Source organism: Kineococcus rubinsiae (genome assembly GCF_011839805.1).
GTDB classification, from domain to species: Bacteria; Actinomycetota; Actinomycetes; order Actinomycetales; family Kineococcaceae; genus Kineococcus; species Kineococcus rubinsiae.
This window is the reverse complement of sequence record NZ_VWPY01000024.1, coordinates 1-56,748: the sequence shown is the minus strand read 5'-3', so window position 1 is coordinate 56,748 and position 56,748 is coordinate 1. Positions and strand designations below refer to the sequence as shown.

Genomic DNA, 56,748 nt, shown 5'->3' with positions numbered 1-56,748 from the left:
GGGATGAGCGAGGACGCCAGCACGACGGTGTCGCCCACGCCGACTGAGATCCGGTGGTCGCGGTTGGCCATCCGGGACAGCGCCGCCATGGGCTCGCCCTGCGACCCCGTGCACATGAGCACGACGCGGTCGTCGGGGAGGTCCTCGACCTGCTTCATGTCGATGAGGACGCCCTTGGGCACGTTGAGGTAGCCGAGCTCGGCGGCGATGCCCATGTTGCGCACCATGGAGCGCCCGACGAGGGCCACCTTGCGGCCGTGGGCGTCGGCGGCGTCGAGCACCTGCTGCACGCGGTGCACGTGGCTGGAGAACGACGCGACGATGATGCGCCGCTCGGCCCGGCCGAACAGCTGCTCCAGGACGGGGCCGATCCCGCGCTCGGGGGCCGTGAACCCCGGCACCTCGGCGTTGGTGGAGTCGACGCAGAACAGGTCCACGCCCTCGTCGCCCAGGCGCGCGAACGCGTTGAGGTCGGTGATGCGCCCGTCGAGCGGGAGCTGGTCCATCTTGAAGTCGCCCGTGTGCAGGACGAGGCCCGCGTCGGTGCGGATGGCGACGGCCAGCGCGTCGGGGATCGAGTGGTTCACGGCGATGAACTCGCACGAGAACGGCCCGAGCTGCTCGGTCATCCCCTCCTTCACCCCGAGGGTGTAGGGGCGGATGCGGTGCTCCTTGAGCTTCGCCTCGATGAGCGCGAGCGTCAGCTGCGAACCGATGAGGGGGATGTCGTTGCGCAGCTTGAGCAGGTACGGCACCGCACCGATGTGGTCCTCGTGCCCGTGCGTCAGCACCAGCGCGACGACGTCCTTGAGGCGGTCCCGGATCGGCCCGAAGTCGGGGAGGATCAGGTCGACGCCGGGCTGGTGGTCCTCGGGGAACAGGACGCCGCAGTCGACGATCAGCAGCTTCCCGCGGTGCTCGAAGACCGTCATGTTGCGCCCGACCTCGCCGATCCCGCCGAGGGCGTAGACGCGCAGGGCGCCGTCGGCCAGCTTCGGCGGGGACGTGAGTTCGGGGTGGGGGTGGCTCATGCGGCTCCTCCGCGGCTCTCGCGAGCCGCCGTCGTGGTGGTGTGGATCAGGTGTCCTGGGGGTGGTGCCCGCCCGCGGCCGGGAGCAGCCGGGCGGCGTCGAGGTCGGTGCGCAGCAGCGCGACCTCCTCGTCCGTCGCGTCGAGCAGCGGGGGGCGGGTGGTGCGGGTCGTCAGCGCGCCGGTCAGCTGCAGCGCAGCCTTCACCGCGACGACGCCCTGGGTGCGGGTCATGATCGCGCGCACGGCCGGGAGCAGGCGCGTGTGCACGGCGCGCGCCGCGACGAGGTCGCCCGCGTCGACGGCCTCGACCATCTGCCGGTACTGCCGGCCCGCCACGTGCCCGACGACGCTCACGACGCCCGAGGCGCCGTGGGCGAGCAGGGCGAGGTTGAGGGCGTCCTCGCCGGAGTAGTAGGCGAGGTCCGTGCGGGCCATCACCCACGAGGTGGCGTACAGGTCGCCCTTGGCGTCCTTCACGGCCACCACGCGGTCGTGCTCGGCGATGCGCACCAGCGTCTCGGTGTCGATCGCCACCCCGGCGCGGCCGGGGATGTCGTAGAGCATCACGGGCAGGCCCGTGGCGTCCGCGGCCGTGCGGAAGTGCTGCAGGAGCGCGGCCTGCGGGGGCTTGGAGTAGTACGGCGTGACGACCAGCAGGCCGGCGGCGCCCGCCTTCTCCGCGGCGCGCGCGAGCTCGCACGTGTGCGCGGTGTCGTTGGTGCCCACGCCCGCGAGGACGGACGCCTCGTCCCCCACGGCCTCGAGGACCGCGCGCAGCAGGCGGTCCTTCTCCTCGTCCGACGTCGTCGGGGACTCGCCGGTGGTGCCGCTGACGACCAGGCCGTCGTGCCCCTCGGCCACGAGGCGCTGCGCGAGGGCCGCCGCGGCGTCCACGTCGAGGCGCCCGTCGGCCGTGAAGGGCGTGACCAGGGCCGTCAGGACCGCACCGAACGGGCGGGAGGGTCGCGGGGCGGTGGCCGTCGGCATGCTCCGAGGTTACCGCCGTCCCGGGCCGCGCCCGGCGACCGACCCGGCCGGGGCGTCGCGGGGGCTGCCGGATACCTCCGGACGTGCGAGGACCCGGTCGCTGCCCGCTCGGGGGTCCGGGCAGCAACCGGGTCCGGAGGCACCATCGGGCTCCGCCTCCGGGGCGTTACACGCGCCGGGTGTCGGGAGGCTCGGGCGGCGCGTTCAGGCGGCGAGGCTCCCGGCGTCGGCGGGCTCGGCGTAGCGCCAGCCCCAGCCGTCGTCGGCGACGAGCTCGACGGGCCCGGAGCGGGCCGGGACGGACGGCGGCCCGGCGTACTCGCGGTGCACGCCCGCGGCCCGGATGGACGCCACGGCGGTGCAGTGGCCCGCGTCGGCGTAGACGTGGTGGTGGGCGTCGCCGTCCTCGCAGCCGTCGACGCAGACGAGCCGGCAGTCGGCGCCGACCGCTGCGCTGCAGGCCAGCTCGGCGTGCAGGGACCCGTCGGCGCGGTGGGTCCAGGTGATGGTGTGGGTGCTGGTGGTCATGTCGGGTCCCGGGGTCGTCGTCCTGCGGTGCTCACCGTCGGCCGGGACCGCCGCGGGCTGCGCGGTCCGGCACCCCTGATGGTGCGCGCCCCTCGCCCCGGGACCGCGCAGGCCGCGGGGCGTGTCGCGCCCGCTGTCGTCACCCGGCGATGTCAGACGGGGCGATGTCGGACGAGGGCCTCAGACGAGGGAGACGCGGACCCCGTCGGGCCCGGTGACCAGGCGGACCGCCGTGAGGCGGTCCACGACGAGGTCGGCGTCCAGCGGCCCCTGCGGGTGGGTGGTGCGCACGGCGAGCGTCGCGCACCCCGCGGCGCGCGCCGCGCTCAGGCCGGCCGGGGCGTCCTCGACGACGAGGCAGTGGGCGGGGTCGACGCCGAGGCGCTCGGCGCCCAGCAGGAAGCACGCCGGGTCGGGCTTGCCGCGCTCGACGTCGTCGAAGGTGACCAGGGCCGACGGCTGCGGCACCCCGCCGGCGCGCAGGCGCGCCGCGGCCAGCTGGGCCCCGCAGGACGTCACGACGGCCCAGCGCTGCGGCGGCAGCGCCGCGAGGGCCTCGGCGACGCCGGGGAGCAGGACGACGTCGGCGACGTCGGCGGTCTCCAGCTCGTCGATGCGGGCGATGGCGCGCGCGACGTCGTCCGGACCGACCAGCTCGGCGACGATCTCCGCGGCGGGGCGGCCGTGGCCGTGGGCCGCGGCGATCTGCTCGGCCGTCACCTCCGCCTCGACCGCCCACGTCGTCCAGCTGCGCAGGATGGCCTGGCTGGAGTCCACGAGCGTGCCGTCCAGGTCGAACAGGACGGCCGCGAAGGCGCGCGAGGTCACGGCGTCCGCACCGGTGCGGGCGCCGGGGACGGCGGCGGTGGGCGGGCTGGGGTCGGTCGTCGGGGCCACGGCCCGACCCTACGAGGGCACCGGGACGCCCACCGCCCGCACCCCGCGGCACCCGGCCCAGCCGTCGGGGCACGGGTCGAGGAGGGCGGTGCCGGTCGCCCGGACGGTGGACACCGGGCCGCCTCGCCGCCTCCGCGGCGGCCCCGGGTGGCAGGGTGGAGGCGTGCGGACCTCCATCGCGACCGTCTGCCTGTCCGGTCCCCTGCCCGAGAAGCTGGCCGCGGCGGCGGCGGCGGGCTTCGACGCCGTCGAGGTGTTCGAACCCGACCTGCTGAGCTGCGCGCTGACCCCGGCCGAGGTGCGGCGCCGGGCGGCGGACCTCGGCCTCGCGGTGTCCCTGTTCCAGCCCTTCCGGGACCCCGACCACGTCGACCCGGCGGAGGTCGCACGTGTCCACCACCGCCTGCACCGCAAGTGCGAGGTCGCGCGCGAACTCGGCACCGACCTCCTGCTCGTCTGCTCCTCCGTGCACCCCGGGGCCGTGCGCGACGACGACCGGCTGGCCGCGCAGCTGCACGACCTGGGTGCGGTCGCCGCGGAGCACGGGGTGCGGCTGGCCTACGAGGCGCTCGCCTGGGGCAGCCACGTCGACGACTACCGGCACTCGCTGCGCATCGCGCGCGCCGCCGACCACCCGGCCGTGGGCGTCTGCCTCGACTCCTTCCACGTCCTCTCCCGCGGCGACGACACCGGCGGCCTCGCCGACGTGCGCCCCGGGGAGCTGTTCTTCCTGCAGCTGTCCGACGCGCCGCGGATGTCCATGGACGTGCTGCCCTGGAGCCGGCACCACCGCTGCTTCCCCGGCCAGGGCGCGTTCGACCTCGAGGGGTTCCTCGCCGACGTCCTCGCCGCGGGCTACACCGGGCCGCTGTCGCTGGAGGTGTTCAACGACGTCTTCCGCCAGTCCGACCCGCGCGGGACGGCGGTGGACGCCATGCGGTCGCTGCGGCAGCTGGCCGACCGGGTCGCGGCCCGGCCCGGGTGCGCACCCGCTCCCTCAGAGGCTCTCGCGGTCAGCGCGGTCGCGCTGCCGGTGCTGCCCGTCGCGCCCGCCCCGGCGTCCTGGGCCTTCGCCGAGGTGGCGACCTCTCCGCAGCACGCGGGTGACGTGACGACCCTGCTGGGGCAGCTCGGGCTGCGGCGCACCGGGTCCCACCGCAGCGGGCCCGTGGAGCTGTGGAGCGCGGGCGGGGTCCGCGTCGTCGTCAACACGCGCACGCCCGACGTGCGGGCGCGGATCTCCTCCCTCGGCGTGGAGACGGCCGACCCCGCGAGCCTGGGCGCCCGCGCCCGGCAGCTGCTGGCCCCGGTCGTCACCCGGGCCGTCGGCCCCGGTGAGGTCGACATCCCGTCGCTGGCCGCACCCGACGCGACGTGGGTGCAGTTCTGCCGCACCGACGGCGGCGCGGACGACAGCTGGCTGGCCGACTTCGTCCCCGACGCCCTCGCGGACGGGGCCGCGCCGGAGAACGGGGCGGTTCCGGAGGACGGGGATGCGACGGGTTCGGCGGGCGAGCTGACGCACGTCGACCACGTCGCCCTGCCCCAGCGGTTCGGGGAGTTCGACACCGCCGCCCTGTTCTTCCAGTCGGTGCTGGACCTGCTGCCCTCGGAGGTCACCGTCGTCCCGGGGCCGCAGGGGCTCGTCCGCAGCCGCGCCCTGCGCTCGCGCACGGCGGGGATCCGGCTGGTGCTCAACGTCGTCCCGTCCGCGACGCTCCTCGCGGGCCGCGCCACGGGCGCGGGCCACGTCGCGTTCGCGTGCTCCGACGTGTTCGCCGCCGCGGCCGCGTTCACGGCCCGCGGCGGGCGGGTCCTGGCCATCCCCGGGAACTACTACGACGACCTCGAGGCGCGGTTCCAGCTCGACCCGGACCTGCTGCGGCGCCTGCGGTCGGCGCACGTGCTGTACGACCGGGACGCGGACGGGGAGTTCCTGCACTTCTACACCGCGGCCCTGAGCCGGGAGCTGTTCGTCGAGGTCGTGCAGCGCGTGGGGGGCTACGACGGCTACGGCGCGGCGGACGCCGCCGTCCGGCTGGCCGCGCAGCAGGCCTGACCCGCGCGCGGCCTGCCGCTCAGGCGGTGGCCCAGTCCAGCAGCACGGGGACGCAGCGCTGCGCGAAGTCCTCGTAGTCGTCGGGGGTGTTGTAGGCGTGCGCGGACACCCGCAGGTACGCCGTGCCGTCGAAGGCCGTGATGGCGGTCTCGACGCCGAGCTCGGCGAGCACCCGGTCGCGCAGCACTCCCGCTTCGGCGTGCCCGCCCCGCCCGAACGGCGCGGGCAGCCGGACCAGCTGCTGCGGGCCGACGGGCATCCCGACGGCCGGCCGGTGGTCCTCGCCCGTGCGCTCGGAGAACGCCGCCGCGACCGTCGCGGCCCCGAACTCCGCCAGCTCGGCCAGGCTGCGACGCAACGACTCCCAGCCCCACGTCTGCTCGACGAACTCGAGCGCGACGGGTGCGGCGAGGTAGCTGGACTCGTCGAGGGTGCCCTGGTGGTCGAAGCGGTGCGGGAACGGCTGGTCGAAGCCCCACGAGTCGATGAGCGGGTGCAGCTGCCGGGCCAGCGGACCGCGCGCCACGAGGACGGCCGCACCGCGCGGGGCGCACGCGAACTTGTGCAGGTTCCCGACCCACACGTCGCAGGCCACGCCCGCGAGCGGGTCCGCGACGAGGGCGGGCACGTGGGCGCCGTCGACGAGGACGGCGATGCCGCGCTCCGCGGCGGCCGCGGAGATCTCCGCGACCGGCAGGAACCGCGCGGGTGGGCGAGGTGACGTGGTCGACGACGACGAGGCCCGTGCGGTCGCCGAACTCCGCGACGACCGCGGCGCACGCCTCCTCGGCGCTCGCCGCGAGCGGGACGTGGGCGCGGCGCACCGTGCCGCCGGCCCGGCGCGCGAGCCGCTCGGCCCCGGCCGTGACGGCGCCGTAGCCGTGGTCGGTCACGACGACCTCGAGGCCGGGGCGCGCGGGCAGGCTCGCGAACACGACGCTCGCGCCGCCGCTCGCGTTCGGGACGAACGCGAGGTCGTCGGCCCGGACCCCGAGGTGCGGGGCCACCCGGGCGCGCGCGGCGGCCAGCCGGGCGGGCAGCGTCGAGAATCACGTCTGCGGCGAGGCCTCCAGCTCGGCCCGCAGCCGCGCCTGCGCCTCCTGGGCCACCCGCGGGACCGCCCCGAACGAGCCGTGGTTGAGGTGCCGCAGGGCCGGGTCCAGCGTCCAGGCCGCCGCCGCCGGGCGCCCGTCGGGCAGCACCGCCCCGGCCGGGGCGGGACGCGGGGGTGCGGGCGACAGGGGCGCTGGGGTTGCGGGCGGCGGTGCGGCGGTGCGGCGGTCTCCTCGGGGTGGCGGTCCGCCGACCCTAGGGGCTGCAGTCGGGGGCCCGGCGTGCCGACACCTGACGGGAGTGACCGTTTCCGACCATGTCCCCGGGCCTCACCCCAGCCGCTTCGAGCGGCGAACCGCCGCGAGGCGACTGACGGACGGTCACCGGCGGACCGGCCACCTCGCCCCCGGGCGGGGTGGCCGTCTCCGCGTCCGGCACGGGCGACCCGTGAGGAGTTCACGGATCCTCGTGCGCCGCGGCACGGGTCCCCGCCCCGGGCCGCGGGCAGGCTCGGGGCATGGACCTCCCCGCGTGGAACCCCGGCCGGATCCTCCGTCCTGCGACCGCCGGCGCCGCGGCCGCGGTGCTCCTGCTGGCGGGCTGCTCCCCCGCGACCGCGGGTGACGGCACCCCCTCGGCGACCTCCACCACTCCGCCCGCCACCACCCCGCCCACCACCACCACCCCGGCCGCCGCACCGCTGCCCGCCGACGTCCGCGCGGCCCTGGACGCCCTCGTCGCGGCCGGCGCCGTGGGCGCGGTCGCGGACGTCCGCGACGGCGACCGGGTGTCCAGCGGCGCCGCCGGGATCGCCGACCGCACGAGCGGGGCTCCCGCCACGGTCGACGCGCCGGTCCGGATCGCGAGCACCACGAAGGCCGTGGTCGCCACCGTCGTCGTGCAGCTCGCGGAGGAGGGCCGCTTCGGCCTCGACGACCCGGTGGACGCCGTCCTGCCCGGGGTGCTGCCGCCCGAGCGGGGCGTGACCGTGCGCCAGCTGCTCGACCACACGAGCGGCCTGCCGAGCTCGAGCGCGCTCGACGGCTCCACCGCGCAGGAGCTGACGGCCGCGGTCGCCCACCGCTGGAGCGACGAGGAGCTCGTGGCCGACGCGCTGCGCCGGCCGTGGACGGCCGCGCCCGGCACGCGGTTCTCCTACTCCAACGAGAACTACGTCGTCCTCGGGATGCTCGTGCGCCACGTGACCGGGCAGGATCTCCCGGAGGTGCTGCGAGACAGGGTGTTCGGGCCCGCGGGGATGACGGCGACGGAGTTCCCGACCACGACGGCGATGCCCGGGGACGCCCTGCGCGGCTACCTGTTCACCGGCCCGGACCCGGCCGGTGGCGCCGTCGACACCACGGTGCAGGAACCGTCGGTGTGGTCCGCGGGCGCGGCCCTCGTCTCCACCGCGGGCGACGTCTCGCGGTTCTTCCGCGCCCTGTTCTCCCACCGGCTCGTCTCACCCGCCGGGGTCGCGGCGATGCAGGAGATCGGCGTCGAGGGCTACGGCCTGGGCCTGCTGGCCGGCGGCGACGCGTGCGGCGCCGTCCCGCCGGAGCTGGTGTTCGGCCAGCGCGGCAACGGGATCGGCTACCGCTCGATCTCGCTGTCCTCCCCCGACGGGCGGCGGCAGACGACCCTGGTCTGGACGGGCACGGCCACCGACCCGGCCGCCGACCCCCTGGAGCGGCCGATGAACGCGGTCCTCGTCGCGGGGCTCGCGAGCACGTGCCCGTGAACCCCCCAGTGGGAGGACCCGCGACGGGTCCTCCCGCGGGGCGGGTCAGCCGCGGACGGGGGACCTCAGGTGCCACAGGGGGCTGGCGTGCAGGGGCTGCGTCGCCCACGCCGTGGTGAACGTGCGCCCGTCGAGCGTCAGGACCAGCACCAGCCGGTGCGGCGTCTCGAGGAACTGCACGGCGACCTCCAGCGCGCCGTCCGCGCGCCACCCGCCGCTCACCGCGACCGGCACGGCGAGGCCGTCGGGGCCCTGCGGTGCGGAGACGACCCACTCCCCCGTGCCGAGACCCGCCTCGAGGCGGACGTCGCCCTCGGCCAGGACGAGGGTCCAGCCGTCCGCCCCGCCGTCGAGCAGGACCTGCTGCGGTGCGGGCCCGGGGGCGCTCGCGTCGGCCGGCGCGAAGGCGCCCGCCCACGCGGCCGCGTCGTCGGGGGCGCTCGTCAGCGCCGCACCCGGCGCGGGCAGGGCGAGTGCCGCGAGCCGGGACGCCAGCGCGGTCTCGGCCGCCTCGTCGGGCTCCAGCGCGGCGTCGGCGAAGGCGGGGACGAGGTGCTCCCAGACGGCGCGGAGCTGGGCCTGCGTGTCCGTGGCCGCCGTCGTCATGGCGACGACGGCGTCGTGCTCGGGCAGGACGAGGCAGAACTGCCCGTAGGCCCCGTCGCCGCGGTAGCCGTGCGTGGACAGCCAGAACTGGAAGCCGTACCCGAGCGCCCAGTCCGGGTTCTCCTCCGCGGCGGTGCTGATGTGGGCCCGCGTGGCCTCCTCGACGTAGGCCGCGGGCAGCAGCTGCCGGCCCTGCCACTCGCCGCGCTGCAGGTACAGCTGACCGACGGCCGCGATCGCCTCGGTCGGGGCGTGCAGGCCCGAGTAGCCGATCTCGCGCCCCGAGGCGTCGCGCTGCCAGCCGACCTCGCCGATGCCCAGCGGGTCGAACAGCCGGGGCCGCAGGTACTCCGTCAGCGGCTGCCCGGTGACGCGCTGGACGATCGCCGCGAGGGCGAAGGTGCACGGCTGGTTGTAGGTGAACACGGTGCCCGGGTCCTGCTCGGGCGGCAGGCGCAGGAACCCGCGGACCAGGTCCGCCGGGTCCTCGCGGTGCGCGGCCTCGACCATCTCCTGCCGGTGCCCGCTGGCCATCGCGGCGACGTCGCGGATCCGCATCGAGCGGCTGCGCGGGTCGGTGACCTCGGCGTCGAGCTCCGGGAAGTGCGAGAGCACGGTGTCGTCGAGCGTGAGCAGGCCCTCGGCGGCGGCGAGGCCGACCGCGGTGGACGTCACGCTCTTGCTGAACGAGTAGAGGAGGTGGGGGCGCTCGGCCGTGTAGGGGGCCCACCACCCCTCGGCGACGACGTGGCCGTGCCGCAGCACGACCAAGCCGTGGGGTTCGATCCCCGGGGTGGCCTCGAGGGCGTCGAGGAGGGCGTCGATGCCGCGGGCGTCGACGCCCTGGGCGGCCGGACCGCTGCGCTGGAGCTCCGTCACGCAGGTGAGGCTAGGGCCTGTCCCCTCCCCCGCCCCCGGGGGCGCGCCCCACCCCGCCCGCCGCCGCCCACAGCAGCGCGCCGCGGCGCTCGGTCGCGACGAGGACGTCGACGTTGTCGACGCACTGCTCGAGCGACCCGACGCCCGGGGGCAGCGCGCGCAGCTGCGGGTCGCGCAGGTCCGCGCGGAGCCGGGCCACCACGTCGTCGGCGACCCCGCGGTAGGGCCGGTCGTGGAAGGGCTCCGTGGCCCGCTCCGGCGCCGGCAGGCCCGCGGCGCGCTGCACCCCCAGCAGGTCCTCGAGCGCCGCGACGAGGGCGGCCTCGCGCTCGGGCCAGCGCTCCGCCCGCACGGCCGCGGACAGCAGCGGTCCCACGGCGCCCGCGCGGGGCAGCCGGTCGAAGAGGGTGCCCGTCCACTTCGCGTAGGGCGGCCACGTGCGCTCCAGCAGGAACCCGAGGTGCACCGCGACCCGGGCCAGGCGGGCCGTGATGAGCCGTGAGCCCAGGTCGTCGCCGCGCTCGGCGGTGCGCCCCACGAAGGGCAGCTCCTGCTGCAGCCGCACCCAGTCGCAGGCCACGACGTGGCGCCACACCTCGTCGGGGTACCAGGTCAGGCGCTCGCGCAGCCGGGTCAGCTCCCCCGCGGTGTCGGTGAGGACCGGACCGGCGGTGACCTCCAGCACGGCCTGCCCCGTGAGGCTCAGCCAGTCCAGCGCGTCCCAGGGCCCCGTGGCGTCCAGGCCGAGGCGGGCGGTGGCCACGCCGGCGACGGTGGAGACCTCGACCCGGTGCCGCGCCGTGGGGTCCGACGTCGTGGCGAAGCGCGCCGGGTGCCCGGCCACCTCGGCGGGCAGCTCCGCGGCCAGGGCCTCGTCCACGGGGCCGACGTGGCCGGGCGGCACGAGCAGCGTCAGCCGCAGGCCCCAGTCGTGGTCGCGGGAGACCTCGTCGTCCAGGCCGAGGACGTCCGAGCCCGCGCCCCACCGCCCCGCGGCGTGGGGCAGCTCCGGCCAGTGCCGGTCGAGCAGCGGGCGGACGGCGCGGGCGTAGTACACCGCCGCCAGCTCGGCCCCGCGCACGTCCGTCCCCGCTCCGCGTCAGGGCAGCAGGACGACGCGGCCCAGCGGGTGGTGCTCGTCGACGTCGGCGTAGGCCTCGCGCACCGACTCCAGGGGGTAGGTGCCCGCGATCGGCACCTGCAGGCGACCAGTCGCGACGAGCTCGGCCAGCTCGGCCAGCACGTCCTGCGCCACGGGGCCGCCGACGACGACGAGGCCGCCACCGACGTCCCGGCCGTCGCCCGCACCCGCCGCGACGGTGGTGACCGTGCGGTGCGCCGGGACCCCGAGGGCGTCCGCGACGTCGGCGCCGCTCCCGCCGAGGGTGTCCACGAAGGCGTCCACGCCCTCGGGTGCCGCGGCCGCCAGCCGCCGGGCCAGGTCGGCCGCGGGCTCCCCCTCGGGGCCCGCCGGGCCGACGGCGTCCATGCCGTGGGCCAGGAGCCAGTCGTGGTGCTCGGGCGCGGCGACGCCGATGACGCGGGCCCCGCACAGGCGCGCGAGCTGGACGACGAAGGACCCGACGTCGGTGCAGGCCCCGGCGACGACGACGGTGTCCCCGTCGCGCACCCCCGCGGCGTGCACGCAGGCGGAGGCCGCGGCGCCCGCGACGCACAGCGAGCCCGCGACCTCCCAGGACAGGTCCGCGGGCTTGCGGACCACGTGCCCGGCCGGCACGACGACGGCGTCGGCCTGCCCGGCGAGGGTGTCGCTGAACCCCAGCACCTCGTCGCCGACCTGGACGTCCTCGACTCCGCGACCCAGCGCCGTGACCACGCCGGCGAAGTCGCTCCCGCCACCGGGGAAGGCGCCCGGGTAGAGCAGCGCGGTGGCCGGCGGGAGGGGGCGGGCCGTGGCGGGCGGCGCCCCGGTGATGCCGGCGGCGCGGACCGTCACCCGCACCTCGCCGGGCCCGGGCGCGGCGAGGTCGACGTCGACGACGTGCGGAGCTGCGGCGGCGGGACCGCCGAACTCGACTGCTCTGCTCACGTGCGACCTCCTCGTCGTCCGGTCGCCCGCCGTGGGAACCGGGTGCGCAGCCTGTGCGAGAGCGGGGCGGGGCGTCAACCCGGCCGTCGGCGGACCGTCACGACCCGGCTGCGCGACGGTCACCCCCGGCGCCGCAGCCGCCGTCCGACGACGACGAGGTCCGCGAGCGCCGCGAGCGCGAGGACGGCCAGCACCCACCCCGGCGCCCGCGCGCCGCCCGGGGGTGGGTCCGCGGTGAACCAGAGCACGGCGAGGACGGTGCACACCACGAGCCCGAAGGCCGCGAGGAGCAGTCGCAGGCGCAGCGGTGACCGGGCGGTGCGCGGTTCCGTGCCGGTCCGGCCGCGGGGCTGCGCGGGGTCTGGTGCGGGAGGGAGCTGACCGGCCACGACGCCTCCCTACCCGGGGCCGGCGGCGGGAAACGCCCCCCGTGAGGCTCCCGGGGGTTTCCCGGGAGGCAGACCGGGCAGAGGCAGCGCGATGTGCCGCCCGGGCCCCGGGGGGACCGCAGCGACGAGGGAGTGGGCATGGGAGCCGACCGCACGGACACGACGGACACAGCGGGCACCGGGGGGCGCGGGCCGACCCGCCGCGGAGTGGTGGCCGGTGCGGCCACTCTGGGGACGGCGGCGCTGACCGGTGCGACCGCGGCGAGCACCGCTGCGGCGTCCGGCCGCCACGAGGGCGCAGCGCGCACCTACCCCGTGGGTTTCGTGCTGTCGCACGAGCAGTTCCGCACCCAGGACCTCGTGCGCTGGGGGTGCCAGGCGGAGGAGGCCGGCTTCGGGTACCTCTGGACGTCCGACCACGTCCAGCCGTGGCAGGACGACCAGCAGCACTCCATGCACCCGTGGATCACGCAGGGCCTGCTGAGCCAGGCGACCCGCCAGGCCACCTTCGGCACGGGGGTGACGTGCCCGACCTACCGGCACCACCCCAGCGAGGTGGCCCAGGCCTGGGCGTCGCTGGGGATCCTCGCCCCGGGACGGGTGTTCCTCGGCGTCGGCACGGGCGAGGCGCTCAACGAGAAGGCGTCGACCGGGCAGTTCGGCCCCTACGAGGAGCGGGCCGCGCGCCTCGTCGAGGCCGTGCAGCTGATCCGCGAGCTGTGGACCGGCGAGCGCACGTCCTTCCGCGGCACCTACTACACGACCGAGCAGTTCAAGCTCTACGACGTCCCCGAGGTCCCCGTGCCGATCTACCTGGCGGCGAGCGGCCCGAAGAGCGCCTACAACGCCGGCCGCCACGGCGACGGCTGGATCGGCGCGGCGAAGGACTTCTCCGACCCGGAGCTCACCGACGCCTTCGCCCGGGGCGCGGCGGACGCGGGGAAGGACCCGGACACGATGCCGAAGCTGGGTGAGCTGTTCGTGAACGTGGACGAGTTCGACCTCGAGCACGCGGCCACGCTGTGGCGCTTCACGGTCGACTCCTGGGACCCGGGACTGCTGTACGAGCCGAACCCGGTCCGCATCCAGGAGAAGGCGGCCGCGAAGTGGCCGCTGGAGCAGGTGCACCTGTCGTGGCCGAAGGGCAGCCCCGGCAACCACATCACCGCAGTGCAGCAGCTGCTGGACGCGGGGGTGACGCCGATGGTGCACTCCGGCCAGCGCGACCAGTCCCGCGTGATCGACTTCTACCGCCGGTTCGTCCTGCCGCACCTGCAGGTGTGAGCGACGAGAGGATCGAGCGGCGAGGGGAATGAGCTGCGGGGCCGCGGGTAGAGCACCCGCATGGTCACCACAGACGAGGTGCTGAACCACCTGAACGACGTCACCTACCCCGCCGGGAAGGACGACCTCCTGGCCGCGGCGCAGGGCTCGGGGGCCGGCGACGAGGTCCTCAAGGCCCTGCGGGCCGTCCCGCCGGAGGAGTACGCGAACGAGGCGGAGGTCGCGAGGTCGCTCCCGACCGCGGAGTCCGAGGACGCCCGCACCGCGGCCGAGCAGGCCCGCGGGCAGGCGCGCTCGCACGTCGCGGCGCCGGAGCGCCCGGTGCCGCCCGCCCCGACGGACTACTGACCGCCACCCGCAGCGCGGGGTCACCGGGCCTCGCGACGACCACGAGGAGGACCCATGACGAAGCCGGGGCCGAAGAAGGACGAGACGGCCGCCCAGGCCGCGGCGCAGGAGGCGCGCGAGAACGGCACGAGCCCCAGCGCCGCCGGGGTCACGACGGGCGCCTCGAAGCAGATCGACCACCACACGCACAGCGAGCGGCACGACGAACCCACGCCGCGGGGCGGCAAGTCCTGACCTGAGCGGCAGCGCCGGGTGCGGTTCGCACCCGGCGCGCGGTTCACGTCCCGCGCACGGCTCACGTCCCGGGGCGCACCGCGCGGACGTCCTCGCGCAGGCTCGCGATGGTCTCCTCGGGCAGGAGCGGGCCGACCTTCTTCAGCTCCTCCAGCCCGACCGCCCCCAGGGCGGCGGCACCGCCGGCGTAGAGCGTCGTGGCGACGAGGGCGGCCGCCGGCTTCGGCAGGAACGTGCCCAGGGTCCGCACGAGGAGCGCCGCCGACGTGCCCGCCGCGAGGGCACCGAGGACGCCCGCGCCACCGAGCATCGCTGCGCCCCGCGACGCCTCGCGGGCCTTGGCCAGGAGTTCCTGCTGCCCCTTGCGCAGCTCGTCGCGCACGAGCCGGGCGGTGTCGGAGGTCAGGTCGTCCACGAGCTGTCCTGCGGTGCGGTTCGGCTGGTCGGTCACGGTGCGTCTCCTCGGGTGGGTCGGGTCGGCGATCACCGCTCCTCCTGCCCGATCCGCGCACCCTGAAACTCCGGCGGGGGCGCGCCGGAACCCCGGCGGGCGCCGGCCGGGAACGCGAGGCACGCTGGGCCCCATGACGACTCGCCCCGTGACCGTGGACATCTCGCTCGTGCAGACGGAGGACCGCGACCGGTCCGAGAACCTCGTGGAACGGCTGCGCGGCGCCCTCCCGGAACTCCTCGACGTGCCCGCCCCCGCCGGCGGGGACCCGCTGACGCGCACCGGGGACGGTTCCGGGGTGACGGCGCGGGTCGCGGTCGAGGCCGCCGACGACGCCGCGGCGGACCGGCAGGCGCGAGCCGCCGTGACCGCGGCGCTGGGGCGCCTCGGCTTCGACGAGGGCGACTACCTGCTCGACGTCGTCGTCTGAACGCACCGGTGGGGCCGGTCGCGGTTGACCGGCCCGGGGACGGGTAGGGGAACGCCGTGGCTGACACCCAGGACGGACCCGACCTGCACCCCACGACGAGGGAGCTGGCGAGCGGACGCAACTTCGCCGCCATCTCGACCCTGCTGCCGAGCGGCCGCATCCAGACGCAGTACATCTGGGTGGGCGTCGACGGCGACCGGCTGTACGTGAACACCGAGGACCACCGGCAGAAGTTCCACAACCTCGAGCGCGACGCCCGCGTGACGATCGCGATCCGCGACGAGGAGAACGCCTACCGCTACGCCGAGGTGCGCGGGCGGGTCGGCGACGTCGAGCGCGGGCAGGCCGCCCGCGACCGCATCGACGAGCTGTCGCAGAAGTACGAGGGGAACCCGTACCCGCCGGAGCAGATCAAGACCGAGCGCGTCACGGTGTTCGTCGTGCCCGAGCGGCAGACGATCTCCGGCTGACGCCAACCCGCTCCGCACACCGCTGCACCCACCACCAGGAGGAACATCCCTTGAAGGCCGTCGTGTACCGAGGACCGAAGACCGTCGCCGTCGAGGAGGTGCCCGACGCCCGCGTCGAGCAGCCCACCGACGCCGTCGTCCGCATCACCACCACCAACATCTGCGGGTCGGACCTGCACATGTACGACGGCCGCAGCACGGTCGAGGAGGGCAAGGTCCTCGGTCACGAGAACATGGGCGTCGTCGAGGCCGTCGGTGCCGGTGTGACCCGGGTGAAGGTCGGCGACCGCGTCTCGGTGCCCTTCAACATCGCCTGCGGCACCTGCCGCAACTGCCTGCACGGCTGGACCTCGTTCTGCACGCACGTGAACCCCATCGAGGGCATGGACGGCGCGGCCTACGGCTACGCCAACATGGGCCCCTACGACGGCGGCCAGGCCGAGTTCCTGCGGATCCCGTTCGCGGACTTCAACCTGCTCGAACTGCCCGCGGGCACGGAGCACGAGAACGACTTCACCATGCTGTCGGACGTGTTCCCCACGGGCTGGCACGGCGTCGAGCTCTCCGGCATGGTCCCGGGCGACGACGTCGCGGTGTTCGGCGCCGGGCCCGTCGGCCTGATGGCCGCGCACAGCGCCCTCATCAAGGGGGCGGCGCGCGTGTTCGTCGTGGACAAGGAGGCCGACCGCCTCGGCCTCGCGGCCCGGTTCGGCGCGATCCCCGTCGACTTCTCCACCGCGGACCCCGTCGAGCAGATCATGGAGCAGACGGAGGGCCGCGGCACCGACCGCGGCGTGGAGGCCGTCGGCTACCAGGCCCACGACTCCTCCGGCGACGAGCACCCCGAGATGGTGCTGGACAACCTCGTGAAGGTCGTCCGCACCACCGGCGGGATCGGCGTCGTCGGCGTCTACAACCCCTCCGACCCCGGTGCGGCGGACGAGGGCGCGAAGGAGGGCCGGATCGGCTTCGACTACGGCACCTTCTTCACCAAGGGCCAGTCGATGGGCACCGGCCAGGCGCCCGTGATGCGCTACAACCGGCAGCTGCGCGACCTCATCGTCGCCGGCCGCGCGACGCCGGGGATCATCGTCTCCCACGAGCTGCCGCTCGAGCAGGCACCCGAGGGCTACAGGAACTTCGACGACCGCGTCGACGGGTGGACCAAGGTCCTGCTGCACCCCTCGGCCTGAGCGGAGGGCGAGGGGTCCGTCCCCCGCTGCTCCCGCACGCTCCGGCGGCACCGCCCGGCCGTCCCTGGACGGTGCCGCCGCCGCGCTGCGACGGGTCGGGGCCGGGCGCGACGGACCACCGCTGGGCAGGGCCGGGCCCGCGCTCCTAGGCTCCCCCGTGCCCGGGGCTCCTCCCGGCGCGGACCGGTCGAAGGGACGACGACGTGGTGCTGGGACTGCCCGAGGGGACGAGGGCCTGCCTGTTCGACCTGGACGGCGTGCTGACGAACACGGCCGCGCTGCACGACGCGGCGTGGAAGGCCACCTTCGACGAGCACCTGCGCGAGCGGGCGCAGCGCGACGGCTCGGAGTTCACGCCGTTCGACCCCGACGCCGACTACGCGACGTTCGTCGACGGCAAGCCGCGCGACGCCGGCGTCCGCGACTTCCTGGCCAGCCGGGGCATCACCCTCCCGGAGGGGACGCCCGACGACCCCGCGGACCAGCCGTTCGACGAGGTGACGGTCGGCGGTCTCGGCAACCGCAAGAACCAGCAGCTGCTGCAGCGCATCGCCACCGACGGGGTCGAGGTGTACGAGGGCTCGCGCCGCTACCTGCGGGCCGCTCGCGACGCCGGCCTGCGGCGCGCCGTCGTGTCCTCCAGCGCGAACACCCGGCAGGTGCTCGAGGTCACCGGGCTCGCCGAGTTCATCGAGGAGCGGGTCGACGGCGTGACGCTGCGCGAGCGGCACCTGGCGGGCAAACCCGCCCCGGACACCTTCCTCGCCGGGGCCCGCGCGCTGGGCGTCGAGCCGGGCGAGGCCGCGGTGTTCGAGGACGCGCTCTCGGGCGTGGAGGCCGGCCGGGCCGGGCGCTTCGGGACGGTCGTCGGAGTGGACCGGGTCGGGCACGCCGACGCGCTGCGCGAGCACGGCGCCGACGTCGTCGTGACCGACCTCGCGGAGCTCCTGGCCGACGGGGACGGCCGGTGATCACCCAGGACGCCTTCCCCGTCGAGGACTGGTTCGTGCGCGAGACGCGCCTGGACCGGGCGCTGCTGGGGTCGGCGGAGTCGATCTTCGCGCTGTCCAACGGGCACCTGGGCCTGCGCGGCAACCTCGACGAGGGGGAACCGCACGGGCTGCCGGGCACCTACCTCAACGGGTTCTACGAGGAGCGCCCGCTGCCCTACGCCGAGGCCGGGTACGGGTACCCGGAGCTGGGCCAGACGGTCGTGAACGTCACCAACGGCAAGCTCGTGCGCCTCCTCGTCGACGACGAGCCGTTCGACGTCCGCTACGGCCAGCTGCTCGCGCACGAGCGCGTGCTGGACCTGCGTGCGGGAACGCTGACCCGGACGGCGGACTGGATCTCCCCCGCGGGCCGGCGCGTGCGGATCCGCTCGCGGCGGCTCGTCTCCTTCGTGCAGCGGGCCGTCGCGGCCGTCGAGTTCACCGTCGAACCCGTCGACGGGCCCGCCCGGCTGACCCTGCAGTCCGAGCTCGTGGCGAACGAGCCGATGCCGCAGCGCGACGACGACCCGCGCGTCTCCGCCGCGCTGGACTCACCGCTCGTGTCGCTGGAGCACTCCAGCTCCCAGCACGGCGCGACGCTGATGCACCGCACCCGCCGCAGCGGGCTGGGGATGGCGGTCGCCATGCACAACGACGTCGAGGCGCCGGGGCGCGTCGAGGTCGAGACGACGACGGGCGAGGACTGGGCGCGCACGACCGCGGTCTCGGAGCTGGAGCCCGGTCAGCAGCTGCGCCTCGTGAAGCACCTCGGCTACGGCTGGTCGGCCCTGCGCTCGCAGCCCGCGCTGCGCGACCAGGTGGCGGGGGCCATCAGCGGGGCCCGGTTCACGGGTTTCGAGGGGTTGCTGCGGGAGCAGCGGGAGTACCTGGACGAGTTCTGGCGGGCCGCCGACGTGCTGGTGGAGGGCGACCCCGAGATCCAGCAGGCCGTCCGGTTCGCCCTCTTCCACGTCCTGCAGGCGGGGGCGCGCGCCGAGCAGCGCGGCATCCCCGCGAAGGGCCTCACCGGCCCGGGCTACGACGGGCACATCTTCTGGGACACCGAGGCGTACGTGCTGCCGGTGCTCACCTACACCGCCCCCGAGGCGGCCGCCGACGCGCTGCGCTGGCGGTGGACGACCCTGGACCGGGCGCGCCGCCGCGCCGGGGAGCTGGGCCTGCGCGGGGCGGCGTTCCCGTGGCGCACCATCGCCGGCGACGAGTCCTCGGGGTACTGGCCCGCGGGCACGGCCGCGTTCCACGTCAACGCCGACATCGCGGCCGCCGTCGAGCGCTACCGCGTCGTCACGGGTGACGCGAGCCTGGAGGCCGACGGCGGCGGGGAGGTCCTCGTCGAGACGGCGCGGCTGTGGATGTCGCTGGGCCACCACGACGCCCGGGGCCGCTGGCACCTCACGGGCGTCACGGGCCCCGACGAGTACTCCGCCCTCGTCGACGACAACGTGTTCACGAACCTCGCCGCCGCCCACAACCTCGTGGCCGCGGCCGAGGCCGTGACCCGCCACCCGGACCTCGCCCGCGCGACGGGCGCCGACCTGGAGGAGGCGGCGACCTGGCGCGACGCGGCCCGCGACGTCCACGTGCCCTACGACGACGACCTGCGCGTGCACCCGCAGGACTCGCAGTTCACGAGCCACCCGGAGTGGGACTTCGCCGCCCACCCCGACTACCCGCTGCTGCTGAACGCGCCCTACGTCGAGCTGTACCGCCGCCAGGTGGTCAAGCAGGCCGACGCGGAGTTCGCCGTGTTCTGGTTCGGGCAGCGGTTCACCGCGCAGGAGAAGGCGCGGATCGTGGACTACTACGAACCCCGCACGGTGCGTGACTCCTCCCTGTCGGCGGCCGTGCAGGCCGTGGTCACCGCCGAGGTCGGGCACCTCGAGCTCGCGCACGACTACGCCTACGAGGCGGCGAGCGTCGACCTGCGCGACCTGCACCGCAACACGGGCGACGGGCTGCACATCGCGTCGCTGGCGGGGACCTGGATCGCCCTGGTGAACGGGTTCGGGGGGCTGCGCGAGTGCGACGGCGCCCTGAGCTTCGATCCCGCTCTGCCGCAGGGGCTCACGCGGTTGCGCTTCAGCGTGCGCTGGCACGGGGCCGCCGTGCACGTCGACGTCCGCCACGACCGCGTCGAGTACCAGCTCGCGGACGACGCCGCGGGCGAGGTCGTGCTGCGCCACGCGGGCGAGGAGCTCACCCTGCGGCCCGGCGGGGCGGCGACGCGGCGCCTCCAGCCGCGCAAGCCGCTGCTGGCCACCCCGCGCCAGCCCCCGGGCCGCGCGCCCGTCCACCGGGGCCAGGGGCACTGACGGAGGACCGCTGAGGGGCGGCCGCGGGTTCACCCGGCCCGCGGCACCAGTGCGCCCCGGCGGCCGAGCGCCCAGACCGCGAGGGCGAAGGCGCTGAGGACCGCCCCGGCGACGGTCACGGCGACCCAGCCGCCGTGCGACCACAGCACGGCGGCCGCAGCCGACCCGACCGCGCCCCCGAGGAAGTTCCCCGTCACGTAGGCGGTGTTCAGGCGGCTGCGGGCCTCCGCGGAGACGGCGAACAGACGCGTCTGGTTGAAGATGCCGACGCCCTGCAGCGCGATGTCCAGGAGCAGCACCGCCACGAGCACGGCGACGATCGAGTGCCGCCCGAACCCGGCGACGGCGAAGGCGGCCAGGGCGAGGACCCACCCGGCCCCGGTGGCGGGCAGCGACCACCCGCGGTCGTGCAGCCGGCCCGCGCGCTGGGCCGCGAGCGCCCCGGCGAGACCCACCAGGCCGACGAGGCCGATCACCGCGACGGGGTAGGAGAACGGCGGGGCGCTGAGCAGGAACGTCAGCGCGGTCCAGAACATCGTGAACGCCGCGAACTGCGTGGCGCCCAGGGCGAGCGTCCAGCGCACCAGCCGCTCCCGGCGCACGACCGCGCCCACGGAGGCGATGAGCGCGGGGTAGCGCAGCCGGGTCTTCGGCGGCAGGGACGGGATCGCCCGGCGCAGCACGGCGGCGAACACGACCGCGACGACCGCGGCCAGCAGGTAGACCGCGCGCCAGCCGGCGACCTCGGCCACGAGCCCGGCGAGCGTGCGGGAGACGAGGATGCCGGTGAGGATCCCCGAGACCACGGTGCCGACCACCCGCCCGCGGGAGTCGTCGTCGGCGAGGTCGCCCGCGAGCGGGACGAGCACCTGCCCCGAGACGGTGGTGAGGCCCAGCAGGGTGATCGCCGCGAGCAGCGCCGGGAACGAGGGCGCCAGCGCGCAGGCCACGAGCGCGACCGCCGAGCACAGCAGCACGAGCGGGACGAGGCGGCGCCGGTCCACGACGTCGCCGAGCGGGACGACGAGCAGGATGCCCACGGCGTAGCCGATCTGCGTGGCCGTCACCAGCCACCCCGCGTCGGCGGTCGAGGCGCGCAGGTCGCCCGCGATGAAGTCGAGCAGCGGCTGCGCCCAGTAGAGGTTCCCCACCGCGGCCCCACCCGCCACCGCGAAGAGGAACGTGCGCCCCCGGGTCATCGTCGTCGTCCGCTGGTCGACCGGTTCGCTCACCGCACCATCCTCCCGGTTCCCCGGCCCGCCCTCCGACCGGCCTCCCCTCCGACCGGCCCGCAGACGGAGCCGAGCAGGCCTGCAGACGGAGCGGGGGCGCCGGGACCGGCGGGTCAGCCGAGGACGGCGGTCGCGACCTCGCCCGTCCCCGGGCCGCAGCCCGCCAGCACGGTCCCCTCGCCCGAGTAGACGGCCGAGGCGCCGGCGGTGCGCTCGTAGCCCCGGCCCGTGGGTCCGGCGAAGCTGGCGAAGGCGACGGGCGCCCCGCAGGCGCGGGCGATGCGCCCGGCCCGCTCCCGCTGCACCGCCAGGTCCTCCGGCACGTCCGCCAGCCCCGCCGCGAACAGGTCGACGCCCAGCGCCGCGGTGGCCTCGACGTGCTCGCTCACCCCGGTGTCGCGGCAGATCCCCAGGCCGATGCGCCAGCCGTCCACCTGCAGCACGGTCGCTCCGGGGCCGCACCCGAACCGCGCCCGCTCCTCCCCACCCGGCCACGCCTTGCGGTAGGCGACCTGCACGCCCTCTCCGGTGACCGCGACGGTGGCGATGAACTCACCCGTCCCGTCGGCGACGGGGGCACCGACCAGGGCCACCGACCCCGCCTCCCCGCACGCCTGCACCAGCGGTCGCCACGACGCGTCGGCGAGGTCCAGAGCCGGCGCCTGCAGCTCGTAGCCGGTCAGCGACATCTCCGGGAAGACGACCAGGCGCGCGGCCGCGCGGCGCACCAGGTCGGCGTGGGCGTGGGCGTTGGCGACCGGGTCCAGCGCCACGCACACCGGCTGGGCGACGGCGATGCGCAGGCTCCCGCGCCGCCCGCCCCGGCTCTCGACGTCCCCGACCACGGTCATGATCGGATGCTAGCGACGGCGACCGGGGCACCTCCCCTCGCTCCGTCGATCGCACCGGGCCCCGCCCGGGAGGTCAGGCGCGCGCCGCGCAGGCCGTCGAGCACGACGCGCAGCCGGGCCTGCGCCCCCGATGAACCCCGGGGCCGCTCGGCGCAAGCGGCACCCCGCGCAGGTCGTCGACACGGCGTTCCGCGCCCTGCGGGGGTCGGCTCCCTCCGTCGTCGACGGCCGGGCGAACCGCCTCACGGCCGCGGTGTCCACCCGCCTGCTCGGCCGCCGTTTCCGGCTGCGCGTGGCCGAGCGCATGATGCGCGACAAGGCCTGAGGCCGGCGGGTGACCGGCACCGCGCGGCCGCGCGCCGTCAGGCGGCGACCGCGGCCAGGCCGCTGAGCTCGTCGCGGACGCTGCGCGGCGCGCGGCCGAGGAGGTCCGCGAGCAGCGGGTCGGTGCCGGCGAAGAACCCCTCCCCGGCGGCGACGGAGATCGACGCCGTGAAGCGGGCCGCCCCCTCCGGCTGCCCCGCGGCGACCTGGCCGGCCACCCACGCCTCCGGGCCGACGACGACGCGCTCGACGGGCCGTCCGGCCAGCTCGGTCAGGAGCGCCGCGACGTCCTCGAAGGTCGGCGCCGCACCCGCGGTGAGCGTCAGGACGCCGTCGTGCACCCCGTCGGAGGCCAGGACCAGGGCGGCCGCCTCGGCGAGGTCCGCGCGCGACGTCCACGACACGGGGCCGTCGGCGGGCACCTCGAAGCGGCCGGTCTCGCGCCACGACCCCAGCAGCCAGCCGAGGGTGTGGGCGTAGAAGCCGTTGCGCAGCGACGTCCACGCCAGGCCCGAGTCGGCCAGCAACTGCTCCGTGGCGAAGTGGTCGCGGGCCGGGGAGAACGGGCTGGCCGGGGCCGCGCCCTGGTGGCTCGTGTAGAGGACGCGCCCCACCCCCGCGGCGACGGCGGCCTCGATCGCGGTGCGGTGCAGGGCGACCGCGTCGGCCCGGGGGTCGCTGGAGGAGACCAGGAGCAGCTGCTCGGCGCCCGCGAAGGCGGCGGGCAGGGAGGACGGGTCGGCGTAGTCGCCGTGGCGGACCTCGATCCCCCGCTCGGCGAAGGGACGGGCCTGGGCCACGTCGCGCACGGCGACCGCGATGCGGTCGGCGGGGACGCGGGCGAGCAGGTGCTCGACGGTCGCGCCGTTGAGGGCGCCGGTGGCTCCGGTGATGACGAACACGTGGTCCTCCTCGTTGTTATCGCTGATACTCAGAGAACAGTAACCTCGGAAACACCGTGGTAGCAAGGGGCCGTTAGCATCGGTCCATGGCCGGAGCACCCCACCGCCGCGACGACGCGCGCTCGACGATCGTCGAGGTCGCCGCGCACCTCCTCGCCGAGCGCGGCCCGGCCGCCCTCACCACCCGCGGGGTCGCCGAGGCGGCGGGCGTGCAGGCGCCGACGCTGTACCGGCTCTTCGGCGACAAGGACGGGCTCCTCGACGCGGTGGCCGAGCACGTGATGGCCACCTTCGTGTCCGGCAAGGCCGCGGCCGTGCAGGCGGCGACGGTGGGTGAGGTGGACGCGCTCGACGACCTGCGCGCCGGGTGGGACGCGCAGCTGGAGTTCGGCGTCGCGAACCCGACGATCTTCCGCCTGCTCAGCGATCCGGAGCGCGGATCGCGCTCCCCCGCAGCGGAGGCGGGACGGCGGGTGCTGCAGGCGCGCGTCCACCGGATCGCCGAGGCCGGCCGGCTGCGGGTCAGCGAGCGCCGCGCCGTCGACGTGGTCCAGTCCGCGGGGACGGGCACCATCCAGGTGCTGCTGTCGACGCCCGTCGCCGAGCGCGACCCGGGTCTCGGCGACAGCGTCTACGAGGCCGTGCTCCGGCAGATCGTCACCGACGTCCCCGCGGCGGCCGGGGACGGGCCCGCCGCCCCGGCGATCGCGCTGCGGGCCCTCGCCCCGGAGCTCGACGTGCTGAGCGCGGCCGAGCGGGCGCTCTTCGTGGAGTGGCTGGACCGCGTGGTCGACGCCGCGGAGGCGCCCGCGCCGTCCCCCGGTCGCCACCCCCGGCCGTCAGGTCGCTGAGCGCTCCTCACCCGCTCGCCGCGGGGGCGTGGACGACCGCGAACCCCTCCTCCCGCAGCAGGTCCGGGTCCAGCAGGGAGCGGCGGTGCGCGAAGCGGGCCAGCACGTCCTCGGGCACCCGCTCGTCGTCCGGCCGGGACGCGTTGCGCCGCAGCAGCTCCGCCAGCGGCAGGTCGGGGAGCAGGACGGCCTCGGCGGCGAGCCCGGCGTCCGCCGCGCGCCCGACGTGCTCGCGCCGCTCGGCGCGGCGCAGGTGCGTCGCGTCCGCGAGGTAGCCGGTGCCGAAGGCGGCCAGCGCGTCCCCGCGGCGCGCGGCGCGGCGCACGGCGGGCAGCGAGTAGGCCTGCGCCTCACGCGCCGGCAGCCCGGTGGCCACAGCCGCCGCCCGGAACCGCCGCCGCAGGTCGTCCAGGCTCAGGACCGCGGCGGGGTCGAGCCCCGCGGCGAGCAGTTCGCGGCGCAGGGTCGTCTTGCCCGCCGCGGGTGGGCCGACGAGCACCACCACGACCCCCGGCGCCACCCCGGGGCCCGCCACCACGGGACGCAGCACCACGAGAGGACGCGGCGCCTCGACCGTCGCGCGGACGGGGGCCGCGGCGCGCGCGTCGCAGACGGCGCAGCCGCAGCGGGGCACGGCGAGCACCCCCCGATCCCACCACGGCCCCGGGAGCGGTGCGCGAGAGCCTCAGAGGCCCGGACCCTCAGAGGCGCAGGACCTTCGCGATCGTCCCGGTGCGCGCGCCCTCGTAGGCCGCGAGCAGCACCCCGAGCACGGCGATGCCCTCGGTCTCGGTGTGCAGCGGGCGCGTGCCCGTCTGCAGGCAGGTGGCGAAGGCGCCGATCTCGTCGACGAACGAGTCCGTCTCCCCGAACGCGAACGTCTCCTCCTCCCCCGAGCGCAGCCGGTACGTCACCGACGTCGCCGTCCCCGTGAGGGAACCCAGCTCGCCGACGACGGAGAACTTCTCGGTGCCGGGGGCCGCGTCGTAGGCCCAGCTGGTGGTCATCTGCCCCACGACGCCGTTGGCGAAGCGGACCAGCACCTGCGCCGAGTCCTCGCCCTCCATGAACTTCAGGCGGTGCGTGGACAGCATCGCGGTCGCCTCGACCGGTTCGGCGGCCGCCAGGTGCAGCAGCAGGTACGTCGGGTGGTAGCCCGTGTCGATCAGCTCCCCGCCGCCGCTCGTGCGCGCCGAGGCCCGCCAGCCCATGTTCGCGGGGTCGAAGTCGTTGTGGAAGCTGTCGGTCGTGCGCACCTCGTAGACCGTGCCGAGGATCCCGGAGTCGAGCAGTTCCCGGGCCTTGGCGACCGGGGGGAAGAACAGCTGGTTGTGCGCGCACATGAGGGTCACCCCGGCGCCGCGGACCGCGTCCGCCACCCGCCGCGCCTCCTCGGGCGTGAGGCACAGGGGCTTCTCGCACAGCACGTGCTTGCCGGCCTCGGCGGCCGCGACGATCGCGTCGGCGTGCAGGTGGTGGGGCAGGCAGATGTCGACCGCGTCGACGTCGCCCGTGGCGATCATCTCGCGGTAGTCGGTGTAGGCCTTCGCGCCGAGCTCGCCGGCGCGCTCCGCCGCGGCCGCGGCGTCGATGTCCGCGACGGCGGTGACCGCGATCCGGTCGGCGTGGGCGAGGTAGCCGCGCACGTGGGCGCGCGTGATGCCGCCGCCCCCGACGAGGCCGACCCTGGTGACGTCGCTCATCGGACGCCTCCTTCCTGCGCGGCCGCGTTGGACCGCTCGACGAGACGGGTGAGTTCGACGGCGCGGTGCAGGTTCTCGACGGCCTGCGTGCCGTCGCCGGCGTGGGTGACCCACTGGGAGAACGGGTCCGGGGCGTCGGCGGGGACGGCGACGTCCTCGACGCCGCCGTCGGGGCGGCGCAGCACCAGCCGTCCCCCGTCCTGGGTGTGGTGGAGGCTGCCCTCGGTGCCGTGCACGTCGATCGTGAACGCGTCGTTGCTGACGAAACCCGCCTCGACGACGCCGATGCCGCCGTCCTCGTAGCCCAGCGACACGACGGCGTGGTCCTCCACCGCGCGTCCCGTGACGCTCGCGTAGACGGCCCGCACGGTCTGCGGGGTCTCCCCCAGGAACAGCTGGGTGAGGTAGACGGGGTGACAGCCGAGGTCGGTCAGCGCCCCGCCGACGGCGGTGGCGGGGTCGTAGAACCGCTCGGGCAGCCAGCCGCCGCCCTGGGCTCGGTCGCGGCCGTGGACGGCGCCGTCGTGGGACAGGCGGACCCGGGCGTAGGTCAGCCGCCCCAGGGTTCCCGCGGCGAGGACGTCGCGCACCGCGAGGGCGTACCCGTGGGACAGGCGGGGCAGCGAGACGACCAGCGCGAGGCCGGCGTCGGCGGCCTGCGCGACGAGCGCCTCGCACTCCGCAACGGTGGGGGCGAGCAGCTTCTCGGTGAAGACGTGCTTGCCGGCCGCCAGGGCCCGGCCGATCACGTCGGTGTGGGCGGTGGTCTCGGTCGTCACGGTGACGGCGTCGACGTCCTCGCGCGCCAGGAGCGCGTCGAGGTCGCCGGTGGCCTCGACCCCGAGCTCGGCGGCGAGGGGGCCGGCGAGGTCGGGATCGCGGTCGTAGGCGGCGACGAGGGTGGTGTCGGGGTGCGCCACCGCCGAGCGGGCGTAGTCGCCGGCGTGCACGTGCCAGCAGCCGAGCACGGCGACGCGGAGGGGGGAGGGAGCCACGGTCCTCCTTCAGGTCGGGCGGCGGTTGTGCCGGGAGGGGGCGGGCAGGAGGTGGCGGGCGGGCGCGTGCCCCGTCAGCCCTTCAGGGCGCCGCCGAAGGTGAACGCCCCGCCGAGGCGGCGCGAGAGCAGGAGGTACAGGAGGATCACCGGCAGCGTGTAGAGCACCGAGTACGCGGCGAGCTGGCCCCACTGCACGGAGCCGTACTGGCCGAAGAAGGTGAAGATGCTCACCGACGCGGGCAGCCGGTCGGGCGAGAGCAGCAGGACGAAGGGGATGAAGAAGTTCCCCCACAGGCCGATGAAGGTGAAGATCGTCACGACGGACAGTCCCGGCCACATGAGGGGCAGCACGACGTAGCGCAGGGTCTGCATGGAGCTGGCCCCGTCGGTCCAGGCGGCCTCCTCCAGCGAGATCGGCACGCCGTCCATGAAGTTCTTCGTGAGGAAGATCGAGATGGGCAGCGACGTCGTCGCCATGAAGGCGATGGTGCCGCCGAGGGTGTCGATCAGGTTGAGCTGCACGAAGAGCCCGTACACCGGGACCATGATGGCCGTGATCGGCAGGCCCGTGGAGAACAGGATGGTCAGCAGGAACGGCCGCTTGTAGCGCGTCTGGAACCGCGACAGCGGGTAGGCCGCGAGCGTCGCCACGACGATGGCGATGGCCGCTGCCCCGACGCACAGCACGAGCCCGTTCCACATCGGCCGGTAGGTCGTCTCCGGCGTCATGACGGCCCGGAAGTTGTCCAGGCTGAAGTTCGATCCCGGCCACTCGACCTTGAGGCCGGCCCGGGCGTTGAACGCCGCGAAGACGACCCACAGCATCGGCACGAGGAACGCGAGGCCGATGGCGGCCGTGACGACGTTGACGACGCCCGTCGCCACCCAGGTGCGCGGGCCCCGCGGGTGGGCCGTGGCGACCACCTGCTTCGACAGGCGGGTGACGGCGGCACCGGGGACGGTGGTGGTCTGTCCGCTCACGGTCAGGCCTCCTCTCGCAGCAAGCGCATGTAGACGACGGAGAACACGGCGCCGACCGCGAGCAGCACGAGCGCGATGGCGGTGCCGTAGCCGAGCTGGCTGAAGGAGAACGCCTGCTCGTACATGTACAGCGGCAGCGTCTGGCTCTTGGTGCCGGGACCGCCCTTGGTCATCGTGTAGATGAGCCCGAAGACCGACAGGGTCTGCAGCGTGATGAGCATGAGGTTGGTCGTGACGGTGCGCCGGATCATGGGGATCGTGACGTAGCGCAGCCGGGAGAACCCCGTGGCGCCGTCCATCTCGGCCGCCTCCTCGATCTCCTGCGGGATCTCCGAGAGCGCGGCGTTGTAGACCAGCATGGAGAACGCCGTGCCCCGCCAGACGTTGGCGATGGAGACCGCGAGGATGGGCAGCGTGTAGAGCCAGTTCTGCCCCAGCCCCAGCGTGCCGATGATCTCGTTGAGCGTGCCGTCCTTGGCCAGGAACGCGTACCAGACGTAGCCGGCCACGACCTCGGGGATGACCCAGGCCCCGATGACCGCGGTCCCGACGAGCATCCGCACGACGCGGGCGGCCCGCTTCTGCAGCAGCGCCAGCGCGAGGCCGAGGAGGTTCTGCCCCACCACGGCCGAGAGCACCGTGAACACGAGCGTGAGGACCACGGAGTTCCGGAACGCGTCGCTGCCGAAGGCCTGGCGGAAGTTGTCCAGGCCGACGAACCTCGTCGCCCCGGACCCGGCCCCCGTGAGGGCCGTGTCCGTGAACGCCGCGTAGCAGCACCAGAGGATCGGCCCCGCCAGGAACACCAGCAGGAGCACCACGGCGGGGGTGAGCGGCAGGGCCCGGGCGATGTCCACCCGCAGCGGGTGGGTGCGCCGGTGCAGCTCGGTCCCGGTCTCCGGCGAGCCGGGCCTGGTCAGCGTGGCCACGGGGCCTCCTCGGCCGTCGGGGTGGGCGGTGCCAGCAGGGTGGGTGGTGCGGTCGGCCTGATCGGTGGCGGCGGGGTGGGCGGGGCGCCCGGGCCGGCGGCGGCGGTCACAGGGTGGCCGTCTTGTCCTCGCCGACGATGCCCTTGACCGCCTCGTCGTAGGAGTCCGCGGCCTCCGACGGGCTGGCCTGGCCGGTCACGACGGCCTCCATCGCCACCTGGATCTCGTTGGAGACCCGCGGGTAGTCGGTGTTCTGGGGGCGGTACTGCGTGACGGGGACGAGGCTGGAGAAGAACTCCAGCGTCGGGTTGGACCCCGTGTACTGGGGGTCCTCCGCGACGTCCTTGCGCACGGCGACGGCCGCGGAGGCGATGTTGTACTTCACGTTGTTCTCGAACGACGTGAGGGTCGACATGACCTTCCACGCGTCGTCGGGGTTCGCGGCGTTCTTCGTCATCGCCCAGGTCCAGCCGCCGGACATGCTGATCTTCCCGTCCCCCGACGCGGTCTTCGTCGGCATGGGCGCGGTCCCCATGACGTCGTTCCACTCCGCCCACGGGGCACCCCCGGACTCCAGCCAGGTGCCGGACAGCCACGAGCCGTCGAGGGCGATGGCCATCGTGGAACCGGGGAGGAACTCCTCCTGCACGCGGGTGCCGACCTGCGCGTCGAGCGCGATCTGCGGGTCGGGGCAGAGCTTCTCGTCGTAGAGGGTCTTCAGCAGCGTGAGCGCGTCGCGGAACTCGGGGCTCGCGACGTTCCACTTGTCGGCCTTCGGGTCGTACAGCGTGCTGCCGGTGCCGTAGAACAGCATCTCGAAGCCCTGCATGGACGCGGCCTCACCGGCCGCCTTGCCGGCGTAGACGTTGATGGGCGTCACCCCGGGCAGCTTCCCCTTCAGCTCGCGCGCCGCGGCGAGGAGGTCGTCCCAGCTCGTGGGGGCCCAGTCCGCGGGCAGCCCCGCCTTCGCGAAGAGGTCCTTGTTGAACCACAGCGCGCGGGTGTCGGTGCCGTCCGGGATGCCGTAGGTCTTGCCGTCGGCGGCCTTCGCGGCGCCCTTGGCGATGTCCTGGAACTGGCTCCACTCGTCCCACTTCTCCAGCTGCGCGTCGAGCGGCTGCAGGTAGCCCGCCGTGATGTCGGAGTTGATGAGGAAGGTGTCCTCGTAGACCACGTCGGGCGACGTGCGCGGCGAGCGCATCATCAGCTGGAGCTTGGTGTAGTAGTCGTTCTCGGAGGCGACGATGGGCAGCAGCTCCATGGTCTTGCCGGAGTTGGCGCTCTCGTAGGCGGTCTTCACCCCCGTGAGGTAGTCCTTCATGATCGTGCCCGAGCCCCACTGCTGGTAGGCGACCTTGGTCGCGGCGGAGCCGGAGGACTCGGAGGAACCGCCGCCGCCACAGGCGGCGGTTCCGAACAGGGCACCGGCGCCGAGTCCGGCGGCGGTGAGGAAGCTGCGACGACGCACGACCCACTCCTTCGTGGTGTGTGGTGGAGCTCGGTCCGAGATGGGCCCGGAGGTCCCGGGCGGTGGAGCGGCGACGTCGCCGCTCCGTCGGGTTCGCGTTCGCCGAAAAACTAAATCCACTGGATTGACGTTGTCAACGGTTCGCGGGCATGGTTGTGCCGACGATCTCGGACAGGGACGTCCCGCCGCGCCCGGGACCCGTCCGGGGTCCCGAGCGCGAGGAGGCGCCGTGCGACGTGGCACGAACCTGCCCTGGGTGGGCGACTACAACCAGGCCGTCGTCCTGGACGGGATCCGCCGCTCGCCGGGGACCTCGCGCACCGAGCTCGCCCGCTCCACCGGCCTGACCCTGCAGACGGTCTCCAACATCGTGCGCCGCCTGCTCGAGCGCGAGCTCGTGCGCGAGGACGTCCGGCGCTCGGCGGCACCCCGCACGGCCGGCAAGCCGCGCGCCGCGCTCTCCGTGCGGCCCGGCACGGCCGTCGCCGCGGGCGTGCAGTTCGACCGCGACCACGTGGTCGCCGTGCTGCTCGACCTCACGGGCGACGTCCTCGACGTCGCGCGCGCCGAGCGGGACGGGGTCGGCCCCGCCGCGTCCGTGCGGGTCGCCGCGAGCCTCGTGGGCACCCTGGTCGCAGCGGGCGTCGAGCGCGGCACCGTGGAGCCCGGCGCGGTGCGCGGCGTCGGCGTGGCCGTCCCCGGTCCGCTCGACTTCCGCGGCCCCGTGCGGTCCTCGGCCATCAACCTGCCCGGCTGGCGCGGGGTGGCGGTCGCCGAGCTGCTGCAGGACCACCTGCACCTGCCCGTGCTCGTCGAGAACGACGCGACGGCCTGCGCGGTCGGGGAGCTCTGGCGCTCTCCCCCGGGCCCGCGCTCCTTCCTGCACGTCTACGTCGGCGCGGGCATCGGCGGCGGGATCGTGCTGCGCGACGAGGTCCTGCGCGGGGAGTCCGGCAACGCCGGGGAGATCGGGCACGTCGTCGTCGACCGCACCGGACCGGAGTGCACCTGCGGGTCCCGCGGGTGCCTGGAGGCGTGCGCCGCCCCGGCAGCGGTCGTGCGCAGCTACGTCGGCCTCGTGGGGGCGCCCGCCGCGCACCGCGCGGGGCTCGCGCTGACCGAGTCCAGCGTGCTGCCCGACCACGACCTGCTCGACGGGCTGGCCGCCGCCGGGGACGCCGCGGCCACCGCGGTGCTGCGCCGGGCCGACGAGGACCTCGCCGACGTGCTCATCGGCGTGGTGAACGTCGTGGACGTCGGGGAGGTCGTGCTCGGGGGCCCGGGGCTGCGGCGCGGGGGCCCGCGGGTGCGCGCGGTCGTGCACCGGCGGCTGAAGGCCGCCATGAGCCACGAGCTGCACGGCGTCGAGGTCCGCCTCAGCGACTCGGGTGAGCACGCGGGCGCGCTCGGCGCCGCCGGCGGTGTCCTGCACGAGGCGCTGTCCTCGAGCTGGTCCACGGCCCGCACCCCGCTGCGGGCGACCGTCATCTCCCCCGTGGCGCCCGTGCACTGACCCGCCCCTGCACCGACCGGCCCGTGCACTGACCCGCCTGCGCACCGGTGCGGGGCTACCCGGCGGTGGCCAGGGCGTCGAGCTCGGCCACGACGTCGGCGTCCAGCCGCAGGTCGGCGGCGGCGAGGTTCTCCTCGAGGTGCGCCACGGAGCTGGTCCCGGGGATCGGCAGCAGCGCCGGGGAGTGCTGCAGCAGCCACGCCAGCGCGAGCTGGGTGCGGGTGGCCCCGGTGCGGGCCGTGAGGTCGTCCAGGCGCTCGTCGGTGGCCACGGCGCTCGCCCCGCCCGGGGTCGCCCCCAGCGGGAAGAACGGCAGGAAGGGGATCCCGGCGGCGGCGCAGCGCTGCACGACGTCCTCCGACGTGCGGTCCAGCAGGCCGTACGCGTTCGACACGCAGGCCACGGGGGTCCGGCCCAGGGCGAGCTCGAGCTGCCCCGCGTCGACGTTGGAGAGCCCCACGGCGCCGATGAGGCCGTCGTCCACCAGGGCGGTCATGGCGTCGAGGGTCTCGGTGAAGTCCACGGGCGCCCCGGGCATCCACCGCAGGTGCGCGACGGGGACCTGCTCGACCTTCAGCAGCCGCAGGTCGCGCTCGGCGCCGGCGCGCAGCTCCTCCGGCCGCAGGGCCGCGATCCAGGAGGCGTCGGGGCGGCGGGCACCCCCGAGCTTGGTGACGAGGACGAGGTCCTCCGGGTAGGGGTGCAGGGCCTCGGCGACCAGCTCGTTCGCGACGTCCGGGCCGTAGTACCAGGCCGTGTCGATCGCCCGCACGCCCAGCTCGACCGCGCGGCGCAGCACGCGCCGCGCCTCGTCGGGGTCGGCGGGTGGGCCGTAGACGTGCGGTCCCGTGAGCCGCATCGTGCCGTAGCCGAGCCGGGGGACCTCGTGCCCCGCGAGCGTGGTGGTGCCTGCCGCGTCCAGTGCCATGGCGACCATGGTGGCCCGGGGCGACGACCTGCGCTCAGCGGGCGGCGTGCAGCTTCACGGCGTGGCGGGCGGCGGCGCGGCCACGGCGGCGGTCCCCCGCGGCGTCGTAGGCCAGGGCCAGGCGGAACCACGCGCCGGCGTCGGCGGGGGCGGCCTCGACCTCGGCGCGGTAGCGCTCGAAGAGCGCGGTGCCCGCGGCCCGGTCCACGCGCCCGGAGGCGGTGCGCTCGAGGTCGTCGACCGGCAGCTGCCCCGCGGCCGCGAGCTCCCCGCCCAGGCGCGCGGTGGCCCGGCCGAACTGGATCTCGCGCCACACGGCCCAGGCCCCGACCAGCGGCAGCAGGACCAGCGCGACCCCGAGCAGGACCCCGGCCCAGTTCCCCGTGCCGATGAGCCCGACGCCGAGGCGGCCGAGCAGCACGAAGTAGAACGCCAGCGCGAGGCAGGAGACGACGATGACGACCTTGGTGCGCACGGGGGCTCCGGGTTCAGGTCGGGCGGGGTTCGGGTCGGGCGGGGTTCGGGTCGGGCGGGCTAGAGGTCGAGGTAGTGCTCGAGGCCGACCGTCACGCCGGGGCGGCCCGCCACCGTGCGCACGCCGAGCAGCAGCCCGGGCATGTAGGCGGCCCGGTCGTAGGTGTCGTCGCGCAGGGTCAGGGTCTCCCCCGGCCCGCCGAGGACGACCTCCTGGTGGGCGGTCATGCCCCGCATCCGCACGGCGTGCACGTGGACCCCGTCGACGACGGCGCCGCGGGCCCCGGGCAGCTCCTGCTCGGTGGCGTCGGGCGAGGGGCCCATCCCCGCCTCGGCGCGCGCGGCGGCGATGAGCTGCGCCGTGCGGATCGCGGAGCCGGAGGGCGCGTCGACCTTGCCGGGGTGGTGCAGCTCGACGACCTCGACGGACTCGAAGTACTTGGCCGCCTGCTTGGCGAACTGCATGACGAGCACGGCCCCGAGGCCGAAGTTCGTCGCGACGAGGACCCCGAGGTGCGGGGCGGCGGCCTGCCACCGCCGCACCTGCGCGAGGCGCGCGTCGGTCCAGCCGGTGGTGCCGGTGACGACGTGCAGGCCGTGGGCCAGGGCCCACTCCACGGTGCTCATCACGGAGCCGGGCACCGTGAGGTCGACCAGCACGTCCGCGCCGAGGGCGGCGTCCAGGGAGTCCCCGCGGCCGATCTCGGCGACGAGGTCGAGGTCGTCGGCCCCGGCGACCGCACGGCACGCCTGCGCGCCCATGCGGCCCCGTGCGCCGACGACCGCGACCCCGGTCGTCACTGCAGGACGCCCGTGAAGGGGGTGTCGTCCGAGAACGGGCCCACCACGGCGACCGAGCGCGGCCGGGAGAGCAGCTCGCCCGCGAGGGTTCGCACCTCCTCGGCCGTGACCGAGCGGACCCGCTGCAGGACACCGTCGACGTCCAGGAACTGGCCGTGCACCAGCTCGGACTTGCCGAGGCGGTTCATCCGCGACCCGGAGTCCTCCAGGCCCAGGACGAGACCGCCCGCGAGCTGGCCGATCCCGCGCTGCAGCTCCTCGGAGTCCAGACCGTCCTGCGCGAGCTTCACCAGCTCGGCGAGCATGAGGTCGGCCACCTGCCCCGCCTTCGCGGGCGAGCAGCCGGCGTACAGCCCGACGTAGCCGGAGTCGGCGTAGTTCGCGTTGAACGAGTACACCGAGTACGCCAGGCCCCGCTTCTCGCGGACCTCCTGGAACAGCCGGCTGCTCATGCCCCCGCCGAGGACGGCGTTGAGCACGGACAGCTGGAAGCGCCGCTCGTCGGTGGCCGTGATGCCGGTCATGCCGATGAGCACGTGCGCCTGCTCGGTGCTGCGCTCCACGACCAGCGCCTGCCCGCGCTCCAGCCCGCCGGAGGGCGTGCCCCCGGTGCGCCGCGGTGCGGGTGCGGCCTCGCCGAGGTCGCCCGCGGCGCGCGACAGCTCGGCCTGCACGAGGTCGACGACCTCGTCGTGGTCGAGCCCGCCCGCGGCCGTGAAGACCAGCGTCGAGGGCCGGTAGTGCGCGCGGTAGTGCTCCCAGACGTCCCCGCGCCCGACGGCGCGGATCGTGTCCGGGGTCCCGCCGATGGGACGCCCGAGGGGGTGCGCGCCGAGCACGAGCTCGGCGAACTTCTCGTGCGCCACGTCGGCGGGGTCGTCGTCGTTCATCGCGAGCTCCTCGAGGATGACCTCGCGCTCGCTCGTGAAGTCGTCCTCGTCGAGCACCGCGGACGTGACCATGTCGGTGACGACGTCGATCGCCATCGGCAGGTCGGCGTCCAGGACCCGCGCGTAGTAGGTCGTGTGCTCCTTGCCGGTGGCCGCGTTCGCCTCACCGCCCACGGCGTCGAACGCCGTGGCGATGTCCATGGCGTCGCGGCGCTCGGTGCCCTTGAACAGCAGGTGCTCGAGGAAGTGCGTGGAGCCGAAGTGGCCCCGGTCCTCGTCGCGGGAGCCGACACCCACCCAGCACCCGACGGTCGCCGAGCGCTGACCGGGCATCGCCTCGGTGAGGACGCGCGCGCCCGAGGGCAGGACGGTGCGGCGGACCACCGCACCGTCCTGCTCGGACAGCGTCGTCGTCAGCGGCTCCCGGCCGGCTGCCACGACGGGCAGCTCGACCGGGGCGCCGGACGGGCCGGCGTGCTGGGCCGTCACCTCAGGCGTCGGCCGGCTCGGCCTCGGGCGCGGCCGCGGCGTCCGCGGCCTCCTCGGCGACGACCGGGATCAGCGAGAGCTTGCCGCGGGGGTCGATCTCGGCGATCTCGACCTGGACCTTCTGGCCCACGGCGACGACGTCCTCGACGTTGTCGACGCGCTTGCCGCCGGAGAGCTTGCGCAGCTGCGAGATGTGCAGCAGGCCGTCCTTGCCGGGCAGCAGCGAGACGAACGCGCCGAAGGTGGTCGTCTTCACGACGGTGCCGAGGTAGCGCTCGCCGACCTCGGGCATCGTCGGGTTGGCGATGGCGTTGACCGCTGCGCGGGCCGCCTCCGCCGAGGGACCGTCGACGGCCCCGATGAACACCGTGCCGTCGTCCTCGATGGAGATGTCGGCGCCGGTGTCCTCCTGGATCTGGTTGATCATCTTGCCCTTCGGCCCGATGACCTCGCCGATCTTGTCCACGGGGACCTTGACCGTGATGATCCGCGGCGCGGTCGGCGACATCTCGTCCGGGGCGTCGATGGCCTCGGCCATGACGTCGAGGATGTGCAGCCGCGCGTCGCGGGCCTGGGTCAGCGCGCCGGCCAGCACCGAGGCGGGGATGCCGTCGAGCTTGGTGTCCAGCTGGATCGCGGTGACGAACTCCTTGGTGCCGGCGACCTTGAAGTCCATGTCGCCGAAGGCGTCCTCGGCTCCGAGGATGTCGGTCAGCGCCGCGTAGCGGGTCTGGCCGTCGACCGTGTCGGAGATGAGGCCCATGGCGATGCCGGCGACGGGCGCGCGCAGCGGCACACCCGCGTTCAGCAGCGACAGGGTCGAGGCGCAGACCGAGCCCATCGAGGTGGACCCGTTGGAGCCCAGCGCCTCGGAGACCTGGCGGATCGCGTAGGGGAACTCCTCGCGGGCCGGCAGGACCGGGACGAGCGCGCGCTCGGCGAGGGCGCCGTGGCCGATCTCGCGGCGCTTGGGCGAGCCCACGCGGCCGGTCTCACCGGTCGAGTACGGCGGGAAGTTGTAGTTGTGCATGTAGCGCTTGCGCGTCACCGGCGACAGCGTGTCCAGCTGCTGCTCCATGCGGAGCATGTTCAGCGTGGTGACGCCCAGGATCTGGGTCTCGCCGCGCTCGAACAGCGCCGAGCCGTGCACGCGGGGCAGGACCTCGACCTCGGCGGACAGGGTCCGGATGTCGGCCAGGCCGCGGCCGTCGATGCGGACGCCGTCCTTCAGCACGCGCTGGCGGATGAGGGTCTTCTGCACCGAGCGGTAGGCCGCGGAGACCTCCTTCTCGCGCCCGGCGAACGACTCGGCCAGCGACGCCTTGACGGCGTCCTTGATCTCGTCGATGCGGGACTCGCGCTCCTGCTTGCCGGCGATCTGCAGCGCGGCGGTCAGGTCGGAGGAGGTCGCGTCGAAGACGGCCTGGTAGGCGTCGTCGGCGTAGTCCGGGAACGTCGGGAACGCGGCGGTGGGCTTGGCGGCCGTGGCGGCCACCTCGGCCTGCGCGCGCACGAGCTCGGCGATGAAGGGCTTGGCGGCCTCGAGGCCCGCGGCCACGACCTCCTCGGTCGGGGCGGTCTGGCCCTGCTCCTTGATGAGGTTCCAGGAGCCCTCGGTCGCCTCGGCCTCGACCATCATGATCGCGACGTCCTGCGACCCGTCCGCGGCGGTGACGACGCGGCCGGCGACGACCATGTCGAAGACGGCGCGCTCGAGCTCGGAGTAGCGCGGGAAGGCGACCCACTGGCCCTCGATCAGCGCGATGCGCACGCCGCCGATGGGGCCGGAGAACGGCAGGCCCGAGAGCTGGGTGGACAGCGACGCGGCGTTGATGGCCACGACGTCGTAGGCGTCGTCGGGGTGCAGCGCCATGACGGAGACGACGACCTGGACCTCGTTGCGCAGGCCCTTGACGAAGCTCGGGCGCAGCGGGCGGTCGATGAGGCGGCACGTGAGGATCGCCTCGGTGGACGGGCGGCCCTCGCGGCGGAAGAACGAGCCGGGGATCTTGCCGGCGGCGTAGCTGCGCTCCTCGACGTCCACCGTCAGGGGGAAGAAGTCGAACTGGTCCTTCGGGGACTTGCCGGCGGTGGTCGCGCTCAGCAGGAAGGACTCGCCGTCGAGGTAGACGGCGGCGGAGCCGGCGGCCTGCTTGGCCAGGCGGCCCGTCTCGAAGCGGACGGTGCGGGTGCCGAACCTGCCGTTGTCGATGACGGCTTCGGCGGCGGTGATCTCAGGACCCTCCACGGGTTCCTCCTCTGTGGTGCTCGGAGGACTGCGCGTCTCGGGACCGTGCTCTGCGCACGGACCCGATCCGGCCTTCGATCGAGGCCCACGGCTGCCGACGTCGTCGGCGTCCGGGGGCCACTACCGAGGACCGGCACGACGCTGCGGTCGCTCCTGGTGTCTCACGGCCGCGTGTGCGGCCGCGGTGGCGCGCCGCCGGCCCGGACGGGACCGGCTGCCGCGCGCAACGGCAGCAGGGGCGGTCCCGGTGCGGGACCACCCCTGCCTCGCCTCAGCGGCGGATGCCGAGCCGCTCGATGATCGAGCGGTAGCGGTTGATGTCCTTCTTGGCCATGTACTGCAGCAGGCGGCGGCGCTGGCCGACGAGCAGCAGCAGGCCACGACGGCTGTGGTGGTCGTGCTGGTGCATCTTGAGGTGCTCGGTCAGGTCGCGGATGCGCTGGGTCAGCATCGCCACCTGGACCTCCGGCGAGCCGGTGTCACCTTCGCTGGTGGCGTACTCGGTCATGATCTTCTTCTTGACATCAGCGTCGAGGGGCACGAGCTCTCCTGGTCCGTCGTTGCGCGGTGCCTCGGGGCTTGTCCACCCGGGCGCTCTGGATCCGCGGCCGCTAGTACGGCACCGCCCAGGCTACCAGCCGGGCGCCGGGAGGCCCGACGCAGGACGGCCCGCCACCTGCGGCGTCGCCCTCAGCCGCGGGCCGCGGAGCCCGCCCGGTCCACCCCGGTCAGCAGGCGGCGGGCCTCGTCGACGTCGCGGCGCATCTGCACCACGAGCGGGTCGATGCCGTCGAAGCGCAGGGTGGGCCGCAGGCGCCGCACGAACTCCACGGCCACCCGCTCGCCGTAGAGGTCGAGGCCGGTGCGGTCGATGCAGTACGCCTCGACGCGCCGCCCGAGGCCGTCGAAGGTCGGGTTGGTGCCGACCGAGATCGCCGACGGCATCCGGTCCTCCTCCGGCGTGCCCTCGCCGAGCACGACCCAGCCCGCGTAGACGCCGTCGGCAGGCACGAGGCCCTCGGTGTCGCCCTCGACGGTGGACAGGTTCGCCGTGGGGTAGCCCAGCTCGCGGCCCCGGTGGTCGCCGTGCACGACGACGGCCGTGACGCGGTGCAGGTGCCCCAGGACCGCGGCGGCCCGCTCGGCGTCGCCGGCCGCGAGGGCGTCGCGCACCGCGGTCGAGGACCACCGGGGGCTGCCGTCGCGCGGGTCGCCCAGGTCCTCCAGGACGGCGACCTCGAAGCCGTGCCGGGCGCCGAGCTCGCGCATGGTGCCCAGGTCGCCGGAGTTGCGGGAGCCGAAGCGCACGTCGTGGCCCACGACGACGACCTCGGCGCCGAGCCCCCGCACGAACACGTCCACGACGAAGCGCTCGGGGCTCCAGCTCGCGAGCTCGCGCGTGAACGGCATGACGAGGACGGCGTCGAGCCCGGCCGCCTCCATCAGCTCCAGGCGGTGGTCGATGCCGGTCAGCAGCCCGGGGGCGCGGTCGGGGTCCAGCACCTGCAGGGGGTGCGGGTCGAAGGTCACCGCCACGGCCGCGGCGCCGCGCGCGCGGGCCGTCGCCACCACGCGGGCGAGCACGGCCGCGTGACCGCGGTGGACGCCGTCGAAGTTGCCGATCGCGACCACCGAGGGCCCGAAGCCCGCCTCGACGGCCGACAGGCCTTCCCACCGCTGCACGCGCCCACTGTGCCAGCAGCCACGCGCGCGGTCCGGCGGTGGGCTGGCTACGGTCGTCCCGACAGTCGAGCGCAGGAGGACACGTGACCCAGAGCAGCAACGGCGGACCGCCCGTCGACCCCACGTCCACGAGCGCCTGGGCGGCCCTGCAGGCCCACCGCGCCGCGACCGCGCCGGACCTGCGGGGCTGGTTCGCGGCCGACCCCGACCGGGCGCAGCGCCTCACCTTCGACGCGGCCGACCTGCACGTGGACCTCTCGAAGAACCTCGTCACCGACGAGACCCTCACCCTGCTGCTGCAGCTGGCGGAGGAGACCGGGGTCGCGGGCCGCCTCGCGGGCATGTTCGCGGGCGAGCACGTCAACCCCACCGAGGACCGCGCCGTCCTGCACACCGCGCTGCGCCGCCCGGCCGGGGCGCAGCCGCCGCTGGTCGTCGACGGCCAGGACGTCGACGCCGACGTGCAGCGCGAGCTGGGCAAGGTCTTCGCCTTCGCCGACCAGGTCCGCTCGGGCGCCTGGACGGGCGTCACGGGCAAGCGCATCACGACGGTGGTGAACATCGGCATCGGCGGGTCCGACCTCGGCCCCGTGATGGCCTACGAGGCGCTCAAGCCGTACGTGCAGGCGGGCCTGGAGTGCCGCTTCGTCTCCAACATCGACCCGACCGACGTCTTCGAGAAGACCCGGGGCCTGGACGCCGAGACGACGCTGTTCATCGTCGCCTCCAAGACGTTCGGCACGCTGGAGACGCTGACCAACGCGCGCCTCGCCCGCAGCTGGCTGTGGGCGCACCTCGCGGAGGCGGGCGTCCTGGCCGACGACGACGAGGCCCGCCGCGGCGCCGTCGCGAAGCACTTCGTCGCGGTGTCCACGGCGCTGGAGAAGGTCGAGGCCTTCGGCATCGACCCCGCCAACGCCTTCGGGTTCTGGGACTGGGTCGGCGGGCGCTACTCGGTGGACTCCGCCATCGGCACCTCGCTCGCCGTGGCCGTCGGCCCCGAGCGGTTCCGCGAGTTCCTCAGCGGCTTCCACGCCGTCGACGAGCACGTGCGCACCACCCCGTTCGCGCAGAACGTGCCCGTCCTCATGGGCCTGGTCAACGTCTTCTACAACAACGTCCTCGACGCGCACACCCACGCGGTGCTGCCGTACTCCCAGTACCTGCACCGGTTCCCGGCCTACCTGCAGCAGCTGACCATGGAGTCCAACGGCAAGTCGGTGCGCTGGGACGGCTCCCCCGTCACCACCGCCACGGGCGAGGTGTTCTGGGGCGAGCCCGGCACCAACGGCCAGCACGCGTTCTACCAGCTGATCCACCAGGGCACGCGGATCATCCCGGCCGACTTCATCGCCTTCGCGAACCCCGCCCACCCCCTGACCGACGGCGACGCCGACGTGCACGCGCTGTTCATGGCGAACTTCTTCGCCCAGACCAAGGCGCTGGCGTTCGGCAAGACGGCCGAGGAGGTCCGCGCCGAGGGCACGGCCGAGGACGTCGTGGCGGCCCGCGTGTTCTCGGGCAACCGGCCCACGACGTCGATCATGGCGCCGGCGCTCACGCCGTCGGTGCTGGGCCAGCTCATCGCCCTCTACGAGCACATCACGTTCGTCGAGGGCGCCGTGTGGGGCATCGACAGCTTCGACCAGTGGGGCGTCGAGCTCGGCAAGAAGCTGGCGATGGAGATCGCGCCCGCGCTCACCGGCGACGACGCGGCGCTCACGGAGCAGGACGCCTCGACGGGCGCGTTGATCCGCTACTACCTGGCGCAGCGGAGCTGACCCCACCGCCGCCCGCGCACCGCCGGGCAGTTGCCTCGCGCAACTGCCTGTGGCGCGCGGGCGGCGCGGCGCCGGGGCGATGATGGGGGGTGTGACGACCCTCCCCCGCTCCCGGCAGTACCTGGTGCTGGCGATCTGCTGCTGCAGCCTGCTGCTGGTCTCGATGGACAACACGATCGTCAACGTCGCGCTGCCGGCGATCCGCGCGGACTTCGGCGCCTCCCTCGCCGACCTGCAGTGGACCATCGACGCCTACACGCTCGTGCTGGCCAGCCTGCTGATGCTGTCGGGGTCGACGGCGGACCGGATCGGGCGCCGCCGCACGTTCCAGACGGGGCTCGTGGTCTTCACGCTCGGCTCGCTGCTGTGCAGCGTGGCGCCCGGGCTGGGCTGGCTGGTCGCCGCCCGCGTCCTGCAGGCCGTCGGCGGGTCGATGCTCAACCCCGTCGCGATGTCCATCATCACCAACGTCTTCACCGACCCGCGCGACCGCGCCCGCGCCATCGGCGTCTGGGCCGGGGTCGTCGGGCTCGCGCTCGCGCTCGGCCCGGTCGTCGGGGGCCTGCTCACCGAGACCGTCGGCTGGCGGGCCAACTTCTGGATCAACGTGCCGCTGGGGATCGCGGCGCTCGTGCTGGCGGCCGTCTTCGTCCCGGAGTCCCGCGCGGCCCGCGCCCGGCGCCTGGACCCCGTCGGTCAGCTGCTCGTCATCGCCGGCCTGCTGACCGTCACCACGGCGATCATCGAGGGCCCCCGGCGCGGCTGGACGTCGCCGATGGTCGTGGGCGCGGTCGTCGTGGCCGTCATCGCCGTCGTGGGCCTCGTGCTCTACGAGCCCCGCCGCCGCGACCCGCTGGTGCAGGTGGAGTTCTTCCGCAGCGCCCCCTTCACCGGGGCCGTCGTGACGGCCGTCGCGGTGTTCTCGACCTTCGGCGGGTTCCTCTTCCTCAACACGCTGTACCTGCAGGACGTCCGCGGGTTCTCGCCCCTGGACGCCGGGCTCGCCACCCTGCCGCTGGCCCTGGCCTCGCTGGTCGCGGCGCCGCTGTCCGGCCGGCTCGTGGCCTCCCGCGGCGCCCGCCCGCCCTACCTCGTCGCGGCGGTCTGCCTGACGGCGTCCACGCTGGCGCTGACCACGCTGTCGGCGACGACCCCGCTCTGGTACCTGCTCGTCGTCTACTTCGTCTTCGGCGCCGGGTTCGGCATGGCGAACTCCCCCGTGACCAACGCCGCCGTCTCGGGCATGCCCCGCGAGCAGGCCGGGGTCGCCGCGGCCACCGCCTCGACGAGCCGGCAGGTCGGCTCCGCCCTCGGCGTCGCCGTCGCCGGGTCCATCGCGGGCGCCTCCGGCGGGACGATCGCCGCCGGGTTCCCCGCTGCGACGCACCCCGTCTGGTGGATCGCCGCGGCGTGCAGCGTCCTCGTCGGCGTGCTCGGCCTGGTCACGACGGGCGCCTGGGCGCGGGGCACGGTCGAGCGCGCCCGCCGCCCGCTGGAGGAGCCGGCGCCCGCCGGCGCCCTCTGACCGCGCTCCCCGGCGACGCCACCTCCCGGGGGGGGCGCCTGGTCATCGGCAGGCGACTGCGGGAGGCTGACCGCACGTTCCGAGTTCTCTGAAGGAGTCAGCGTGACGACGAGGTCCGTCCCCGCCACCATGCGCGCCAGCGTGCTGGTCGGCAAGGGTGTCATCGAGATGCAGGAACGGCCGGTGCCGGCGCCCGGCGACGGGGAGGTCCTCGTCCGGGTCGCCTCGGTCGGCGTCTGCGGTTCCGACGTGCACTACTACAAGGAGGGGCGCATCGGGGACTACGTCGTCGAGCAGCCCCTCGTCCTCGGCCACGAGGTGTCCGGGCTCGTCGTCGACGTGGGCCGGGGCGTGGACGAGAGCCGCGTCGGCGAGCGCGTCGCGATCGACCCGCAGCGCCCGTGCCGGCACTGCCGCGCCTGCAAGGCCGGGCGCTCCAACCTCTGCCCGTTCATGGAGTTCTACGCGACGCCGCCGCACGACGGGACGTTCTGCGACTACGTCACGGCCCCCTCCGACCAGGCGTACCTGGTGCCGGACAGCCTCTCCGACGACTCCGCGGCCCTGCTGGAGCCCCTCTCCGTCGGGCTGTGGGCCGCCCACAAGGCGTCGATCGGCCCGGGCGACCGCGTGCTCGTCGCCGGCGCCGGGCCCATCGGCGCGATGGTCGCCCAGGCCGTGCGCGCCCGCGGGGCCAGCGACGTCGTCGTCACCGACTTCGTCGACTCCCGCCGCGAGCGCATCACCTCCTTCGGCGCGACCCGCGCGCTGCACCCCGTCGCCGACGCCGCCGAGATCGCCGCCCTGCAGGCCGACGCCTTCGTCGACTGCTCCGGCGCCACCCCCGCCGTGCTGTCCGGCCTCACCGCCACCCGCAGCGGCGGCACCGTCGTCCTGGTCGGCCTGGGCGCGGAGCAGATGCCGCTGCCCGTGCAGGAGATCGCCAGCCGCGAGCTCAACATCACCGGCGTGTTCCGCTACATCGACACCTGGCCCCGCGGCATCGCCCTGACCACCGCGGGCACGGTGCACCTCGACGACATGGTCACCGCCCGCTACCCGCTGGAGCAGGTGGAGGACGCGCTGAACGCGGACTCCGACCCGCTGAGCATGAAGGCCGTCGTCGTCCTCACCCCCACCACCGAAGGAGCCTCCGCGTGAGCGTCCTGGACCGCTTCTCCCTGGCCGGCAAGACGGCCCTGGTCACCGGCGGCTACCGCGGGCTGGGCCGGGCCTTCGCCCAGGCCCTCGCCGAGGCCGGGGCCGACGTGGTCGTCGCCGCGCGCGACGAGGCCAGGTCGGTGCAGGCCGCCGCCGAGATCGCCGAGTCGACCGGCCGGCGCACCCTCGGGCTCGGGATGGACGTGACGTCGCGGCCCCAGGTCGAGGCCGCGATCGCCCGCACCGTGGACGAGCTGGGCGGGATCCACATCCTCGTCAACAACGCGGGCGCGTGCGTGCACCGGCCGGCGCTGGAGATCCCCGACGAGGAGTTCGAGGAGGTCCTCAGCACCAACGTGCGCGGCGTGTGGCTGGCGAGCCAGGTCGCCGCGGGGTGGATGGCCGAGAACGGCGGCGGCAGCATCGTCAACATCGGCTCCATCAGCGCGTTCATCGTCAACCGCCCGCAGATGCAGCCCATCTACAACGCGTCCAAGGCTGCGGTGCACCAGCTCACGAAGTCGCTGGCGGCGGAGTGGGCCCCGCTGGGGATCCGCGTGAACGCCCTCGCGCCCGGCTACGTCAAGACGGAGATGGCGCCCGTCGACGAGCCGCGGTTCCGGCGGATGTGGATCGAGGACGCGCCCATGCAGCGCTACTCCAGCCCCGAGGAGATCGCCGCGAGCCTCGTCTACCTCGTCGGGGACGCGGCCTCGTTCTCCACGGGGGCCGTCCTGGTCACCGACGGCGGCTACAGCCTGTTCTGAGCGGCGGCCGGGCCCGCTGCGGCGGGCCCGGCCGTCAGGTCAGCACCCGGGCGGTGGTGCCGCGACGGGCGCCCGTGCTCACACGGGCGCGAGGAGGCGTTCGCAGCCGGTGGCGGCGTCCGCGGCGTCCCGCAGGCAGGTGTCGTGCCCGAGCTCCGCGTCCAGCCGGTCGTCGGCCGGGCCGGGCGGGGACGCGTCCCGCGCGCGCAGGACGTCGTCGCCCGTCCCGCCCCGCAGCCGGTCGTGGCCGTCGGTGTCGGACAGGGAGTCCGCCCCCGCGTCGCCGCGCAGCAGGTCGTCGCCCGCTCCCCCCTGCAGGCTGTCCCGGCCCGCGCTGCCGTCCAGGACGTCGTCGCCGTCGCCGCCGAACAGCTGCGAGGGGGCCCGGTCGGCGGAGGAGCCGCGCCCGCCACCGCTGTGCAGGAGGTCGTCGCCGGCGTCGCCGTGCACGCGGTCGAACCCCGCCGACCCGCCCAGCACGTCGTCGCCGTCGTTGCCGTGGAGGAGGTCGTCGCCGTCGCCCCCGAAGACCGCGTCGTCGCCCGCGTCCCCGTGGACGGCGTCGTCGCCCGCGCCGCCGCAGAGCACGTCGTCGCCCCCCATGCCGTAGATGCGGTCGTCGCCGCCCAGGCCGTCGACGACGTCCGGGCCGGCTGTCCCGAAGATCTGGTCGTCGGCCGGGGTCGCCCCCGCGAGGGTCACCGCCAGACCGTGGCAGCGCCCCGCCGGCTCGCCCCGCGTGGCGGGGGCGGAGGGGACCGTGAGGGCGGTCACCAGGGCCGCGGCCGCGGTGGCGGTCAGGGCTGCCGTGACGACTCTCCTGGTGCTCATGGTGGCCTCGGGACCTGAGCGACAGCGTGCTCAGCGCTGTCTGACCGCACGATGGTAGGAGCGTCCGGGGCCCCTGTCAGGAGGGTTTCCCCTCCACCGCCGGGTTCGGGGCGGCTCACCGCCCCGGACGGCCCGCGGACCGTGATCCCGTTGCGCGGCAACGCGAGAGCGGTGACGGAGCGCTGCTCCGGGCACCGGTCGGTGACGGCTCGCACGGCGTGGCTCGCGGGCACGGTCGGTGGCGGTCCGGAACCGGTCTGTTTCAGCTCCGGACCTACGCCTCCGCCGGCACAGCCGGGAGCGATGACTGCAGTCAAACGTCCGCGGTCGCCGCGGGAGCGGTGGGAGCCGACGCACCTCGCTCCGCGGACGACGACCTCGCGATCCGGCCTACGATGCGGGTGGGCGGGGCTGCAACAGCCGGTTCCGGACCCGGGACCAGCAGGGGGTCCGTGTGAGCACCGGCAGCGACACCTCGCCGGGCGACGTCGTCCAGCGCTCGTCGATCGTGACCCGCGACGTCGCCGTGGCGGCCGCCGTCATCGAGCGCCTCTACGCCGACACCCGCACCGACCTCGGGCGCCCGGGCGCGGACTTCGAGTTCCGCCTGGCCTTCGCGAGCGCGGGCCCGCTGGCCATGAGCACCGTCCGCTACGGCTTCGCCGGCCGGGCGGAGGTCGCTCCCGTCACGACCTTCACGACGGCCGTGGTGCAGACCGGGACCCTGTCCGTCGCCGCGGGCGGTGCACCGCCCCGCACGCTCACCCCCGGGCAGGCGTGGCGCTGGAACACCGACCAGGAGCTGCACGCCGGCTGGCACGCGGACTCCGCCTTCGTCCTGCAGCAGCTGCCCCTCGTGGCCGTCGACGAGGCGGCCGCCGAGACGGGCCGGGCGGACGGGGAGGGCGACGGGCGCGCCGCCGCCGTCCGCTTCCTGGACACGGGGCCGGTGGACGCCGCCGCCGAGCGGTACTGGACCTCGCTGGTGCGCTTCGCCTACCAGCAGGCCGCAGCGCCCGACTCCCCCCTCACCAGTCCGCTCGTCCGGACCCAGCTGACCCGGACCCTCGCGCAGACGGCGCTGGTGACGTTCCCCAACACGACCATGACGACCGACTACCTCGCAGGGCCCGGGGAGGTCGGGCCGGCGACGCTGCGCCGGGCGCTGGCCCACCTGCACGCCCACGCCGCCGAGCCCCTCACCGTGGCCGACCTGGCTCGCGCCGCCGGCATCGGGGTCCGCGCCCTGCAGCAGGCCTTCACGACCCACCTGGGCGTCACGCCGCTGCAGCACCTGCGCCGCGTCCGCCTGGAGCGGGCGCACCAGGACCTGCGCGCGGGAGACCCCGGTGCCGGGGACACCGTCGCCGGCATCGCGTCGCGGTGGGGCTTCGCCCACCCGGGCCGCTTCGCCGCCGCCTACCAGGAGCAGTACGCGGTCAGCCCCGCCACCACCCTGCGCCGCTGACCGCGTCCCCGGAAGCGGGGCGGGAGGGGACTACTCCGCGGGCGTGAGCACGAGCAGGGGCTTCGCGCCGCGCGCGGTGTCGCCCAGCAGCGCCACGAGCGTCCCGTCCGGGGCGAAGGCCGCGACGGGGCCCGCGTCGCCGCACGGCTCGAGGAACCGCCCGTGCGAGACCATGTCGGCCTGCTCGTCGTCGATCTCGCGCACGGGGAACAGCCGGCGCGCGACGTCGGCCAGCGGGATCACCGACGGGTCCTGCTCCAGCTGCTCCAGCGTGCGGGCCTCGGCGAGGCCGAACGGCCCGGAGCGGGTGCGGCGCAGCGCGGTGAGGTGTCCCCCGACCCCCAGGGCCGTGCCGAGGTCGCGGGCCAGCGCCCGCACGTAGGTGCCGCTGGAGACCTCGACCTCCACGTCGAGGTCGACGAAGGGGGCCGCGTCGCGGCGGCCCACGACGGCGAAGCGGGTGACCGTCGCCGGCCGCGCGGGCAGGTCGACGTCCTCCCCGCCCCGCACCCGGGCGTAGGCGCGCCGGCCGTCGACCTTGATGGCGCTCACGGAGCTCGGCACCTGTTCGATGTCCCCCGTCAGCGCCGCGACGGCGGCGGCCACGGCGTCCTCCCCGAGCGCGGTGGCGTCCACCGTCTCCCCGAGGGCGTCGCCCGCCGCGTCGTCGGTCACGGTCGCCAGGCCGAGGCGGACCGTGGCGGAGTAGGCCTTGTCGTGGGCGACGAGGTGGGTGAGGAAGCGGGTGCCGCGGTTGGCCCCCAGGACGAGGACGCCCGTGGCGCCCGGGTCGAGGGTGCCCGCGTGGCCCACGCGGCGGGTGTTCAGCAGCCGGCGGCAGCGGGCCACCACGTCGTGGCTGGAGAGCCCCGCGGGCTTGTCGACGACGACGATCCCGTCACCGGTCACCGTGCTTGCCTCCACCGAGTCGCCGGTCACCGCACGCCCCCGGTCGCGCCGGGCTCCGCCAGCAGGGCGCCGCCGCCGGCCGCGGCGGTCATCGCCGCCAGCCCGGCGTGCTCGTCGAGGTGGTCGCGGGCGTCGACGGCCATCAGCACGTTGAGCAGCATGCCCTCCGCGACGAAGTCCACGGCCGCGCGGTCCTCGCCCAGCCGCTCGCGCACGATGGCGAACACCTCGCCCAGGCAGACGCGCGCCCGGCGGGCCACCGCGGGGTCGCCGGAGGTGAAGCAGTGCATGAGCACCATGAGGTTGCGCCGGTCGTGCATGAGGTCGACGTAGGCCTCCCCCAGGCACTCCTGCTGGTCGCCGTCGGTGGGGGCGTCGCGGAAGACGGCGACGATGCGCTCGGCGCAGCGCTCGGCCACGGCCTCCAGCAGCGCCTGCTTCCCGCCGAAGGTGCGCACCACGTAGGGCTGGCTCACGTGGGCGGCCGCGGCGACCGCGTCGGTGGTCGTCCCCGCGAAGCCGCTGACGGCTACGACCCCGCTCGCGGCGTCGACGATCTGCTCCCAGCGGTCCTCCCTGGACATGCGCCGCTCGGTCGCCGGACTCGTCGTGGTCACCACGGTTGACAAGGTATCAGTGGATGCCTAGCGTGAAGTAATCATCCGATGCCAACCACGGAGGACCCCGTGTCCGCGACCGTCCCCGCTCCTCGCTCGCACCGGCGCACCCGCCGGGTGCCGGCCCCCGTCGCCGTCGTCGCGGCGTCCCTGCCCGTGTTCATGGCGACGCTGGACAACCTCGTCGTCACCGGCGCCCTGCCCGTCCTGCACGACGACCTCGGCGCGTCCCTCGGGCAGCTGCAGTGGGTCGTCAACGCGTTCACGCTGTCCTTCGCCTCGCTCATGCTCGTGGCCGCCGCGGCCGGCGACCGCTGGGGCCGGCGCCGCGTCTTCCTGGGCGGTCTCGCCGTCTTCACGCTCGCCTCGATCGGCGCCGCGCTCGCCACGACCCCCGAGGTGCTGATCGCCGCGCGGGCCGTGCAGGGCGCGGGTGCCGCGGCCATCACCCCGCTGTCGCTGGCGCTGGTCGCCGGCGCCGTGTCCCCCGAGCGCCGCTCGGCGGCCATCGGGATCTGGGGCGGGGTGACGGGGCTCGGCGTCGCGCTCGGGCCCGTCATCGGCGGCGCCGTCATCGACGGGCTGAGCTGGCACTGGATCTTCTGGCTGAACGTCCCCGTGGCCGTCGTGGCCGTCCCGCTCATCCTGTGGGCGCTGCCCGGCACCCGCGGTGTGCGCACCGCGCTCGACGTGCCGGGCGCCGTGCTGGGCGGCGGGGCGGTGTTCGGGATCGTCTGGGCCGTCGTGCACGCCGAGGCCGACGGCTGGGGCTCGGCGCGCGTCCTGGTGCCGCTGCTGGGCGGGCTGGCCCTGCTGGCCGCGTTCGTCCAGCGCCAGCGCACCGCGGCCGCACCGCTGCTGCCGCTGCGGCTGTTCCGCTCGCGCAGCTTCTCCGTGGCCAACGCCATGATGTTCTTCTTCACCCTGGGCGCCATGGGCTCGGTGTTCCTGCTCACCCAGCACCTGCAGGTCGCCATGGGCTACAGCCCGCTGGGCGCGGGCGTGCGGACGCTGCCGTGGACCGCGATGCCCATGCTGCTGGCCCCCGTCGCGGGGGCCGTCGCCGGGCGCACCGGGCCCCGCCCCGTCCTGCTGGGCGGGCTGGCCGCCTCGGCCGCCGGGCTCGCGCTGCTGGCCACCGCCACCACGGCGACGGCCACCTACGCCGACCTCGTGCCCGGGCTCGTGCTGGCCGGCATCGGGATGTCGCTGGTCTTCGCGCCCTCGGCCACGGCCGTCCTGGCCGACCTCGACGCCGCCGACCACGCCACGGCCAGCAGCACCAACAACACGCTGCGGGAGATCGGCGTCGCGCTCGGCGTCGTCCTGCTCACCCTCGTCTTCGAGGGCGGGGGCGGGGACCTGTCCCCGGCCGGCTTCGTCGCCGGGACCCCCGGGGCGGTCTACGCCGGGGCTGGTGCGGTGGCGCTGGCCGGGCTCATCGCCCTGGCCCTGCCGCGCCGCCGGTCCGCGGCCCGTGGTGCGGGCGCGGACCCGGCGGGCGGGCTGGTTCAGACGGGGCGGGCCGTGCCGTCCGCGGCGGCCGCCTCCTCCTGAGCGTCGTCCTCGTCGTCCTCGTCGTCGTCGTCCTCGTCGTCCTCACCGAAGTCGTCGGTGAGGTCGACGGGCTTGCGGTACGGGTCCGCGTCACCCGCGGGCTTCGCGCCGGCGGCCAGCGCCGCGACGCGGGCGTCCTGCTCGGCCGCCGCGCGCAGGAGGTCCTCGATCTGCTGGGAGGTCTCGGGGATGTCGTCCGCGACGAAGGTGAGCGTCGGGGTCAGCCGGATGCCGGTGCGCTTGCCGACCTCGGCGCGCAGGACGCCCTTGGCGCTCTCGAGCGCCATCGCGGTGCCCTGGCGCTCCTCGTCCGTGCCGAGCACCGTGTAGTAGATCGTGGCGTGCTGCATGTCGCCCGTCACGCGGGCGTCGGTGACGGTGAGGAACCCCAGCCGGGGGTCCTTGATGCGCTTCTCCAGCGCCTCCGCCACGATCACCTTGATGCGGTCGGCGAGCTTGCGGGCTCGGGTGGGGTCCGCCACGGGACTCTCCTGTTCTGGCTTCGGGTCAGTCGTCGTCGGAGGACAGCAGTTGCCGTCGCGTCGACAGGATCTGGAACTCCGGGTGCCCGGCGACGGCGCGCTCGCACCGGTCCAGCACGTCGGTGCAGCGGGCGGCGTCCGGGGCGACCACGGCGATGGCGACCTCGGCCCGGCGGTGCAGGTCCAGGTGCCCGGTCTCCGCGGCGGCCACGTCGAACGCGCGGCGCAGTTCCGCGACCAGCGGCCGCACGACGCTGCGCTTGCCCTTGAGGGAGTGCACGTCGCCCAGCAGCAGGTCGATGGTGAGGGTTCCAGCGAACATCGGGGGGGTTTGCGTCCTCCCCCGCGGCTCCGGTGACCGTCCGCTGGTGCGGACGGAGCGGCCGGGGTGGGAGGGAGGTCCCACCCCGGCCGTCGTGCGTCGGGGCCCTTCTCGCGTCAGGCCCGCCCGCCCGTCACGACACGTCGTGACGGGCGGGGTGGTCGTGCGTCAGCCGCGCGACTTCTCCTGCATCTCGAACGTCTCGATGACGTCGTCGATCTGGATGTCGTTGTACGACCCCAGGCCGATGCCGCACTCGTAGCCCTCGCGGACCTCGGTGGCGTCGTCCTTGAAGCGCCGCAGCGACTCGATGGTGAGGTTGTCCCCGTGCACGACCCCGTTGCGCACGACGCGCGCCTTGGAGTTGCGGCGGATGAGCCCCGACCGGACGAGCGTTCCGGCGATGTTGCCGAACTTCGAGGAGCGGAACACCTCGCGGACCTCGGCGGTCCCGAGCTGGACCTCCTCGTACTCCGGCTTGAGCATCCCCCGGAGGGCGTTCTCCACGTCCTCGATCGCCTGGTAGATGACCGAGTAGTAGCGGACGTCGACGCCCTCGCGGTCGGCGTACTCCTTCGTCTGGCTCTCGGGCCGGACGCTGAAGCCCAGGATGATCGCGTTGGACGCCATGGCCAGGTTCACGTTGTTCTTCGTGATGGCCCCGACGCCGCGGTCGATGATCCGCAGCTCGACCTCGTCGCCGACGTCGATCTTCAGCAGGGCGTCCTCGAGCGCCTCGACCGAGCCGGCCCCGTCACCCTTGAGGATGAGGTTGAGGCTCTCGACCTTGCCGCGCTCGAGCGCCGCGGTGAAGTCCTCCAGCGTGATCCGCTTGCGCCCCTTGGCCAGGGCCGCGTTGCGCTCGGCGGCTTCGCGCTTCTCCGCGATCTGCCGGGCGGTGCGGTCGTCCGGAGCGACGAGGAACGTGTCCCCCGCACCCGGCACGGACGTGAGCCCGAGCACCTGGACCGGACGCGACGGGGTCGCCTCCTTGAGCGCGTTGCCGTGCTCGTCGAGCATGGCGCGCACCCGCCCGTACCCCGTGCCGGCGACGATCGCGTCACCGACGTGCAGGGTGCCGGACTGGACCAGGACGGTCGCGACGGGGCCGCGGCCCTTGTCCAGGCTCGCCTCGATCGCGATGCCGCGGGCGTCCTTGTCGGGGTTGGCCCGCAGGTCCAGCGCCGCGTCCGCGGTCAGCAGGACCGCCTCGAGCAGCGCGTCGAGGTTGAGCCCCTGGCGTGCGGAGACGTCGACAAACATCGTGTCGCCGCCGTACTCCTCGGCCACGAGGTTGTACTCGGTGAGCTGCTGGCGGACCTTGGAGGGGTTGGCCCCCTCCTTGTCGATCTTGTTGACCGCGACCACGATCGGCACGTCGGCCGCCTGGGCGTGGTTCAGCGCCTCGATGGTCTGGGGCATCACGCCGTCGTCCGCCGCGACCACGAGGATCGCGATGTCCGTGACCTTCGCACCGCGGGCACGCATGGCCGTGAAGGCCTCGTGACCGGGGGTGTCGATGAAGGTGATGGCCCGCTCGACGCCCTCGTGCTCCTTGGTGACCTGGTAGGCGCCGATCGTCTGCGTGATCCCCCCGGCCTCCTTGGCGACGACGTCGGTGGAGCGGATGGCGTCGAGCAGCTTCGTCTTGCCGTGGTCGACGTGACCCATGACGGTCACGACCGGCGGCCGCGACTCCAGCTCCTCGTCGCCCTCGGCCTCGAGCTCCGCGTCGAGGTCGATGGAGAACCCGGCGAGCAGCTCGCGCTCCTCGTCCTCCGGGGACACGACCTCGATGACGTAGCCGAGCTCGGCGCCCAGCGTCTGGAACGTGTCCTCGTTCAGCGACTGCGTCGCGGTGGCCATCTCACCGAGGTGGAACAGCACCGTGACGAGGGCCGCGGGGTTCGCGTCGATCCGGTCGGCGAAGTCGCTCAGCGAGGCGCCGCGACGGATGCGGACGACCGTCGAGCCGTCGCCGCGCGGGACCTGCACGCCGCCGACGGACGGGGCCTGCATCGCCTCGAACTCCTGGCGCTTCGCGCGCTTGGACTTCCGGCCTCGCACGGGACGGCCCGCAGCGCGCCCGAAAGCACCCTGGGTGCCACCGCGACCACCGCGGCCGGGACCGCCGGGACGGCCCTGGAAGCCGCCACCGGTGCCACCGGGACCACCGGTGCCGCCACCGGGACGACCGGCGTAGCCGCCGCCGCCACCACGGGCACCACCGGGACCGCCGCGGCCCGGCGCACCGGGACGGGCGGGACCCGCACCGGGACGGCCGACCGTCGGGCGCGCCGGCATCGAGGCCGGGCTGGGACGGGGACCACCGGGGCCGGGGCCACCGGGACGCGGGCCACCGGGACGCGGTCCACCCTGCGGGCGGGGCATCCCCTGGCTCTGCGCGAAGGGGTTGTTGCCGGGACGCGGCGCGCCGCCGGGACGGTCGCCACCGCCGGGACGGTCGCCACCGCCGCCCTGCGGACGCGGCATGCCCTGGCTGGGCGCGAACGGGTTGTTGCCCGGACGGGTCGAGCCGCCCGGGCGAGCCGCACCCGGGGCACCGGGACGACCCGCGGCCGCGGGGCGCTCGGCGCCGCGGTCGGGACGGTCGCCGCGGGGACGCTCACCGGGAGCGCCGCGGTCGGGACCGGGACGCTCGGACGCCGGACGGTCGGACCCGGGACGCTCGGAACCCGCGCGCTCGGGAGCGCCGGGACGACGGGCGCCGGGACCGGCCGGGGCACCCGGACGGGTGCCGGGGGCCGCGGGGCCACCGGGGCGGGCGCCCGGACGGGCCCCCTGACCGGGACCACCGGCGGGCGGCGGGGTGGACGGGCGCGCCGCGGGGGCGGCGGGACCCGGAGCCGGACGGCTCGCGGGGCCGGGACGCTGCGGCGCGGGGCGCGTGGGCGCCTCGGCCGCAGGGGCCTGGAACGCGGGGACCTCGGCGGCGGGAGCGCTCGGGGCCGCCGGCGCGCGGGGCGCCTCGACCTCGGGGCGCGGCGCGGGGGCGGGAGCCGGCGCGGGGCCCGGACGGGCACCAGCCGGCAGACGCGGACCCGGCTTGACGGCCGGGGCGGCGGACGGGGACGCGGACGTCCCGTCGGTGGGGAACTTGTCCTTCAGACGCCGGATGACGGGAGGCTCGACGGTCGACGACGCCGACCGGACGAACTCCCCCATCTCCTTCAACGTCGCGAGGACGGTCTTGCTCTCGACTCCGAACTCCTTGGCGAGTTCGTAGACCCGGACCTTGGCCACTTGTCTCCTGTCTCGGTCCGGGCTACCTCTCGGGGGCGCGGACCGTCGTCAGTCGGGGGTGTTCATCGCTGCAAGCTCATCGAGTGCTCATCAGCTGTTCGACCCGCTCTCATCGGTGGTGGTGGTGACGACGGCCTCCAGGTGCCTGCGCACGGCGGAGGTGTCGAGGGGACCAGGACGGTGGAGTGCGCGGGGGAAGGCCCTGCGCCGTTCCGCCTGGTCCAGGCACGCGAGGTGCGGGTGCACCCAGGCGCCCCTGCCGGGGAGACGCCCCCGCGGATCGGGGACGAGGAGCAGGTCCTCGTCCACCGCGGTGACGACCCTCAGCAGCGCCGACCGGACGTCCCGCGACCGGCAGCCCACGCAGGTGCGCACTGGTTCCGCGACAGCCCCCTCGGGGGCCGCGGACGCAGGGCGCGCGGTGGATCGCCGGTCGGGTCGACCGGTCTGGGTCAGTGTAACGATGTCCCGAGTGTAGACCCGCCGGGAGCACCGGCGCGCCCGCTCAGCGCTCGGGCCGGGCCCCCGCCGCGGGCCGCGAGCCCGCACCCGCGGACCCGCCGTCGGCCTCGGTGTCGGGGTGGATGTCGATGCGCCACCCCGTCAGCTTCGCAGCGAGGCGGGCGTTCTGGCCCTCCTTGCCGATGGCCAGCGAGAGCTGGTAGTCGGGCACGACGACCCGCGCCGAGCGGGCCTCCGCGTCCACGACCGTCACGGACGTGACCCGCGCCGGCGACAGCGCGCTGGCCACGAAGGCCGCGGGGTCGTCGTCGTGGTCGACGATGTCGATCTTCTCGCCGTTCAGCTCCGCCATCACGGCCCGCACGCGCTGGCCCATGGGGCCGATGCAGGCGCCCTTGGCGTTCACGCCGCCCACCGTCGCGCGCACGGCCATCTTGGAGCGGTGGCCCGCCTCGCGGGACAGGGCCGTGATCTCCACGGTGCCGTCGGCGATCTCCGGGACCTCGAGCGCGAACAGCTTGCGCACGAGCTGCGGGTGCGAGCGCGAGAGCACGACCTGCGGGCCCTTCGGTCCCTTGCGGACCGCGACCACGAAGCAGCGCAGCCGCGTGCCGTGCTCGTAGCGCTCGCCGGGGACCTGCTCCTGCGGGGGCAGGACGCCCTCGACCGCGCCGAGGTCGACCTGCACCATGCGGGGGTCGCGGCCCTGCTGCACGACGCCGGAGATGATCTCGCCCTCGGACTCGGCGTACTCGCCGAGCACCTGCTCGTCCTCCGCGTCGCGCAGGCGCTGCAGGATCACCTGCCGCGCCGTGGTCGTGGCGATGCGCCCGAAGCCCGAGGGGGTGTCGTCGTACTCGCGCAGCACGGCGCCCTCGGCGTCGCGCTCGGTGGCGAGGACGTGCACCTCGCCCGAGGTCCGGTCCAGCTCGACGCGCGCCTGCTGCTGCGCGCCGTCGGTGCGGTGGTAGGCGACCAGCAGCGCCTGCTCGATCGCGCGGACGAGCGTGTCGAAGGAGATCTCCTTCTCGCGCTCCAGCCCCCGCAGAGCGGCCATGTCGATGTTCACTGCTCGTCCTCGCGTCCGTCGTCGTCGTTCTCGTCGTCCAGCTCGTCGTCGTCGTTCTCGTCGTCCTCGTCCGTGGCGTCGTCGTCCGCGTGCTCGTCGAGGGCGTCCTCGTCGGCGCGGCGGAACTCCACCTGCACCTCACCGCGCGCGACCTCGGCCCACGCCAGGCGCACGGGGCGCCCGACGTCGGCGGCCCGCGGCGGGCGGCCCTTCACCGACTGCGGCTCGAGGTGCACCAGGACGCCGTCGGCGTCCACCTCCACCACGCGGGCCAGCAGCTCCCCGCCGTCGGTGCGCACGACGCGGACCAGCCGGGTCAGCGCGCGCCGCCAGTGCCGGGGCAGCGTGAGCGGGCGGTCGACCCCGGGGGAGGACACCTCGAGCGTGTAGGGGGCCTCACCGAGCACGTCGGAGGCGTCGAGCGCCTCGGACACGGCGGTGGAGGCGGTGGCGACCGCGTCCATGCTGACCTCGCCGGGTTCGTCCCCGGACAGGTCCACGACCACGCGCACCACGCGCCGGCGGCCCGCGGACGTCACGGTCACCTCGTCGAGGGTGAGCCCGGCCCGGTCGACGACCTCGGTCAGCACCCCGGTGACGGCCTCGTCGAGCGACGGCACGTCCGGCTCCTCTCCTCGTGCGCGCGGGCCCCGGACAGGGGCCTGCGACGACGCGACAGCCTATCCCGGCGGGCCCGGCCGGCCCGACCGCGCGGACGGGGCCCGGTGGCACCCCGCGGGGCGCGCCGCCGGCCGGGACGGGGGCGTCCCCGTGCGACGATCACGCCGTGCGACCTGCAGCGACCTCCCGCCGGGCCGTCCTGGGGCTCCTGCTGGCGGGCGGCCTCACGGGCTGCGGCGTCCGGTTCGTCGCCTCGCCCGAGACCACCCCGACGGTGCAGCGCGGGCCGGACGACGACGCGCGCGACGCCGCCGTCGCCGACGCCCGGGCCGTGGCGGCGCTCGCGGTGGCCACGCCCGGCACACCCCCGCAGGTCCAGGCCGCGGTCACCGCCGTCGCCACCGCCACGGCCGCCCACCGCCGGGCGCTCGGCGACGACCCGGCCGCGGCGGCCGTCACCGCGACGCCGAGCCCCGCCCCGCCCACCGCCTCCCCGCCCACCACCTCCACGGACGTCGCCGCCCTCCTGGCGCTGCTGACCCGCACGGCGGACGGCGCGCTGGGCACCGTCGCCGCGCCCGGTGCCGCCGGGCCGCCCGGGGCCGGGACGGCGCGCCTGCTCGTGTCCGTCGCGGCCTCGCGCGACCTGCTGGGCACCGCGCTCGCGACCGCGGCCGGGCTCCCCGCCACCC

Annotated in this window: 56 protein-coding genes and 1 pseudogene (1 of these 57 only partly in view); 21 read left to right on the top strand and 36 right to left on the bottom strand. The window is 75.2% G+C overall.

Features of this window, described 5'->3' with window-relative positions:
* From F1544_RS12980 to F1544_RS12965, 4 genes are all read right to left on the bottom strand, one after another.
* Positions 1-1,031, bottom strand: the 5' portion of a protein-coding gene (locus tag F1544_RS12980; RefSeq protein WP_167586000.1) for a ribonuclease J. The gene continues 655 nt to the left of window position 1, outside the view; only the first 1,031 of its 1,686 coding nucleotides appear in the window; the start codon lies at positions 1,029-1,031; its stop codon lies off the left edge, out of view.
* Positions 1,032-1,077: 46 nt separating this feature from the next.
* Positions 1,078-2,019: a 4-hydroxy-tetrahydrodipicolinate synthase gene (gene dapA, locus F1544_RS12975; RefSeq protein ID WP_167585998.1), complete on the bottom strand. Its 942-nt coding sequence runs from the start codon at positions 2,017-2,019 to the stop codon at positions 1,078-1,080.
* A 204-nt stretch (positions 2,020-2,223) separates the two neighbouring features.
* A complete protein-coding gene (locus F1544_RS12970) occupies positions 2,224-2,547 on the bottom strand; it encodes a hypothetical protein (RefSeq protein WP_167585997.1) in 324 nt (107 codons plus the stop codon).
* Between the two features lie 180 nt (positions 2,548-2,727).
* Positions 2,728-3,375: an HAD-IA family hydrolase gene (locus tag F1544_RS12965; protein WP_167585995.1), complete on the bottom strand. Its 648-nt coding sequence runs from the start codon at positions 3,373-3,375 to the stop codon at positions 2,728-2,730.
* A 232-nt stretch (positions 3,376-3,607) separates the two neighbouring features.
* Between F1544_RS12965 and F1544_RS12960 the strand changes: the two genes are divergently transcribed.
* A complete protein-coding gene (locus F1544_RS12960) occupies positions 3,608-5,503 on the top strand; it encodes a sugar phosphate isomerase/epimerase and 4-hydroxyphenylpyruvate domain-containing protein (protein ID WP_208971794.1) in 1,896 nt (631 codons plus the stop codon).
* A gap of 19 nt (positions 5,504-5,522) precedes the next feature.
* On the opposite strand, the gene F1544_RS23550 is transcribed toward F1544_RS12960, so the two are convergent.
* On the bottom strand, positions 5,523-6,158 hold the full coding sequence (locus tag F1544_RS23550; RefSeq protein ID WP_308470054.1) for an aminotransferase class V-fold PLP-dependent enzyme: 636 nt from the start codon (positions 6,156-6,158) through the stop codon (positions 5,523-5,525).
* Between the two features lie 53 nt (positions 6,159-6,211).
* Between F1544_RS23550 and F1544_RS23545 the strand changes: the two genes are divergently transcribed.
* Positions 6,212-6,382, top strand: a complete 171-nt coding sequence (locus tag F1544_RS23545; RefSeq protein ID WP_208971793.1) for a hypothetical protein — start codon at positions 6,212-6,214, stop codon at positions 6,380-6,382.
* Between the two features lie 170 nt (positions 6,383-6,552).
* Here the strand turns inward: F1544_RS23545 and F1544_RS23540 are convergent, their stop codons facing one another.
* A complete protein-coding gene (locus tag F1544_RS23540) occupies positions 6,553-6,705 on the bottom strand; it encodes a hypothetical protein (protein WP_208971792.1) in 153 nt (50 codons plus the stop codon).
* 368 nt (positions 6,706-7,073) lie between these two features.
* On the opposite strand from F1544_RS23540, the gene F1544_RS12950 reads away from it, so the two are divergent.
* The gene (locus F1544_RS12950) at positions 7,074-8,297 is read left to right on the top strand and encodes a serine hydrolase domain-containing protein (RefSeq protein ID WP_167585991.1); all 1,224 of its coding nucleotides are present in this window, start codon (positions 7,074-7,076) and stop codon (positions 8,295-8,297) included.
* Between the two features lie 45 nt (positions 8,298-8,342).
* Here the strand turns inward: F1544_RS12950 and F1544_RS12945 are convergent, their stop codons facing one another.
* From F1544_RS12945 to F1544_RS24515, 4 genes are all read right to left on the bottom strand, one after another.
* Positions 8,343-9,782 (bottom strand): serine hydrolase domain-containing protein, encoded by a 1,440-nt coding sequence (locus F1544_RS12945; RefSeq protein ID WP_167585989.1) that lies wholly within the window; start codon positions 9,780-9,782, stop codon positions 8,343-8,345.
* 10 nt (positions 9,783-9,792) lie between these two features.
* On the bottom strand, positions 9,793-10,863 hold the full coding sequence (locus tag F1544_RS26355) for a DUF4037 domain-containing protein (protein ID WP_167585987.1): 1,071 nt from the start codon (positions 10,861-10,863) through the stop codon (positions 9,793-9,795).
* A gap of 18 nt (positions 10,864-10,881) precedes the next feature.
* The gene (locus F1544_RS26350; RefSeq protein WP_167585985.1) at positions 10,882-11,832 is read right to left on the bottom strand and encodes a zinc-binding dehydrogenase; all 951 of its coding nucleotides are present in this window, start codon (positions 11,830-11,832) and stop codon (positions 10,882-10,884) included.
* A gap of 119 nt (positions 11,833-11,951) precedes the next feature.
* Positions 11,952-12,221, bottom strand: coding sequence for a DUF6343 family protein (locus tag F1544_RS24515; RefSeq protein WP_167585983.1), 270 nt, complete (start codon positions 12,219-12,221; stop codon positions 11,952-11,954).
* A 138-nt stretch (positions 12,222-12,359) separates the two neighbouring features.
* On the opposite strand from F1544_RS24515, the gene F1544_RS12925 reads away from it, so the two are divergent.
* Genes F1544_RS12925 through F1544_RS12915 form a run of 3 tightly spaced genes read left to right on the top strand, consistent with a single transcriptional unit; the run spans position 12,360 to position 14,087 of the window.
* Entirely contained in the window at positions 12,360-13,505 is a 1,146-nt protein-coding gene (locus tag F1544_RS12925; RefSeq protein WP_167585981.1) for a TIGR03557 family F420-dependent LLM class oxidoreductase, read from the top strand.
* A 60-nt stretch (positions 13,506-13,565) separates the two neighbouring features.
* Complete coding sequence (locus F1544_RS12920; RefSeq protein ID WP_167585979.1) at positions 13,566-13,853, top strand: DUF2795 domain-containing protein; 288 nt, start codon at positions 13,566-13,568, stop codon at positions 13,851-13,853.
* Positions 13,854-13,907: 54 nt separating this feature from the next.
* The gene (locus F1544_RS12915) at positions 13,908-14,087 is read left to right on the top strand and encodes a hypothetical protein (RefSeq protein WP_167585977.1); all 180 of its coding nucleotides are present in this window, start codon (positions 13,908-13,910) and stop codon (positions 14,085-14,087) included.
* A gap of 61 nt (positions 14,088-14,148) precedes the next feature.
* Here the strand turns inward: F1544_RS12915 and F1544_RS12910 are convergent, their stop codons facing one another.
* Positions 14,149-14,538 carry a phage holin family protein gene (locus F1544_RS12910; protein ID WP_167585975.1) on the bottom strand — a complete coding sequence of 130 codons (390 nt, stop codon included), beginning with the start codon at positions 14,536-14,538 and terminating at the stop codon, positions 14,149-14,151.
* Between the two features lie 133 nt (positions 14,539-14,671).
* Between F1544_RS12910 and F1544_RS12905 the strand changes: the two genes are divergently transcribed.
* From F1544_RS12905 to F1544_RS12885, 5 genes are all read left to right on the top strand, one after another.
* Complete coding sequence (locus F1544_RS12905) at positions 14,672-14,968, top strand: hypothetical protein (RefSeq protein ID WP_167585973.1); 297 nt, start codon at positions 14,672-14,674, stop codon at positions 14,966-14,968.
* A gap of 56 nt (positions 14,969-15,024) precedes the next feature.
* A complete protein-coding gene (locus tag F1544_RS12900; protein ID WP_167585972.1) occupies positions 15,025-15,438 on the top strand; it encodes a PPOX class F420-dependent oxidoreductase in 414 nt (137 codons plus the stop codon).
* Positions 15,439-15,488: 50 nt separating this feature from the next.
* Positions 15,489-16,631: a glutathione-independent formaldehyde dehydrogenase gene (locus F1544_RS12895; RefSeq protein WP_167585970.1), complete on the top strand. Its 1,143-nt coding sequence runs from the start codon at positions 15,489-15,491 to the stop codon at positions 16,629-16,631.
* A 206-nt stretch (positions 16,632-16,837) separates the two neighbouring features.
* Positions 16,838-17,602, top strand: coding sequence for an HAD family hydrolase (locus F1544_RS12890; RefSeq protein WP_167585968.1), 765 nt, complete (start codon positions 16,838-16,840; stop codon positions 17,600-17,602).
* On the top strand, positions 17,599-19,956 hold the full coding sequence (locus tag F1544_RS12885; RefSeq protein ID WP_167585966.1) for a glycoside hydrolase family 65 protein: 2,358 nt from the start codon (positions 17,599-17,601) through the stop codon (positions 19,954-19,956). The genes F1544_RS12890 and F1544_RS12885 overlap by 4 nt, the downstream gene beginning before the upstream one ends.
* 29 nt (positions 19,957-19,985) lie before the next feature.
* Here F1544_RS12885 and F1544_RS12880 read toward each other — a convergent pair whose 3' ends face one another.
* Together F1544_RS12880 and F1544_RS12875 are read right to left on the bottom strand one after the other, a co-directional pair.
* The gene (locus F1544_RS12880; protein ID WP_208971791.1) at positions 19,986-21,188 is read right to left on the bottom strand and encodes an MFS transporter; all 1,203 of its coding nucleotides are present in this window, start codon (positions 21,186-21,188) and stop codon (positions 19,986-19,988) included.
* 113 nt (positions 21,189-21,301) lie between these two features.
* Complete coding sequence (locus F1544_RS12875) at positions 21,302-22,039, bottom strand: carbon-nitrogen hydrolase family protein (protein WP_167585964.1); 738 nt, start codon at positions 22,037-22,039, stop codon at positions 21,302-21,304.
* 130 nt (positions 22,040-22,169) lie between these two features.
* Here F1544_RS12875 and F1544_RS12870 point away from each other — a divergent pair, with 130 nt between their 5' ends.
* Positions 22,170-22,364: a hypothetical protein gene (locus F1544_RS12870; RefSeq protein ID WP_167585962.1), complete on the top strand. Its 195-nt coding sequence runs from the start codon at positions 22,170-22,172 to the stop codon at positions 22,362-22,364.
* Positions 22,365-22,401: 37 nt separating this feature from the next.
* Here the strand turns inward: F1544_RS12870 and F1544_RS12865 are convergent, their stop codons facing one another.
* Entirely contained in the window at positions 22,402-23,265 is an 864-nt protein-coding gene (locus F1544_RS12865) for an NAD(P)H-binding protein (RefSeq protein ID WP_167585961.1), read from the bottom strand.
* A gap of 86 nt (positions 23,266-23,351) precedes the next feature.
* On the opposite strand from F1544_RS12865, the gene F1544_RS12860 reads away from it, so the two are divergent.
* On the top strand, positions 23,352-24,116 hold the full coding sequence (locus tag F1544_RS12860; protein ID WP_167585959.1) for a TetR/AcrR family transcriptional regulator: 765 nt from the start codon (positions 23,352-23,354) through the stop codon (positions 24,114-24,116).
* Positions 24,117-24,123: 7 nt separating this feature from the next.
* On the opposite strand, the gene F1544_RS12855 is transcribed toward F1544_RS12860, so the two are convergent.
* The 6 genes from F1544_RS12855 to F1544_RS12830 all read right to left on the bottom strand — a co-directional run bounded on the left by F1544_RS12855 (position 24,124) and on the right by F1544_RS12830 (position 30,194).
* Positions 24,124-24,759, bottom strand: a complete 636-nt coding sequence (locus F1544_RS12855; protein ID WP_167585957.1) for an AAA family ATPase — start codon at positions 24,757-24,759, stop codon at positions 24,124-24,126.
* Positions 24,760-24,817: 58 nt separating this feature from the next.
* Positions 24,818-25,819 carry a Gfo/Idh/MocA family protein gene (locus F1544_RS12850; protein ID WP_167585955.1) on the bottom strand — a complete coding sequence of 334 codons (1,002 nt, stop codon included), beginning with the start codon at positions 25,817-25,819 and terminating at the stop codon, positions 24,818-24,820.
* Positions 25,816-26,814 carry a Gfo/Idh/MocA family protein gene (locus F1544_RS26345; protein ID WP_308470051.1) on the bottom strand — a complete coding sequence of 333 codons (999 nt, stop codon included), beginning with the start codon at positions 26,812-26,814 and terminating at the stop codon, positions 25,816-25,818. Before F1544_RS26345 ends, F1544_RS12850 begins: the two co-directional genes overlap by 4 nt.
* A 74-nt stretch (positions 26,815-26,888) precedes the next feature.
* Positions 26,889-27,797, bottom strand: coding sequence for a carbohydrate ABC transporter permease (locus tag F1544_RS12840; RefSeq protein WP_308470050.1), 909 nt, complete (start codon positions 27,795-27,797; stop codon positions 26,889-26,891).
* Positions 27,798-27,799: 2 nt separating this feature from the next.
* Positions 27,800-28,726, bottom strand: coding sequence for a carbohydrate ABC transporter permease (locus F1544_RS12835; RefSeq protein ID WP_167585953.1), 927 nt, complete (start codon positions 28,724-28,726; stop codon positions 27,800-27,802).
* A 106-nt stretch (positions 28,727-28,832) separates the two neighbouring features.
* The gene (locus F1544_RS12830) at positions 28,833-30,194 is read right to left on the bottom strand and encodes an extracellular solute-binding protein (protein ID WP_167585951.1); all 1,362 of its coding nucleotides are present in this window, start codon (positions 30,192-30,194) and stop codon (positions 28,833-28,835) included.
* Between the two features lie 229 nt (positions 30,195-30,423).
* Here F1544_RS12830 and F1544_RS12825 point away from each other — a divergent pair, with 229 nt between their 5' ends.
* Entirely contained in the window at positions 30,424-31,707 is a 1,284-nt protein-coding gene (locus F1544_RS12825) for an ROK family transcriptional regulator (protein ID WP_167585948.1), read from the top strand.
* Between the two features lie 55 nt (positions 31,708-31,762).
* Here F1544_RS12825 and F1544_RS12820 read toward each other — a convergent pair whose 3' ends face one another.
* The 7 genes from F1544_RS12820 to F1544_RS12790 form a co-directional block, all read right to left on the bottom strand.
* The gene (locus tag F1544_RS12820) at positions 31,763-32,635 is read right to left on the bottom strand and encodes an aldo/keto reductase (RefSeq protein WP_167585946.1); all 873 of its coding nucleotides are present in this window, start codon (positions 32,633-32,635) and stop codon (positions 31,763-31,765) included.
* Positions 32,636-32,669: 34 nt separating this feature from the next.
* Positions 32,670-33,110, bottom strand: coding sequence for a hypothetical protein (locus F1544_RS12815; protein ID WP_167585944.1), 441 nt, complete (start codon positions 33,108-33,110; stop codon positions 32,670-32,672).
* Positions 33,111-33,169: 59 nt separating this feature from the next.
* On the bottom strand, positions 33,170-33,910 hold the full coding sequence (gene dapB, locus F1544_RS12810; RefSeq protein ID WP_167585942.1) for a 4-hydroxy-tetrahydrodipicolinate reductase: 741 nt from the start codon (positions 33,908-33,910) through the stop codon (positions 33,170-33,172).
* The gene (locus tag F1544_RS12805; protein ID WP_308470049.1) at positions 33,907-35,289 is read right to left on the bottom strand and encodes a M16 family metallopeptidase; all 1,383 of its coding nucleotides are present in this window, start codon (positions 35,287-35,289) and stop codon (positions 33,907-33,909) included. The genes dapB and F1544_RS12805 overlap by 4 nt, the downstream gene beginning before the upstream one ends.
* Position 35,290: 1 nt before the next feature.
* Entirely contained in the window at positions 35,291-37,537 is a 2,247-nt protein-coding gene (locus F1544_RS12800) for a polyribonucleotide nucleotidyltransferase (protein ID WP_167585940.1), read from the bottom strand.
* Positions 37,538-37,808: 271 nt separating this feature from the next.
* The gene (rpsO, locus tag F1544_RS12795; RefSeq protein ID WP_167585938.1) at positions 37,809-38,078 is read right to left on the bottom strand and encodes a 30S ribosomal protein S15; all 270 of its coding nucleotides are present in this window, start codon (positions 38,076-38,078) and stop codon (positions 37,809-37,811) included.
* A gap of 149 nt (positions 38,079-38,227) precedes the next feature.
* Positions 38,228-39,220, bottom strand: a complete 993-nt coding sequence (locus tag F1544_RS12790; RefSeq protein WP_167585935.1) for a bifunctional riboflavin kinase/FAD synthetase — start codon at positions 39,218-39,220, stop codon at positions 38,228-38,230.
* A gap of 83 nt (positions 39,221-39,303) precedes the next feature.
* Here F1544_RS12790 and pgi point away from each other — a divergent pair, with 83 nt between their 5' ends.
* From pgi to F1544_RS12770, 4 genes are all read left to right on the top strand, one after another.
* Positions 39,304-41,001 (top strand): glucose-6-phosphate isomerase, encoded by a 1,698-nt coding sequence (pgi, locus tag F1544_RS12785; RefSeq protein WP_167585933.1) that lies wholly within the window; start codon positions 39,304-39,306, stop codon positions 40,999-41,001.
* 82 nt (positions 41,002-41,083) lie between these two features.
* Complete coding sequence (locus tag F1544_RS12780; RefSeq protein ID WP_167586007.1) at positions 41,084-42,526, top strand: MFS transporter; 1,443 nt, start codon at positions 41,084-41,086, stop codon at positions 42,524-42,526.
* 129 nt (positions 42,527-42,655) lie between these two features.
* Positions 42,656-43,687 (top strand): NAD(P)-dependent alcohol dehydrogenase, encoded by a 1,032-nt coding sequence (locus F1544_RS12775; RefSeq protein ID WP_167586005.1) that lies wholly within the window; start codon positions 42,656-42,658, stop codon positions 43,685-43,687.
* Positions 43,684-44,454 (top strand): SDR family NAD(P)-dependent oxidoreductase, encoded by a 771-nt coding sequence (locus F1544_RS12770; protein ID WP_167585931.1) that lies wholly within the window; start codon positions 43,684-43,686, stop codon positions 44,452-44,454. Before F1544_RS12775 ends, F1544_RS12770 begins: the two co-directional genes overlap by 4 nt.
* 78 nt (positions 44,455-44,532) lie before the next feature.
* Here F1544_RS12770 and F1544_RS12765 read toward each other — a convergent pair whose 3' ends face one another.
* On the bottom strand, positions 44,533-45,285 hold the full coding sequence (locus F1544_RS12765; RefSeq protein ID WP_167585929.1) for a calcium-binding protein: 753 nt from the start codon (positions 45,283-45,285) through the stop codon (positions 44,533-44,535).
* Between the two features lie 454 nt (positions 45,286-45,739).
* On the opposite strand from F1544_RS12765, the gene F1544_RS12760 reads away from it, so the two are divergent.
* Positions 45,740-46,753 carry an AraC family transcriptional regulator gene (locus F1544_RS12760; RefSeq protein ID WP_167585927.1) on the top strand — a complete coding sequence of 338 codons (1,014 nt, stop codon included), beginning with the start codon at positions 45,740-45,742 and terminating at the stop codon, positions 46,751-46,753.
* Between the two features lie 30 nt (positions 46,754-46,783).
* Here F1544_RS12760 and truB read toward each other — a convergent pair whose 3' ends face one another.
* Together truB and F1544_RS24490 are read right to left on the bottom strand one after the other, a co-directional pair.
* A complete protein-coding gene (truB, locus tag F1544_RS24495; RefSeq protein WP_167585925.1) occupies positions 46,784-47,692 on the bottom strand; it encodes a tRNA pseudouridine(55) synthase TruB in 909 nt (302 codons plus the stop codon).
* Positions 47,689-48,246, bottom strand: a complete 558-nt coding sequence (locus F1544_RS24490; protein WP_167585923.1) for a TetR/AcrR family transcriptional regulator — start codon at positions 48,244-48,246, stop codon at positions 47,689-47,691. Before F1544_RS24490 ends, truB begins: the two co-directional genes overlap by 4 nt.
* An 81-nt stretch (positions 48,247-48,327) precedes the next feature.
* On the opposite strand from F1544_RS24490, the gene F1544_RS12745 reads away from it, so the two are divergent.
* On the top strand, positions 48,328-49,836 hold the full coding sequence (locus tag F1544_RS12745; protein WP_167585921.1) for an MFS transporter: 1,509 nt from the start codon (positions 48,328-48,330) through the stop codon (positions 49,834-49,836).
* Here the strand turns inward: F1544_RS12745 and rbfA are convergent.
* The 6 genes from rbfA to rimP all read right to left on the bottom strand — a co-directional run bounded on the left by rbfA (position 49,791) and on the right by rimP (position 56,055).
* Complete coding sequence (rbfA, locus tag F1544_RS12740) at positions 49,791-50,318, bottom strand: 30S ribosome-binding factor RbfA (RefSeq protein ID WP_167585919.1); 528 nt, start codon at positions 50,316-50,318, stop codon at positions 49,791-49,793. The genes F1544_RS12745 and rbfA overlap by 46 nt on opposite strands.
* A gap of 25 nt (positions 50,319-50,343) precedes the next feature.
* On the bottom strand, positions 50,344-50,640 hold the full coding sequence (locus F1544_RS12735; protein ID WP_167585917.1) for a DUF503 domain-containing protein: 297 nt from the start codon (positions 50,638-50,640) through the stop codon (positions 50,344-50,346).
* A 168-nt stretch (positions 50,641-50,808) separates the two neighbouring features.
* Positions 50,809-53,904, bottom strand: a complete 3,096-nt coding sequence (gene infB / locus F1544_RS26340; protein ID WP_167585915.1) for a translation initiation factor IF-2 — start codon at positions 53,902-53,904, stop codon at positions 50,809-50,811.
* 90 nt (positions 53,905-53,994) lie between these two features.
* Positions 53,995-54,267, bottom strand: a complete 273-nt coding sequence (locus tag F1544_RS25405) for a YlxR family protein (RefSeq protein ID WP_167586003.1) — start codon at positions 54,265-54,267, stop codon at positions 53,995-53,997.
* Between the two features lie 142 nt (positions 54,268-54,409).
* Positions 54,410-55,435, bottom strand: a complete 1,026-nt coding sequence (gene nusA, locus F1544_RS12720; protein ID WP_167585913.1) for a transcription termination factor NusA — start codon at positions 55,433-55,435, stop codon at positions 54,410-54,412.
* Positions 55,432-56,055, bottom strand: coding sequence for a ribosome maturation factor RimP (gene rimP / locus F1544_RS12715; protein ID WP_167585911.1), 624 nt, complete (start codon positions 56,053-56,055; stop codon positions 55,432-55,434). Before rimP ends, nusA begins: the two co-directional genes overlap by 4 nt.
* Before the next feature lie 167 nt (positions 56,056-56,222).
* Between rimP and F1544_RS12710 the strand changes: the two are divergent.
* Positions 56,223-56,748, top strand: a pseudogene (locus tag F1544_RS12710) (hypothetical protein); the annotation flags it as partial.

Excerpts from the sequence above, each read along its gene's own strand:
- F1544_RS12875 (WP_167585964.1), bottom strand. The coding sequence starts at position 22,039 with ATGACCGTGGTCGGGGACGTCGAGAGCCGGGGCGGGCGGCGCGGGAGC.
- F1544_RS12745 (WP_167585921.1), top strand. The coding sequence starts at position 48,328 with ATGCCAACCACGGAGGACCCCGTGTCCGCGACCGTCCCCGCTCCTCGC.
- F1544_RS12780 (WP_167586007.1), top strand. The coding sequence starts at position 41,084 with ATGGGGGGTGTGACGACCCTCCCCCGCTCCCGGCAGTACCTGGTGCTG.
- F1544_RS12920 (WP_167585979.1), top strand. The coding sequence starts at position 13,566 with ATGGTCACCACAGACGAGGTGCTGAACCACCTGAACGACGTCACCTAC.
- dapA (WP_167585998.1), bottom strand. The coding sequence starts at position 2,019 with ATGCCGACGGCCACCGCCCCGCGACCCTCCCGCCCGTTCGGTGCGGTC.
- F1544_RS12870 (WP_167585962.1), top strand. The coding sequence starts at position 22,170 with ATGAACCCCGGGGCCGCTCGGCGCAAGCGGCACCCCGCGCAGGTCGTC.
- F1544_RS12850 (WP_167585955.1), bottom strand. The coding sequence starts at position 25,819 with ATGAGCGACGTCACCAGGGTCGGCCTCGTCGGGGGCGGCGGCATCACG.
- F1544_RS12820 (WP_167585946.1), bottom strand. The coding sequence starts at position 32,635 with ATGGCACTGGACGCGGCAGGCACCACCACGCTCGCGGGGCACGAGGTC.
- F1544_RS12905 (WP_167585973.1), top strand. The coding sequence starts at position 14,672 with ATGACGACTCGCCCCGTGACCGTGGACATCTCGCTCGTGCAGACGGAG.
- F1544_RS12925 (WP_167585981.1), top strand. The coding sequence starts at position 12,360 with ATGGGAGCCGACCGCACGGACACGACGGACACAGCGGGCACCGGGGGG.
- F1544_RS12950 (WP_167585991.1), top strand. The coding sequence starts at position 7,074 with ATGGACCTCCCCGCGTGGAACCCCGGCCGGATCCTCCGTCCTGCGACC.
- F1544_RS24490 (WP_167585923.1), bottom strand. The coding sequence starts at position 48,246 with ATGTCCAGGGAGGACCGCTGGGAGCAGATCGTCGACGCCGCGAGCGGG.
- F1544_RS12860 (WP_167585959.1), top strand. The coding sequence starts at position 23,352 with ATGGCCGGAGCACCCCACCGCCGCGACGACGCGCGCTCGACGATCGTC.
- F1544_RS12915 (WP_167585977.1), top strand. The coding sequence starts at position 13,908 with ATGACGAAGCCGGGGCCGAAGAAGGACGAGACGGCCGCCCAGGCCGCG.
- F1544_RS12775 (WP_167586005.1), top strand. The coding sequence starts at position 42,656 with ATGCGCGCCAGCGTGCTGGTCGGCAAGGGTGTCATCGAGATGCAGGAA.
- F1544_RS12970 (WP_167585997.1), bottom strand. The coding sequence starts at position 2,547 with ATGACCACCAGCACCCACACCATCACCTGGACCCACCGCGCCGACGGG.
- F1544_RS12765 (WP_167585929.1), bottom strand. The coding sequence starts at position 45,285 with ATGAGCACCAGGAGAGTCGTCACGGCAGCCCTGACCGCCACCGCGGCC.
- F1544_RS12735 (WP_167585917.1), bottom strand. The coding sequence starts at position 50,640 with ATGTTCGCTGGAACCCTCACCATCGACCTGCTGCTGGGCGACGTGCAC.